This is a genomic window from Streptococcus parasanguinis (assembly GCF_001069785.1).
GTDB classification, from domain to species: domain Bacteria; phylum Bacillota; class Bacilli; order Lactobacillales; family Streptococcaceae; genus Streptococcus; species Streptococcus parasanguinis_T.
The window spans coordinates 1-49,343 of sequence record NZ_JVSR01000104.1; the positions used below are offsets into that span (position 1 = coordinate 1).

The window sequence follows — 49,343 nt, forward strand, 5'->3', positions numbered from 1 at the left end:
CGAAATCGAATTCTAACGAATGACCGATTTCTGTCCCACTCTCTTTTATTGACGGTAGAAATATTGATCAGCCGGATAGTTGCCTGCAGATTGAGTGACCACTAGACGTGGCTTGCTGGTATCAGACTGGTCTCCATCTGGATTTTGGAACCCGATTTTCAAAAGTCCAATCGCAGCACCAGTCTCACCCATCTTCATCTCAACATAAGGGATCTTGCTCTTCTTATCCGAGTCCGCAACAGCCTTGAGGCTGCCTTGGCCCTTGACTTTTCCGTCTGCTTGGATGACGATTTCAGCTCCCTTGCCATTGCGCCAGGTTCCAGCTAAGCTTGAGAAATCGCCTCCGTTAATGGCCGCAATATCCAAGTCTTTCTCTTTTTTCGGTTGTGGGTAAGCTTTCCACCACTCTAGATGATAATCCCGAAAGGCCGCATCCCCAAAGAGAATCCGACGTTCTTGGGAAGCTACTCCATCAGGACCTGTCACACCTGCTGGGATCAAGTACAAGGTTTGCTCTTGCCCTTGGATCGCAGTCGCATTGGCCCCTGTGAAATAAACTTCATAATAGCCTTTTCGCTTCTTGGGCTCTTTTTCTTTATTGAACAAGTAACTTGCCCGAGTGCCTCCACTCCAGAAAGTCCAGCCAGTCTCCCCATTTACAATACTTGGAAAGGCATTGGTCTTGTTTTGATAATACTCTTCTGGAGTATAGCCATAAAGTTTAAAACCGGAATCGGCGATTTCCTTTTCATAGGTATCATTGGAATAAGCACCTTCAAACGGTGAGAGATTGCCATCAAGGACGACATCATTTGGATCTGTCGATTTGAAAAAATCCTCTCGATTGGCAAAGACCATCTCGTGGTCGGGAATTTTGTCAGACATGGTGACCGTGATCAAAGGCTTCTTATCTGTCTTGTATTTAAAGACACGAACAGTGACTGTAAAGTCTGTATTGCCATCGGACTTTTTCATCTTGCCTGTCGAAACTTTGTTAGACCCTTCGACCTTCCAATCCGTACTAAATTCAGCGGATACCTTGCCGTCAGCCGTTTGGTAATCGATCTTCCAGGCCTTGCCCTTTTTCTCGATTTTGGCTTCATCCCGTTCATTAGAGACATAGTCACCACTCAAGTCAATAGCTTTTTCCTTTGGCTTGGTGACCTTCTTGCTGGTCTGCTTAAATTCCTTTTGATGGTCTGGTTGGATGTTGGAACTAGAGTAGAGATAGACTCCTCCGATCAGAACAGCTGCTCCGACCAGCCCCAAAATCGGCCCCAGGTATTTTTTCTTCCACTTAAGATTCATTTTACTACCTCCATGGAATAAGATCTTTACACTAGTATACCCTAAATCGAAAGTATAGTAAAATTCCCCTCTATGTAGTGGTTTCCCAGGTTTGAACTGACTAGTTTGAGTAGAAAATACCTGTTTCTCAAAAATAATATTTTGTTTATCATTATTTTTTTATCGTTTTTCGATACTTTTTTATTGACTAATTTTTTATAAGGAGTATACTATAAGTGAAAAATAAATAAACTTCAAGGAGGCTTGCGATGAAAAACTCAAAAACCTTAAAAAATGTCATTGAAGTCTTAACGGCTTTCATTTACTTCTGTGGCTTTATGACCCTGGCTGCACTGGTCGTCCACCTGCTTTCACGGATGGGAGTGTTTAAAGATCTCATTCAAACTGGACGCTTGTCCTTTGATGTGAATGGCATCCAGCTCTTCCCCAAACATCCGCAACCTCTCTGGCAGTTGCTCTTCCCACTAGCCTCAAGCGCTATCTATATTTACCTTCTCATCACCATTCGCAGCTTCCTCCAAAATCTCTACCAAGAAAAGATCTTTTCTCACTCCAACATTGATCTTTGCAATCGAGCTTGGAAGATTCTCTTGGTCTTGTCCTTTATGTCTGGCACACTTGAAACCAGTGGCAATGCTTATCTCCTTCCCTTCACCTTCCAATTTACCTTTAACACAGGGCTTCTCCTTGCCGTTCCAATCGTCTGGGTCTCTGGCAAGATTTTAGAGAGAGGTATTGAGATTGCTGAAGAAAATGAGCTAACCATTTAAGGAGGGTGCCATGATTATCGTCAATCTAGATGTCATGCTGGCCAAGCGGAAAATGAAATCCAACGAGCTAGCCGACAAAATCGGCATCACGACTGCTAACCTCTCCATCCTCAAAACCGGCAAGGCCAAAGCCATCCGCTTCACCACCCTTGAAGCCATCTGCAAAGAACTCGACTGCCAGCCCGGAGATATCCTGGAATACCGGCCAGATGAATAGGAACTATATTCGGAGACTTTCCTTGGGTGAGGACGGACGGTAGCGAATCCCTTTGGGATTCCATACCTTAGATTTGAGCCCACTGTCTCAAATCTTCCGAGAGTCTGAAACAAAAATGTTTCAGACTCTTTTCTCACTGCGGAAGTCTCCGTTAACACCCATTACTAATAGGACTCATCTACCATCCTTGTAAAACTCAATGATGGGAACTATATCGACACAAGAAAAGCACTCCCGCGGGAGTGCTTATTTATCTATGTTTAGCCGATGATACTTCCATTTGGTACAGATGGATCAACAGTTAAGACTGTTAATTGATCTCCGTATTCTGCGGAAAGAATCATGCCTTGGCTGACATATTTCTTCATCATCTTACGTGGTTTAAGGTTGGCTACGATTTGGAGTTTCTTGCCGACCAATTCTTGTTCATTTGGATAGAATTTCGCGATACCAGAAAGGATTTGACGGTCTTCGCCATCTCCTGCATCTAGGCGGAAGCGAAGCAATTTATCTGAGCCTTCGACGCGTTCCACTTCTTTGACTTCTGCTACACGGATTTCAACCTTGTCAAATTCTTCAAACTTGATCTCATCTTTTTCAGACTTGAGTTCCACTTCTTCTGGAATCCATTCTTTTTCTTGTGGTTTACCAGCAGTCATTTGAGATTGAATGTAGGCAATTTCTTCTTCCATGTCGAGACGTGGGAAGATTGGAGTTCCTTTGGCAACTACTGTGATATTTTCAGGGAATCCTGCTAAGGTCAAGTTTTCAAGATCGAAGTCCAAGTCCAAGCCTAGTTGTTCCATGATGGCATTTGAGGTGTTCATCATGAATGGTTGGATCAAGTGAGCCACAACACGAAGGCTAGCTGCCAAGTGAGCCATGACCGCTGCCAATTGTTCCTTGTCACCATCTTCTTTAGCGAGGACCCAAGGAGCAGTCTCATCGATGTACTTGTTGGTCCGAGAGATGATGTTCCATACGGCTTCTAAAGCGCGTGGATAATCAACCGCGTTCATTTGCTTGTGGTATTCAGCGATGTTTTCTTCAACCACCTTGGCCAAATCTGCATCAAATGCTGTGACATTTTCGACATAAGCCGGAACTTGACCACCAAAGTATTTATTGATCATGGCTACCGTCCGGTTGAGGAGGTTTCCAAGGTCATTAGCCAATTCATAGTTGATGCGGGCTACGTAGTCTTCTGGTGTGAAGGTACCATCTGAACCAACTGGCAAACTGCGCATAAGGTAGTAGCGAAGCGGATCCAAGCCAAAGCGTTCTACCAACATTTCTGGGTAGATGACATTTCCTTTAGACTTAGACATCTTGCCATCTTTCATGACAAACCAACCATGGGCAATCAAACGTTCTGGCAATTTGATATCCAACATCATGAGAAGGATTGGCCAGTAGATGGAGTGGAAACGAAGAATGTCTTTTCCAACCATGTGGAAGACGGTTCCGTTCCAGAATTTGTCAAAGTTTTCATGATCTTCTTGACCGTAACCAAGAGCGGTCACATAGTTAAGAAGGGCATCGATCCATACATAGACCACGTGTTTTGGATTAGATGGGACTGGCACACCCCAGGTAAAGGTGGTTCGAGATACCGCCAAGTCTTCCAAACCTGGCTCGATGAAGTTTTTCAACATTTCATTAAGACGACCATCTGGCGTGATGAAGTCTGGTTGGGATTTGAAAAACTCAACCAAACGGTCTTGGTATTTGCTGAGGCGGAGGAAATAGGACTCTTCAGAAACCCATTCTACTTCGTGGCCTGATGGGGCTACCCCACCGATGACCTTACCATTCTCATCACGGTAGACCTCAGCCAATTGGCTTTCTGTAAAGAACTCTTCATCAGATACTGAATACCAACCAGAGTATTCACCAAGGTAGATGTCGTCTTGCGCAAGCAAGCGTTCAAAGACTTGGGCCACCACTTTTTCATGGTAATCGTCTGTCGTACGGATGAATTTATCATATGAGATATCGAGTAATTGCCAGAGTTCTTTCACTCCAACGGCCATCCCATCTACATAAGCTTGCGGCGTGATCCCAGCTTCTTCTGCTTTCTGCTGGATCTTTTGACCGTGCTCATCAAGACCAGTCAGGTAGAAAACATCGTAGTTCATCATGCGTTTGTAACGCGCCAAGACGTCACAGGCGATCGTTGTGTATGCTGAACCAATATGCAATTTACCAGATGGGTAATAGATAGGGGTTGTGATGTAGAATGATTTTGTCATGTTTCTTTTCCTTTCAGGGCTAATGGAACCCAATTTAGTAACACTCTATTATAACATTTTTATGAGACCCTGAAAACCCAAAACCAGCTAGGTCTGCGACAGACAAACAAAAAAGCTGACCGAAGTCAGCTTTCTATGATTGATAACAAATCACGCTATCTTACTTTCCAAGATAGTATTCTTTTACAACGTTCAATTTTTCGTCAAATTCGAATACCAATGGTGGGAAGTTAGGGATTTCCACATCCATGATTTCGTCGTCTGACAATTGTTTGATGTGTTTAACAAGAGCACGGATTGAGTTACCGTGTGCTCCTACGAATACGTTTTTACCATCTTTAAGAGCTGGAGCGATTTTATCTTCCCAGAATGGAAGGGCACGTTCCAAAGTAACTTTCAAGTTTTCAGCATCTGGAATCACTGAATCATCAAGTGAAGCGTAACGACGGTCAGTGTGTGCTGAGTGTTCATCATCACGGTCCATTGCAGGAGGCAATACATCGTAAGAACGACGCCAGATGTGAACTTGTTCATCACCAAATTGTTCAGCAGCTTCTGCTTTGTTTTTACCAGTCAAACCACCGTAGTGACGTTCGTTCAAGCGCCATGATTTTTCAACTGGAACCCACAATTGGTCAGAAGCTTCAAGCGCAAGGTTTGTTGTTTTGATCGCACGTTTCAATACTGAAGTGTATGCTTGGTCAAATTCGATACCAGCTTCTTTGATCAATTTACCAGCGTCGATCGCTTGTTGTGTACCTTTTTCAGACAAATCAACATCAGCCCAACCAGTGAAAAGGTTAGCTTTGTTCCATTCAGACTCACCGTGGCGAGCAAAAACCAATTTTACCATTAGATGGATCTCCTTTTTATTCTCCGAGGTTCCCCCCGTTTATCTATTCTATTCTACTAGATTTTCAGTGAAAAATCTAGTGGCGACCATAGAAAAAGTGCAATTTCTCACAAAAAAGAGCCTGACGGCTCTCTTGGAATATCTTCATCATTGTTTTTGACAGTCTGGGCAAATACCATAGACAGTCATTTGGGTCTTGGTGATCTGGTAGCCACTTTGACTCGCTGCTTCTTCGCGAAGATCTGGGACTTCAATGTCCACATCTGCGATACGGCCACATTTTTCACACACCACATTCAAATGGTCATGCCCCATGAAATCAAAATAGGTCGTGGTATCATTGCGAACCTTGATCTCAGAGACAACCCCCTCATCAATTAAAACCTTGATATTGTTGTAGACAGTTGCTAGACTCATGCTTGGAAACTGAGGCAATAAATCGCGATAGATCTTCTCAGCGCTTGGATGTTCATGACTCGCCACTAAATAGGAAAGAACTGCTCTGCGAGTATCGGTAATCCGAATGCCCTTAGCACGCAAACTTTGCAAAACTTCTTCCACGCGCTCTTCTTCATGACGATGCAATGTGTTCACTATGATCCCCCCTTTCCAATTTGATTTAATCGATTCGTTACCCCTATTATAGCATGTTTCAAAATAAATCACTATTTAGAATGCTTTTAATTAAAAAAAATGTCCAGTGGACATTGATTCACGAGCTTGAAAACGGAAAAGCGAGGTTATGTCCAGTGGACATTGATTCACGAGCCTGAAATAGATTCATCTACTCTCAGCCGATCCAACTGGTCATCCAGCGCACGGTTCCTAAGATCATTTTGACCACGAGGATCATAAAGCAAAATTCCAGTACAAACCACAGCCCTTTCAGCAGATACAAAATAGGTCGGATAAACAACAAGGCAAAGAGTCCTAAAATGAATCGCATGGTCTTTTCTCTCTTTCTTTTTTCCTATTATACCCTTATCCTATAGAGCTGTCCAACAAAAAAACCACCCTAGAAATCTAGGATGGCTTTTCAAAATGCAATTATTTAACTGCTTCTTTAAGAGCTTTACCAGCTTTGAATGCTGGAACTTTAGAAGCTGCGATTTTGATTTCTTTACCAGTTTGTGGGTTGCGACCTTTACGAGCTGCACGTTCACGAACTTCGAAGTTACCGAAACCGATCAATTGAACTTTTTCACCTTTTGAAAGGTATTCTGAAACTGCTGCGAATACAGCGTCAACAGCTGCTGCTGAATCTTTTTTAGTCAATTCTGTAGCTTCTGCCACTTTTGCGATCAAATCTTGTTTGTTAGCCATTTAACAAATCCTCCAAATTTTTTTAGGCTTTACGCCTTAACAGTACTATAATATCTAAAAAAAGCCTTTAGGTCAAGTACTAAACCTGTTTTTTCAAACATTTATTCAGCTTATTCGTAGCGTACCAAAACTGCAAATGCATTCTCACCTGTATGGGTTTGAATAATCGATCCAGTTTCGAGAACAGGGATTGCTTTTTCAACGAGCGATTGCAACTGAGCCTTCATTTCATTGGCCCACTCTGGTGTCCCTGCGTAAGAAATACCGATCTCAGCTACCTTACTATGGGAAAGTTTCTCTACCAATTCATCCAACCATTTCTTGAAGGTCTTGTTTCCACGTCCCTTGACGATTGGTTCCAACTGATGGTCCTTCATTTGCATCACCACACGGATGTTAAGAAGCGAGCTCAAAAGTCCGGTAACACGGCCAATCCGACCACCTTTAACTAGATTTTCCAAGGTAGATACGCCGATATACAACTCTGTCTTTTCTTTGACTTCTTCAATACGAGCTAAAACGGTGTCTAGATCTGCTCCTTCTTTAGCCAACTTAGCTGCCTCAACCACTTGGAACTTCATCGCCTGGTCTGTAAAGCCACTATCAATCACAGTTACTTCTGCCCCTGATAAGGTTGCCCCTTGGCGAGCTGCCTCTACGGTTCCTGACAAGGCATGAGACATATGAATCGAAACGATATGAGCTCCGTCTGCTGCTAACTTTTCATAGACCTCTGCAAAGACTCCAACGGGTGGTTGGCTGGTCTTTGGAAGATTTTTGCTAGACTGCATTAAGCGCAAGAAGTCCCCTTCGCCCAACTCACTGTCAGAATAAAGGACTCCATCCACCATAACAGAAAGTGGCACAATGGTAATGCCATATTCTTCAACCACTTCAGGCTCAATTGTAATAGATGAGTCTGTAACTATTTTAATATTTGCCATATATTTCTATACTCTTCCTAAGAATGTTCTGCTTTCATTATATCAAAAAACACAGAGTTTTGCAGTGAAAGATATCCATTCCTGCTTCCTCAGTCGTCTGCAGCAGAAAAACCTGTATTATGAAGGACATGGTCATGGACGATGCCTTGATCATCCAAGAGCAATCCATGGAGGACTCCCCCATAGACAGCGCCCCCATCGACACCCATTTTTTGATCTGAAATCCAAAGATTTTCAGTACCGACTGGCTCATTGAGCAGTCCATAAACCGGCGTATGGCCAAAGACGATCCATTTGCCTGTATGATTCTCCGCTTCATGGAATGGTTTTCGGATCCAGACCTTTTGGTAGTCACTGGTTTCCCGCCAATTTTCAAGGGTTAGATCCACACCGGCGTGGACAAAATAATAGCTCTCTGTCTCATAGTCAAAGGGTAAACTGCGGATGAAGGCCACCAATTCAGGAACAGTGCTCTCTACTGCTTGCGCATCTGCAACCCCATCTACAGGAGCATCGAGCGGGCGTCCCAATAGAGAATTAATGGTCGTATCGCCACCATTTCTTCGGTAGTGGTCATAACGTTCTTCTGGATTGTCCAACCAAGCTAAAAACATGTACTCGTGGTTTCCGGAAAGGCAAACAGCTCCGTGATGGTCTACGTAGTCCTTTACGATTTCAATTGATCGTTTGCTGTTTTCGCCTCGATCTATCAAATCCCCTAAAAAGACCAATTGAGCTTTTCCATCCCATTCTGTCATGAGCTCTTCTAGCATTTGTGCTTTTCCGTGAATATCTCCGACTACAAAGTATGTTGACATTGTTTCAAACCTTCTTTCTCTTAACGCTTGAGAAGTTGCTCTGCTTGTTGACGGGCAGCTTCCGTTAGATCCTCTCCTGCCAGCATCTTGGCAATTTCTTCAATTCGTTCTTCTCTATTGAGCAAACGCACAGTAGATACAGTTGAGTGTTCATCACTGATTTTCTCAATATAGAATTGATAATCTGCTGCAGCGATGACTTGAGGCAGGTGAGAAATGGCAAGCACTTGGCCATTTTGACCAATCTTATGAATTTTCGCTGCAATGGCTTGAGCCACGCGCCCAGAGACCCCTGTATCCACCTCGTCAAAGACGATACTGGTTTTTCCTTCTTTTCGAGAAAAAGCCGACTTAATGGCCAACATCAAGCGTGACAATTCTCCGCCGGATGCTACCTTGACAAGAGGTTTAAAGTCCTCACCTGGGTTGGTCGAAATGTAAAATTCGACAGCTTCATTTCCCTCACGATTAAACTTAGCCTTACTAAAACGCACTTGAAAACGCGCCTTGTCCATGTAGAGATCTGCCAATTCTTGCTGGATTTCATTTTCCAAAGCTTGGGCCAGAGTATGCCGCTGATCACTCAAATCTTGAGCCAAGGTGACCAAACTCTTTTCCAAACGTTTGAGTTCTTTTTCCAAATCCTCAGACGAGAGGTCACTTCCGGTGAGGAGGCTATATTCTTTGGTGATTTGCGCCAGGTATTCTAAGACGTCCTTGACTTGGCCACCATACTTGCGCGTGATGGAGTGGATCAAATCCAAACGCGATTCCACCTGCATGAGGCGATTGCCATCAAACTCCAGACCATCGACCACATCTTCTAAGCGCTTGGTAATATCCTCAAGGGCATAGAAGGTTTCCGATAACTGGCTTGAGAGCTCTTTGTAGGTCGGATCATATTCTTCAATGCTTTCCAGATCATTCATGGCTGAGCGAACATTGGAGAGGCTCGAAAACTCTTCTGCATCCAGCATGGTATAGGCATTGGTTAGGGTATCAGCAATCATCTTGTGATTGAGCAGGCGTTGGCGTTCTTGCTCCAGATGCAGGTCCTCATCTACTTCCAAGGCAGCTGCCTCAATCTCTGCAATTTGAAACTCCAACATCTCGATACGGGCCTTGTTTTCCTGCTGGTTGCGCTGGAGTTCCACCACTTGTTTGCGCAGGCGTTTGTAATCTTCAAAGGTCTGACGATAAGCATCTTTGGTTTGGAAAAAGGCTGCATCCCCAAATTCATCCAACATAGCGATATGCAATTGGGGCCGCATGAGTTCTTCCTGATCATGCTGGCCATGGATGTCCACCAGATGTTGACCGACTGCCTTTAAGACAGACAAATTCACCATCTGACCATTGATCCGGCTGACACTTCGTCCATTTTGCAAGATCTCTCGGCGAATGATCAATTCATCGGTCCACTCTAGTCCTTGCTCTTCAAAGAGAGCCGTCAGATGGCGATTGCTCTCAACGGTAAAGAGACCTTCGATTTCCGCTTTTGGGGCTCCATGTCGGATGACATCAGTCGTTGCGCGGCTTCCCAGCATCATGTTCATAGCATCGATAATGATGGATTTCCCTGCACCTGTTTCCCCTGTCAGTACCGTCATTCCCTTTTCAAAATTTAAGGAAATCTCTTCGATAATGGCAAAGTTCTTAATCGAAATTTCTAATAGCATAGCCTCTTACCACCCAAAGATTGATTTGAGGATATTCTCTGCTTCTGGAGCTGAATAGGCGATCAGTAAGATCGTATCATCATCTGCAACAATACTAAAGATATGCTCCTTATAAATCTCCCGCAAGCGCCGTTTAACTAAAGGAGCTGTCCCTGGAACCATGGTGAAATTGACATATTCTCCCATGCGACGATGAGACAAAATATTGCTTTCGATCATCCCGATCCCTTGGTGGTGCTTACGTGGCAATTCATAGACATAGGTCATGTCTTTCAGAGGGCGTTTTACGATGCCCAATTCTTTGATATCCCGTGATACTGTCGCTTGGGTTGCTGAGATGCCTTCTTCTTTCAAATGTTCGACGATCTCTTCTTGCGTCCCCACTTCATGATCGCGAATGAAGCGGCGAATTTTTTCTAATCTAATATTCTTACTCTTCATGTTTAAATTCCTTGTGTGCCAGCTCCACAACAGCCTCCAGCTGCTCTGTAGTCGGCTTTGTTTTCTCTTCTTTTTTTTCTAGATACATCAAAAATTCGATGTTGCCATGGCCTCCTTGGATAGGGGAATAATCTACTCCCATTACCGCAAAGCCATGTGTCCCTGCAAAAGCAGCGACCTTTTCAAGAACGGCTAAATGAATCTTAGGATCCTTAATGATCCCATTTTTCCCGATCTGTTCGCGTCCTGCCTCAAACTGAGGTTTGACCAAAGCCACGACTTGTCCATTATCTGCCAAAATCCGGTGAAGGGCTGGCAGAATCAAGTCCAAGGAAATAAAGCTGACATCGATACTCGCAAAGCTCGGTGTCGCTTCAAAATCATCTGGCTCGGCATAGCGGAAATTGAACTGCTCCATCGAGACCACCCGAGGATCATTGCGCAATTTCCAGGCCAACTGATTGGTCCCGACATCCACCGAAAAGACCTGGCTGGCTCCATTTTGCAGCATGACATCTGTAAAGCCACCTGTAGAAGCTCCGATATCAATCGCAATTTTCCCCTCTACAGATAAACCAAATTGGTTCAGGGCTTTTTCTAATTTAAGACCGCCCCGGCTGACATATTTGAGCTTTTCGCCCTTTAATTTCAACTCGGTTGCTTCATCAATTTTTTCACCCGGTTTATCGAAGCGCTCACCATTGATAACGGCAACGACAAGACCTGCCATCACCCCTCTTTTGGCTTGTTCGCGGGTATCAAATAGGCCTTGTTTATAGGCTAATACATCCACTCTTTCCTTAGCCATCTATTCGTAATCCTTCTATTAATTTCTTGATCGCTCGCGGATCAAAGTCACAAGCAGCTGTAATCTGATCCAACAAGTCCTCGCAAGCGTCTAATTCACTTGTCAGCAAAGCTTTTGATTCTTCCAATCCCAACAGGGCTGGATAGGTCGATTTTTCAGCTACTAAGTCCTTTTGAGGGGTCTTCCCCAAAGCTTCAAAATCAGCTACCAAATCCAAAATATCATCCCGCACTTGAAAAGCCAGGCCTAATTTTTTCCCGATTTTTTCTAAGAGCTGACCAATGTCTGCTTGCAACTCTAAAATCAAACCTGCTGCGATGAAAGGATAGGCAAGGAGGCGTCCTGTCTTATTGGCATGAATGGTCTGCAATTCTGCTAGCGTGAGCTGTTTGTGCTCTCCTTCCATATCAAGGACTTGACCAGCTACCATTCCACGACTACCGGAAGCATCTGACAATTCAAGAATCAAGGAGACCTTGACCGCACCAGGAAGGGCACTCGCAGCTATCATCCCAAAGGGATCGAGAAAAAGCGCATCCCCTGCTAAAATCGCCAGGTCTTCTCCGAATTTCTTGTGATTGGTCAATTGCCCCCGACGGTAATCGTCATTGTCCATGGCTGGCAGATCATCGTGAATAAGGCTTCCTGTGTGGATCATCTCCAAAGCCCCTGCCACTTGAAAATGAGCCTCTGTCAATTCCTGTCCAAAGGCCTCTAACAATTCTAGAAGGAGCAAGGGGCGCAGGCGTTTTCCACCTGCCTGGATCGAATAAAGGACCGACTCCACTAAATGGGGGGCAACGGCTTTCTTCTCATAAAAAGAGCGAACCGCTTGCTCTACTCTATTTCGTTTTTCTTCTTGTCTCATGCTAGATCCGCTTCAGTACCATCTGCTTGCATGACCTTGACCAAGGTTTTCTCTGCTTGATCCAAGGTATCTTGCAATTCTTTTGACAACTTCATTCCTTTTTGGAATTCTGTAATGGCTTCTTCAAGAGCCACATCTCCACTCTCCAATTTTTGGACGATGGCTTCCAAATCTGCTAAATTTTCTTCAAATTTCTTTTCTTTCGACATGTTTTACCTCTACTTCTAACTGGCCATCTCTCATGATGAGTGACAGCGGGTCCCCTTCTGTTACTTTTGCAACCGAATCTAGTACCTGATCCCCTTCCTTAACCATGGCATAGCCACGCGCAATAATCCGACTGGTATCAAGCATCAAGAGGGCTTCTGATAAGCCTTGTACCTTGATCTTTTGCTCTTTTAGGACTTGTTCCATTCGGTTGGTTAAGATTCTCTTATCTTGGAGCAGGCGGTCTTGGTAGCGCTCGATGCGATGCAAAGGAGACGTAGCTTCTAAGCGATGACGCAGACCTTGCAGCTGATTGGCCCCTTGTCCATAAGCATCGCGCATCCCTTGTTTCAATCGCAATTGCAACTGGTCAATCTTTTGCAGGTAGCCATCATAGAGTCTTTCAGGCTGTCTAAAAATAACCGATTGACTTAATTTTGCCAAGCGTTCACGATTATAGGCCAAGCGATTGGACATCGCTGTTGCCATGCGATTTTCCTGCTTTTGTAAATGGGACAAGAGATCCAACTTCGTTACTGGAGTGGCCAATTCAGCAGCGGCTGTCGGAGTAGCGGCTCGTCGGTCTGCTACAAAATCGGCTAGAGTCGTATCTGTCTCATGTCCAACACTGGAGATAATCGAAATCCGCGATTCAAAAATGGCTCGCACCACTGCTTCTTCATTAAAGGCCCAGAGATCTTCAATTGAACCACCCCCACGACCGATAATCAAGACATCCAAATCATCCCGTTGGTTAGCCCTTTGAATATTAGCAACCACCTCACTAGATGCACCTTCACCCTGAACCTTGGTCGGGTAGAGCACAATCTCAACACCAGGGAAGCGTCGGCTCACCGTTGTGATAATATCGCGAATCACGGCCCCGCTTTGACTGGTGATGACCCCGATCTTTCTTGGAAATTGTGGCAGAGCTTGCTTCCACCGATCCTGAAAAAGCCCTTCTTCGGTCAACTTTTTCTTGAGTTGCTCAAATTGGATGGCCAAGGCCCCTACCCCATCTGGCTCCGCCTTTTCGATGACAATGGAATAACTCCCACTTGGCTCATAAAGTTGGATCCGACCAATGACATTGATTTTCATGCCTTCTTCTAGCTCAAAACCAAAACTCTTATAGATCCCAGCCCAGACAGTCGCTTGAATGACCGCTTTTTCATCCTTTAATGAAAAATACTGGTGGTTGGGACGTTTTCGGAAATTGGAGACCTGCCCTGTCAGATAAACCCTTTCCAAATAGGGATCCTTATCAAATTTTAATTTCAAATATTTGGTCAAACTTGATACGGATAAATAGTTGGACATAGGAACTCCTTTCTGCAGAATATGATCAAGTTTAATTATACCAAAAAACGCCAAAAAAGGCTGGCAGATAAAGCGAAATCATGAATTTCCTTTCTCTCCAAGCCTCATTTTATTCAAGACACTTTCTACTGATCTATTTTAAACCAGCTTCCTTATTTTTCACACTTCTCTAATCGTTCAATAAAGGAGCTAAGAAGCGCTTGGGGTTCCCCTTCATTTGGATATGCATAACTAATATAGAAGACTGTTTTTTCCTCTTCAACCAGCGGAATTTTGACAAGATTTGGATATTCTGGAAAAAGAGTCAGATCGGTCATGAGGCCAATCCCTAAATTTTCTTCGATGAAACTCAAAACCAAGTTGGAATCGGTCAAGACAACAGTAGACTGGGCTAAATCATCAAAGCGAGCATTCAAGCGTTTAAAAGCCGTCATGTGGACATGATGCTCATCTAACAGAATGAAGGTCTCCTCTAACACCTCTTTAAAAGAAATTTCCTTGCGATCTGCTAGTGGATGATCCTTTGAAACAATCACAAAAAATTCTTTTTTATACAAGAGCTGACTGGTCAAATGCGCGTGTGAAATGGGCTCTAAGCTTCCCAACAGACTAAAATCTAAATCTCCACGCACCAACAAACGCATCAAATCCCTGGAACCTAATTGCACCAATTGCGATTGACGAAAAATCTCAAGCTCTTCATCATGCGTCCCAAATTTTTTCATGATATCGCTAGTGATCAAAGGCGGTAGTCCAATGCGCAACAGATTCTTTTTACTTCGTTCAACAGCTTTTTCTGTCTTTTCGATTTCGATTAAAACCTCTCGCGCGTGATTGGCTAAAACCTTCCCCGGCTGAGTTAGGTGCAAGACACGATTAGAAGACGATTTTTCTACCAACTGGCAAGCATAGTGGTCCTCTAAACGCTTGATGGCATAGGTCACAGTCGGTTGACTCACTTGAAAATAATGTGCCACATCAGTATAAGACTTTAGTTTTGACAGTTGATAAAAATATTCCAAGTCTCGGATATTCATCTCTATCCCTCTATTTCTACAATTTCCATTTCCTTCATTCTAACACAAAACTCTTACTTATAAAATTTTTTTATAAGGACAAGGGAAGTTGACTATAAGAATTACCGAAGACTATAATGGCTTGCGTGAGAAAAAATCTTACAGATAAATTATTTATGAGGAGTATTTCGCAATGAAATCACATGAAATTTTAAACAATCCTTTCTTAAATAAAGGAACTGCTTTCACAATGGAAGAACGTAAAGAACTTGGCCTGATTGGTCTTCTTCCTCCATATGTTCAAACCATCGAAGAACAAGCTGAACAAGCTTATCAACATTTCTTGCGCAAACCATCAGACCTTGAAAAACGTCTTTTCTTGATGGAAATTTTCAATACAAACCGTACTCTTTTCTACTACCTCTTTAACCAACACATCGTTGAGTTCAACCCAATCGTCTACGATCCAGTGATCGCAGACACCATTGAACAATATTCTGAACTCTTTGTAGACCCACAATATGCCGCTTACCTTGATATTAACCACCCAGAAAATATCGAAGAAACGTTGAAAAATGCGGCTGGCGATCGCGATATCCGCTTGATCGTTGCAACTGATGCAGAAGGAATCCTTGGTATCGGTGACTGGGGTGTCCAAGGGGTCGACATCTCTGTCGGGAAATTGATGGTCTACACGGCTGCTGCAGGCATTGATCCAGCTTGCGTTATGCCTCTTGTCATCGATGCTGGTACCAACCGTGAAGAATTGTTGAACAATCCAATGTATCTTGGGAATCGTCATGAACGTGTTCGTGGTGAAAAATACGATGCCTTTATCGATCAATTCGTTCAAACAGCTGGAAAACTTTTCCCTAAATTGTACCTTCACTGGGAAGACTTCGGTCGTTCAAATGCGGCTGATATCTTGAACCGTTACAAGAAAGAAATCCCAACTTTCAACGATGATATTCAAGGAACTGGGATCGTTGTCTTGGGCGGTATCTTTGGAGCAATGGATATCACTGGTGAAAAATTGACAGACCAAGTTTACCTTTGCTATGGTGGTGGTTCTGCTGGTGCTGGTATTGCAGACCGTGTTCACGCTGAAATGGTTGCTGAAGGTCTTTCTCCAGAAGAAGCTTACAAACGTTTCTTCATGATCGATAAACAAGGTCTTTTGTTTGACGATATGGAAGATTTGACACCAGCTCAAAAACCATTTGCTAAAAAACGTTCTGACTTCGAAGGTAAAGGCGATATGACCAATCTTCTTGAAGTGATCAAAACAGTAAAACCAACGATCTTGGTCGGAACTTCTACAAACCCAGGTGCCTTCACTAAGGAAGTGGTTGAAGCCATGTGTGAAAACACTGAACGCCCAGTTATCTTCCCAATTTCTAACCCAACCAAGAAATTGGAAGCAACAGCCCAACAAGTCATCGAATGGTCAGACGGTAAAGCCTTTGTCGCTACCGGTGTCCCTTCAGGAACCATTAGCTACAAAGGTGTGGACTATGAAATTGGTCAAGCCAATAACGCTTTGATCTACCCAGGACTTGGTCTTGGTATGTTGGCCTCTGAAGCCAAATTGTTGACAGATGAAATGATTGGGGCAGCTGCTCACTCATTGTCCGGTATTGTCAATCCAGGTCAATCAGGTGCGCCAGTCCTTCCGCCATTCCAATATGTAGCTGACGTGTCTATCAAGGTAGCTGAAGCTGTTGCCAAGAAAGCTCAAGAACAAGGGCTTGCACAAGCTAAAGAAACAGATATGGCAAAAGCTGTACGTGACCTTAAATGGCATCCTAAATACTAATAAGGAGCTGACTGAACAACCATGAAAAAATTGAATGAAATCAACATTTCCGGTGTCAGTCTTCCTCTATATGCATTCATCGTCATCGTTCTTGCGGTGACGATTGCTATGGGGAAACTCCCACTCAATATGCTTGGATTAACCCTCCTTTTGGTCGTCATGGGGCATCTTCTCTACTTTATCGGTGAGAAACTTCCAATCATGAATTCTTACCTAGGTGGGGGATCTGTCTTCACCTTACTAGGAGCTACTCTTCTAGCGACCTTCCATGTTATTCCGGCAAACATCATCACAGCCACCAAGGGCTTTTTGGGAGATTCCTTTGGCTTTCTGGATTTTTATATCGCAGCCTTGATTTGTGGGGCTATTCTAGGGATGAATCGCAATCTCTTGGTAAAAGCTTCTGCTCGCTTTATTCCTGTTTCCTTGGTCACCATGGTCATTGGGGCTCTCTCTGTTGGGATCGTTGGAAGCCTTTTGGGACAAGGATTTGGACATTCGATTCTCTATGTTTCCTTCCCACAAATGGTCGGAGGAATGGGAGCTGGAATCCTGCCTCTTTCAAAGATCTATGCTGCCAATCTCCACGGAAGCCAAGCAGCTATCTTCTCTCAATTGGCACCCGCTACCACACTTGGTAATATCCTTGCCATCATTGGTGCTGTTTTGATCGTCAAAATCTTTGCAGACAGTCCTTACAATGGTCACGGTGTCTTGATTCCCGTCAATAAAGATGAATTGAAAAAAGAAAAACTCACCCTTGATCCGACCCAAATCGGAGTTGGAATGATGTTTGCCTTTAGTATTTTTCTTCTCGGGGTCATCTGCAATGCCTTTGTTCCAAAAATCCACAGTTATGCCTTCATGATTATCATCGTCTTTATCCTGAAAGCTTTCAATGCTGTCCCAAAACCTTTGGAAAACTGTGTAGTCATGTTCAACCAAGTCATTATGACCAACCTTACCCATGCAGTCCTAGCTGGTATTGGTCTTTCCTTGATTGACCTTTCAACTCTGGCTAAAGCAATGACTTGGCAGTTCATTCTCCTTAGCTTGACTTCTGTAGTAGCTATGGGGCTTGCATCTGCTGTGATCGGAAAACTGATTGGATTGTATCCAGTCGAGACTGCTATCGGATCTGGTATGATCAATAACTCGATGGGAGGAACCGGAAATATCGCTGTTCTCTCCGCATCCGATCGCATGGAAATGATCGCCTTCGCCCAAATGGCCAACCGACTGAGCGGGGCTATCATCCTCATTCTGGGAGGGCTCCTCGCTTCTGTCCTCTCTTAAAGAATAAAAAGACAAGTCACAAGACTTGTCTTTTATTCTTTAGGAGGCTATTGATTTCCTATTTTTGATAGGTTTTTACGACCCAATCGATCCCTTCATCTGCCGTGAGGGTATAGACGGGATTTTGACTCGTTTCATAAAAGGTCATCGAGAGAGTTTTACCATCCACGAATACTTCGATTGAGTTGGTATCGCGAATGATCGAAAAATGATGATCCTTTTCAGGATCCAACTGAATCCATCTCGATTGAAATGCTGGATTTTCTTTTCCAGAAATGGGGTGCCCAAATTGGTCTCGACTTAAGCTAAAGCGTTTTTGAGAGGCGTCATAAACCAATTGCAAGACACTATCAGGATCAGTTTCCTCGCCATAACCAAGGATAAAGGAGCGACCCGGTTTGGTATCTAGCTCAAACAAGGTTTGTTTCCCTCTAGCTGGGATAATGATTTGATTGCCCTTAACAATGTTTTCTGACGCATGCTCTACAAGAAAGTGTTCTTTCACTGACTCAGGTAACTCCTGAACCAATCGTCCGTCTTTCAGAGACAATTTTCTTGGAAGAGTCATACTACCTGCCCACCCATGAGCTAAATCATGACTGGGGATAGACCGGTGCCACATTTGCATCCAGGCAACCATGTATCGTTCGCCCTTTGGTCCTTGACAAGTTTGAGGAGCATAGAAATCCAAACCGCCATCCATTTCATCATAGGAATCGACACGAAAATGCCCCGTTTCCCAATTCATGTCACCGATAAAGGCAACCGTCGAATTTAAGTTCCAGTATTTTTCTTGCTGCCTTTCCATTTCAATGGGAGACAGGATCAAAACCCATTTGCCATCTAAAGGGAAGAAATCGGGACACTCCCACATAATCCCTTGCCCTTTTTCACCTTCTAAAAGTACTGATGTAAAGGTCCAATTTACTAGATTACTTGATGCAAATAGGAGAATTTGACCTCTGTCATCCGGTGTCTTAGAAGCAACGACAGCGTAATAGATTCCTTGGTATTCAAATACTTTAGGATCACGAAAATCTGCAATATCTGCGATCCCCTCAATATGTTGAGCATGGATCACAGGATTAGTAGGCAACTTTTCAAAGGTAATGCCGTCTGTTGACACCGCAAGACACTGAGTCTCTTCTCGCTTTTCCTCATCGTCTACATGACCCGAATACAGCAAATAGAGCTTGTCATCTTTCACAATAGCACTACCCGAGAAGCAGCCATCCTTATCATAGCTTTCACTTGGTGCTAAAGCTACTGGCAATTCTTCCCAATGGAGAAGATCTTTTGATTTGGCATGCCCCCAATGCATGGGACCCCAAACACTATCATAGGGATAGAATTGATAGAACAAATGGTATTCCCCACGGAAATAAACAAAGCCATTTGGATCGTTCATCCAGCCGATTGGAGGTAACAAATGAAATGCTCCTCGATATTGCTGGTTGACCTTCTCCCTGTTTTCATCGATATACTGATTTGCTTTCCGAATGCTTTCCTTCATCTTTTTTACCTATTTTCTATTTTCAGTGCTGGCAACCTGGTCTTGGTCACTCCATTTCTTCATCCATTTTGGGATTTCTTGGCTGATGGTTGTCGGTAGAACCACATAGGCCTCCTTGCTCAAGTCTTCTGCAATGGCTGAATGTAGATAGGTCGCAACCACCACGCGCTCATAGAGACTGACCTGTGGAAATTGACCCGCAAACCCTGCGATCATCCCTGCCAAGGTATCCCCCATCCCCCCTGTTGCCTGATAGGGACCACCAACATCTAGCTGATAGCCCTCTTCTTGCCCACTTGTCCAAATGCGGGTGTGAGGCCCTTTTTCTACAATGACAGTCCCTTGAGGAAAGTTCTGTACTGCTCTTCGACTCTTGCCTTCAGTCTGGCTTGCTAGATCAAGCCCTGACAGTTTTTCCCATTCTTTTTGATGGGGGGTAAAGACCAACTGAGCCTCTGGCAGGTCAAACTGAGAGGCTGCAAAAAGACTAATAGCTCCTCCATCTAAGATCAAGACCTGCTGGCTAGAGACTTGTTCAAAAATCATGTGCAAGATTGCTTGGTTTTCTCTTGCTTCCTTTAAGCCCGGTCCTACGAGAATCACGCTAGCTTTTTGGAGCTGCTCACAAAGGAGTTCGTGATCTGCCAAATCAAAGCCCATGGCCTCAGGAAGATGGCTATGAAGAGCTGTCAGATTATCAGGATCTGTTGCGACAGTAACCAGCCCCGCACCACTATGAACCGCAGCAAGCGCCGCCATAATAATAGCTCCCCCATAGGGGTAAGTCCCCCCAATCAAGAGCAGGCGACCAAAATCGCCCTTATAAGATCTTGCCTCTCGCTTCACAATGACACGCTGGATCTCTTCTTTCTGAACTGTTCTCATACCTTCCTCATTTCTAGCGAAAAAGGAGAAGCCACGACTCCCCCTCCATCTTTTATTTTCCTCTGAATTCTGCAAAGACTTGCAAAATCTTAGCAGCCACAGCTTGTGGTTGATTTTGTTTGGCTACCAATTGATCATCCGCATAAGGCTGAAGGGCTGGAAAATCACCAATTTGAACTGCATAAAGAGCTTTTTCAAAGAGCTCGATATCATTTTGATCATTGCCAAAAGCCACGAAATTCTCTCCACAGAGTTCTTCTACGGTTGTCGCTTTATGCGTGTCTGCTGGATTGAGATAGATGCATTTTTCATGCGCATGATAGCGGATATGGGCCTTGTCTGTCTTTTCGATCCGCTCGATGATCTCATCCACGAGCTCCTCATGGCCACCCATATAGATCACGACCTTAATCGGATCTGTCAGCTCCTCTAATGAACGATACTGGGCTTTCTTGAGGGGATCTACATTAGCAACAAAAGGAATCTTTTCCAAAATCTGTCCGCTATAATCAAAGGTATCATCCACAAAAAATGGTAGATTGTAATGGCGACAAAAGCCAAGGACTTCCCGATACACGTCCTTGTCCAATTGGTCCTCATATACCAATTGCCCCTGGCGATAGGCCAATCCACCATTTAAACCAATCACGAGTTGCTGACTCAATGGGTCCCCTAAAAGGCCCAAGCAGTCCCGGTAAGAACGTGCAGAAGCAAAGGCGACTTCATGGCCAAATTCTTCTGCTCTCAATAAGACCTGTTTGATTTCATCATCGATTGTGACACCATCGAATGACAAGGTTCCATCTAAATCAAAGACAAACTTCATCTAGCTCACACTTTCATTTTTTTAAGGTACGAACAGCTGCTTCGTAGGTCTGCTCCATCAGCATGGTAACGGTCATAGGACCAACCCCTCCTGGTACCGGAGTAATATGACTGGCCAAAGGGGCAACGGAGTCAAAATCGACATCCCCACACAATTTGCCATTCTCATCGCGATTCATCCCGACGTCAATGACGACTGCGCCTTCTTTCACGAAGTCTGCTGTTACAAATTTTGCACGACCGATCGCCACAACCAGGATATCCGCTCTTTTAGCGATTTTAGGCAGATGATGGGTCCGGGAATGGGTCAAGGTTACCGTCGCATTTTTGGCGAGGAGCAACTGCGCCATGGGTTTTCCAACGATATTGGAACGACCAATCACGACTGCTCGCTTCCCTTCTAGATCAATCCCGTACTCTTTGAACATCTCCATGATCCCAGCAGGCGTTGAAGGCACCATGAGAGGATTTCCAGCCCATAAGCGTCCCATATTCAATGGATGAAAGCCATCCACATCTTTTGTCGGATCAATGGCTAAAAGGACTGCATCCGCATCGATATGCTTAGGCAGTGGCAACTGCACTAAGATTCCATGCCAAAGAGGATCTTGATTGTAGTGTTCGATCACTTCTAATAATTCAGCTTGGCTGATGCTTTCAGGAAGTCGTCTCACTTCACTACGAAAGCCTGCCGCAATAGCAGAACGCTCTTTATTTCTTACATAGATTTTGCTGGCTGGATTATCTCCTACCACGATGACAACGAGACCAGGCACAACTCCTGTCTCTTCTTTTAATCGTGCTGTTTTATCCGCAATCTCACCCTGTAATTTTGTAGCGAGCGCCTTCCCATCAATGAGTGTCGTCATATCAATTCTCTTTCTAGTCAAGTAATGAAAATAGTCCTCTCTATTATAGCAGATTTCAACTCTCAAACCTAACTGTTCCTAATTAGAATTTCTTATAGACGAAAACTATAGCCAGATGGACAAAAAATGAGCTTGAGACCACCCCAAACTCATCCACACAGCTGCTTAGTAAAGCAATTCATAAATTTCCATTGCAATTAAATCAATGCTATCAAATGTATAGGTTTCACGCGCTTCAACATCACGAAGTGTAAAGGTTGAACCTTCTTCTTCATTGTGGTTGTAGGCTACTTCAGCGACAACAACACCGTCACGTTCAAAATTACGTTTCAAGTTCCCACCGTCTTTTGTCATCGTCTCCAAACGGTTGATAATCCGTACTAAATGTGATTCCATTTTATTTCTCCTCTTTACTTTCTACTCTCCTATTTTATCATAAAAGAGAAAGCTCTTCCAATAAAAATTCACATTTTTCCATTGATTTGCTCTCTTCTTCAATCCTTAGCGACATTCCGTAGTAAATTCTTGCAAACTTCTAGAATACTGATATAATGAAACTATAAATCTTTGACTATTTTTGACCTTTTAAAAATAGGATCGTCTCTTGATGGAAAACCATCAAAAACCTACTGTGAGGTATGTATATGCTTTGTCAAAATTGTAAAATAAATGAATCAACCATCCATTTATATACAAATGTAAATGGACGTCAGCAGCAAGTAGACCTCTGTCAAAATTGCTATAAAATTATGAAAACAGACCCAAATAACAGCTTCTTGAAAGGCATGACCCAACGGAGCCAATTCACTGGAGATCCTTTTGAAGATTTCTTCAATAACCTTGGAAACTTCCAAAGTCCGCAAGAACCTCAAACCCCTCCAACTCAATCCGGAGGCAGTTATGGAGGTGGTGGCTACGGCCAAAACAATAACCGTGGTGGTGGTCAAGACCCTCGTCAAGCACGCCCTCAAAAGCCAAAAGGACTGTTAGAAGAGTTCGGCATCAATGTCACAGAAATTGCCCGCAAAGGGGATATTGACCCTGTCATTGGCCGTGACGAGGAGATTATCCGTGTCATCGAAATCCTCAACCGTCGAACCAAGAACAATCCGGTTCTGATTGGAGAACCTGGGGTCGGAAAAACTGCCGTTGTGGAAGGCCTGGCTCAAAAAATCGTCGATGGCGACGTTCCTCATAAATTGCAAGGAAAAGAAGTCATCCGCCTAGACGTCGTCAGTCTCGTTCAGGGCACAGGCATCCGTGGTCAATTCGAAGAACGCATGCAAAAATTAATGGATGAAATTCGTCAACGCGAAGATGTTATTCTGTTCATCGACGAAATCCATGAAATTGTTGGCGCAGGATCAGCCGGCGAAGGCAATATGGACGCTGGAAATATCCTCAAACCAGCCTTAGCGCGAGGAGAACTCCAATTAGTTGGGGCTACTACCCTCAATGAATACCGTATCATTGAAAAAGATGCGGCCTTGGAACGTCGCATGCAGCCCGTTAAGGTCGATGAACCAACGGTTGAAGAAACCATCACCATCCTCAAGGGTATCCAGAAAAAATACGAAGACTACCACCACGTCCACTATACAGACGGGGCCATCGAAGCGGCAGCTATTCTGTCAAACCGCTACATCCAAGATCGCTTCCTGCCAGACAAGGCCATTGATTTGTTGGATGAAGCGGGGTCTAAGATGAACCTGACCCTGAACTTTGTGGATCCAAAAGTGATCGACCAGCGCTTGATTGAAGCGGAAAACCTCAAAGCTCAAGCGACACGCGAAGAAGACTTTGAAAAAGCAGCCTACTTCCGTGACCAAATCGCGAAATACAAGGAAATGCAAGGGCAACATGTCACTGATCAGGAGACCCCTGTCATCAGTGAAAAAACTATTGAACACATCGTTGAACAAAAGACCAATATTCCTGTTGGTGATTTGAAAGAAAAAGAACAATCTCAATTGATCAATCTGGCTTCTGATTTGAAAGCCCATGTGATCGGTCAAGATGATGCAGTGGATAAAATTGCGAAAGCCATTCGACGCAATCGTGTCGGCCTAGGATCTCCAAATCGACCAATCGGAAGCTTCCTCTTTGTCGGACCAACCGGTGTCGGAAAGACCGAATTGTCTAAACAATTGGCGATCGAGCTCTTTGGCTCTGCAGACAATATGATCCGCTTTGATATGAGCGAATACATGGAAAAACATAGCGTAGCGAAACTAGTCGGAGCTCCTCCGGGCTATGTTGGCTACGATGAAGCCGGACAACTAACAGAAAAGGTACGTCGCAATCCTTACTCCCTCGTGTTATTGGATGAAGTGGAAAAAGCCCATCCAGATGTCATGCACATGTTCTTGCAAGTCTTGGATGATGGCCGTTTGACAGATGGTCAAGGTCGTACCGTCAGCTTTAAAGATACTATTATCATCATGACCTCTAATGCTGGAACCGGCAAAGCTGAGGCCAATGTTGGTTTTGGAGCTGCTCGCGAAGGTCGAACCAACTCTGTACTTGGAGAACTCGGTAACTTCTTTAGCCCTGAATTCATGAACCGTTTTGATGGCATCATTGAATTCCAACCTCTATCAAAAGAAAACCTTCTCCAAATCGTTACCCTCATGCTGGATGAAGTCAATCAACGTCTCGCACAAAATGAGATTCATCTGGATGTGACAGAGAAGGTCAAAGAAAAACTGGTCGATCTGGGATACGATCCAAAAATGGGGGCCCGCCCACTCCGTCGTACCATCCAAGACCATATCGAAGATGCCATTACCGATTATTACCTGGAACATCCAAGTGAGAAACAACTCAAAGCAGTCATGACCAGCAATGGGAATATTAGTATCAAAGCTGCTAAAAAAGTAGAAAAGAACACTTCTGAAAAGGAAGACTAAATTTTCTAGTTTTATAAAAATAACAGGAATTCTTATTTCCTGTTATTTTTAATTCTCTTCTTGAATCTGATAACGAAGAATTGTTTTTAATTTATATGGATCTGTTCGATGGAGATTGTTTAGATAAATCTCACGATGAACTTTCGAAAGTCTTTTAAGTTTATGGAGTTTGCAAAAACGCTCCATTTCATCAAAAGTCTGATTTTCTGTATCAAAAGGTCCTACATGAAGCATGGCAAGACTGTAGCCTTCTTCTAGTTCTTCAAAACGAATAGCATCATAGAGCTGATTGGGCTTCTTGATTTTAACCTCTTCCAAAGCTTTATCAAACAAGTCACTCGTAACAAAATTAGGTTGACCAATCATAATACTATAAGACAGTTCACTTTTAACTAGTTTCCCTTCATTCTCCTGTTTCCATAAACCTTCTAATGGAAAAACAGTAAAATCCATGTAGTCTTGATCCAGAGGAGACTTTTTATACTTCATCTTAATAGCATATGCTAACGCATATAAGGCACTCACTCGTTGAGAAAAATCTTCTTCATTTGGATCACCTTTGCCGTCAATTATGATATAGGATTTAGAAGGTACTTGCAGGATAGTGGGCTTATCCTTGATTTGATAGAGAACTTTCTCTATTTTTCTCCATTCATATTTCATTTGACCTATCTCCTTTCTATCTCAATTCTAACATTAAAACCCTGACATCTTTTGTCAAGGTTTATAAATCTTTTGTATTTTTTCTAATCTTGAAATCATTGATCTTCTCAGATGATCCGGTTCAATAATCTCTACCCCATCTAAATAAGACAATAAGTAAGTATAAATACTCTCGTGCTCTGGCAATTGGGTTTTAACATATAAACATCCATCCTCACACTGAAAAATCTCTTCTTCTAAAAAGTCTTCATAAACTCTAAAAGCGAGCTTTTGACTAAACTTCAATGATACTTCCATTAGATTTTCCATCTTAATTGAAGTATCAATAGGTTCAATCACATTTTTTTGATTAATTGTTTCTTCCAGTAGTTGATAGTCATTAATCCTAGATAATTTAAAAAAACGCCAATCTTCTTTTGAACAACAATAAGCATGAAGATACCAGTCTCTTTTTTTAAATACTAGTTTAAAAGGCTCAACTGTACGAATCGTTTTCTGACCATTCCCACTCATATAAGTAATCGAAAGTCGTCTTTTCTCTAAGATAGCTTGTTTAATTGTATCAAAGAGATCTTTTTGCCCTTTTCGTTTCCTCCAATCTGTTAAGTCGACTTCTACCCAAGATCTAGCTGAAACTTTAAAAATAGATTCCATTTTTGTCAGTAAAAAATCTTGTTTATCTTCTGTCAAAGTCTGGAGACCTTGTAAAGCAGATAAAAGTTCTATTTTTTCCTCCTCTGATACAAGGGTGCGATCAAGAACGAAGTCTTTCATTAAAAAGGTCCCTCCAGCCTTTCCAGGAACAGAATAAAGAGGAATACCTGCTATGCTTAATCTCTCAATATCACGATAAATTGTATGTACTGAGACTTCAAATAATCGAGCAAGTTCAGGAGCGGTTATTCTCCCATTTTCTAAAAGTATGTATAAAATACGAAATAGTCTTGATTCAGCCATAAAATCACCTCCCTTTTATTATATCAATTAAACTAATTTGATAGGAGTGTTTAACTAAACAAATTTATACTTCAGACAAAGTAGCTTTTTTTGCACAAGTTCAGCAGTTTATTCTTGACAGCTTTCACCTCGTCCATTATGATAATAATAAAGATACTAGATAATGAGGAAAATTCAATGACAAATCCTACTTTTGGTGAAAAGAAACAAGATGTGACCTACGTCAATCGCTATGGTGTCTACGCTGTTATTCCCAATAAGGACAAGGATCAGATCATCCTCGTTCAAGCTCCTAATGGAGCTTGGTTCTTACCTGGAGGGGAAATTGAGGCAGGTGAAGATCACGTGCAAGCTCTGAAACGGGAACTGATCGAAGAATTAGGCTTTACCGCTATTTTAGGGCAATACTATGGCCAAGCAGATGAGTATTTCTATTCCAGTCATCGCGACACCTACTACTACAATCCTGCCTATATTTATGAAGTGGTAGACTATACAGAGACTCAAAAACCACTGGAAGATTTTAACAATCTTGCTTGGTTTCCTGTAGATGAAGCGATTGAAAAACTCAAACGTGGTAGTCACAAATGGGGCATTGAACAGTGGAAAAATACCCACAAAAAATAAAGGAATTCTTTCACAAAAAATAAAAAAGTGCTATAATAAATGAAGATAGAGGTTAGGAGGAACTCATATGAAGCTCATTAATACCACAAATAGTCATGCTGCACTGGTCAAAAGCCAACTTGCCAGCACTGACGCCTTGCTTGTCGAGGTTTATTCCGCGGGCAATACCGATGTTGTTTTTACACAGGCCCCAACACACTATGAATTATTGATCAGTAACAAACACCGAGCTATTCGTGAAACTGAAGTAGAAAAAATTCGTGAGTTCTTTTTAAAACGTAAGATTGATCTTCAAATCATTGACCAATCCGCTATTAAAACCCTCTACTCCGATAAACTAATTGAAATTTCCTTTCCAATTACTAAGTAAGGTCAATTTGCCTTACTTTTTTATTTGGTATCTTTTCCAAAAAAATCCTTTCACCTCGATTATGAGATGAAAGGATTCTTTATTTCTGATAGATCATTTTTACGTGAGGGGTAGAAGCCAAGAGAAAGGGCTCGCTCACCGTTTGAAAACCTAATTTTTCATACAAGCCTACCACCTGTTCTTGAGCCTCAATTTCAATGGTCCGTTCAGGAAATCTTTGTTCACAAAGGTCCAAAATTTGCTCTACCATAGCCTTTCCTAGTCCTTGACCACGACTGCCTTCGGCAACAGCCACTCGGCCAAAATGAATTGTCAGCCCTGTTTCGAATATGCGAGCATAGGCATCCACACGTCCTTCCCTATTTTGATGAAAAAGATGGATAGATCGATAATCAACATCATCGAGATCATTGTAGATCCTAGTTTGTTCCACGACAAAAGTCTCTAATCGTAGCTGAACGATCTCGTAAAACTCTTTCAGTTCTAGTTCCTTAAATTCTTTCTGGTACCACATAACTTCCTCTTTATTGAAAAGTCGCAAGGAGACTCTCTCCCTGCGATTTTTCACATCTTATTATTTAGCTTCAAATCCTTCTGCGACTGCGTCCGCAAAGTTCTCTTCGACGATGCTTGCACAGTGATCACAGATAGTTGCGTGGTAGTGACGTTCAGCCGTTGTTGGATCGATGCGACGGCAACGGTCACAAACTTCACCAGCTGCACGTTCAACCGTGAAGGCTACATCTTCAAAGGTCACTGCACCTTCTGGAGCTGGGCCTTCTGCGATAGTCAATTCAGAAACAATCAAGAGTTGGGCAACATTGCTATCAACAGCTCCAAGAAGTGTTTTCACAACTTCATTTGGATAAACTGTCAAATGAGCTTCGAGTGATTTACCGATCACTTTTTCATTCCGCGCTTCTTCCAAGGCTTTTTGCGCTTGACCACGGAAGTCCATGAAGGCTGACCATGTATCCAAGATTTCTTCTTGGTTGGCAAACGTTTCTGCTTCTGGTAATTCTGTCAATTGAACAAAATCTTCGGCTTCAAACTCAAGATAGGACCAGATTTCTTCAGCAGTGTGAGGAAGGATTGGTGTCAAGAGTTTGGTGATTTTCACAAGGATGTCATAGAAGACCGTTTGCATTTGACGGCGTTCGAGGGATTTAGCTCCTTCGATGTAAACAACATCCTTGGCAAAATCCAGGTAGAAGGCTGACAAGTCAACGTTGATAAAGTTAACAAGCGCCTTGTAGATCGTCAAGAACTCAAAGTTTTCATAAGCATCACGAATGGTCTTGACAAGCTGGTTAAAGCGAATGGTCATGTACTTGTCCACTGAACGAAGCTCGTCATAAGCAACTGCATCCTCAGCTGGATTAAAGTCAGAAGTGTTGGCAATCAAGAAACGAAGAGTATTCCGGATCTTACGGTAAGTCTCAGACACTTGGCTCAAGATATCCATTGAGATACGCACGTCATTACTTGAGTCTACACTGGTTACCCAGAGACGCAAGATTTCAGCACCAAATTGCTTTTCAACATCACTTGGGGCAATGGTATTTCCAAGTGATTTAGACATTTTCTCACCTTTACCATCTAAAGCAAAACCTTGAGACAAGATTTGTTTGTATGGTGCAACACCATGATTCGCCACAGATGTGATAAGAGATGAGTTGAACCAACCACGATATTGGTCTGAACCTTCAAGATAAAGATCTGCTGGATATTTGAGTTCTGGACGGTTCACCACAACCCCATTCCATGATGAACCTGAGTCAAACCAGACGTCCATGATATCTGTTTCTTTTGTAAATTCGCCATTCGGTGAACCAGGATGCGTAAACCCTTCTGGCAAGAGGTCTTTCGCTTCACACTGCCACCAGATGATCGAACCATGCTCTTCAAAGAGTTGAGCCACATGTTCGATGGTTTCAGCTGTCATGATTGGTGTCCCGTCTTCTGCATAGAAGATTGGAAGAGGCACACCCCAGGCACGTTGACGAGAGATGACCCAGTCACCACGGTCACGAATCATGTTGTAAAGACGGACTTTCCCCCATTCTGAGTGGAATTTCACTTTTTCAATTTCGTCCAAGATATCTTGACGGAATTTTGATACAGAAGCGAACCACTGTGGCACGGCACGCCAGATGATTGGTTTTTTCGTCCGCCAGTCAAATGGGTAGGAGTGAGAGATTTCTTCTTGAGCAAGGAGCAAATCGCCAAGTTTTTCGATAACCGTTGGAACAACCTTGTCGTAGAATTGACCTGCAAAATCAGTACCAGCATTCTCCATCATAATACCGCGTTCGTTAACAGTAACAGCAACTTCGAGGCCATTGGCAATCCCTACATTGTAGTCATCCTCACCAAAACCAGGAGCGGTATGGACGATACCAGTACCTGAATCAAGGGTTACATGCTCACCAAGGATCACCAATTCATCCACTTCAGGATCCCATGGATGTTCTGTAACGATATGGTTCAATTCTTTTCCTTGGTAAGTTGCAAGGACTTCAGCATTTTCCCAACCGAATTTTTCAGAAAGGCTTGGCAAGAGCTCAGATGCTACGACGTACTTGCGGTCAGATCCAGCAGGTTTCACTACGACATAATCAAACTCTGCACCCACCGTCAATCCACGAGAAGCTGTAACCGTAAATGGAGTTGTTGTCCAAACAACGATGTAGGTATCTGTATCTAGGACACCCTTACCATCTTTAACCTTGTTCGCATAGTAAAGAGATGTTGATACCAAATCATGGTATTCAATTTCCGCTTCAGCGAGGGCTGATTCAGAAGACCAAGACCAGTAAACTGGCTTAGCTCCACGGTAGATATAGCCTTTATTGGCCATTTCACCAAAGACGCGGATTTGTGCTGCTTCATAGTCAGGCGTCAAGGTTACATAAGGATGATCCCAATCACCTGAAACACCTAAGCGTTTGAAGTCTTCGCGTTGTTTATCTACTTGAGAAAGAGCGTATTCACGGCAGAGTTTCAAGTACTCAACCAAGTCCATTTCTTTACGTTTCACACCTTGTTTAGCCAAGACTTGCTCAATTGGCAAACCATGGGTATCCCAACCTGGGATATAAGGGGCGTAAAAGCCTGACATAGACTTGGAACGAACAATGATATCTTTTGAGATCTTGTTCATGGCATGCCCTACGTGAATATTTCCGTTAGCATAGGGAGGTCCATCATGAAGCGTAAAATGCGGTTTTCCTTCATTCAACTCTTGACGGCGTTGATACAATTTTGCATCTTCCCATTCTTTTTGCCAAACTGGTTCTTTCGTTGGAAGCCCAGCCCGCATTGGAAAAGCTGTTTTTCCAAGATTCAATGTTTCTTTGAGTTTCATTGTGTCTCCTTATTGATTTAAAAGTTATAAAAAAAACACGAGCATCCTAAAAAGGACGATTGCTCGTGGTACCACCTTTGTTCGAGAAGTCGCAAGCGACCTTCTCCTCTCATCCCGTAACGAGGGAAACGTCCGTTCTTACTCAAGGGTTCAGAACGAATACTGTAAAAGGATCATCCATTAAGAGGGAGTGCAGATCTTCCACCATCATCTGCTCGCTAGACCTATCATTAATGGACCTGTTTTTACAAAATTATAAAATATTGACAGATTCACGATTTGCATCATCTTCTGGTTGAACAGTTTCTTCAACCTCAACGACTTCCTCATTTTCATGACGAGCGTGCTCTGCTTCTTCTAAAGCGGATTGAACTTTTTCATTCAAACCTTCAAACGCTTGTGTTGCACCCAATTCTAAATTAGCAGCTTCGATGCGTTTTTGCAATTCTTCGATTTCAGCTGGAGAGAATTGACGAGTCAAATCAATGTTATCATCTTCTGCATGATGATGGTGAACAGATTCACCCAAAGCTTTCTCCACAATTTCACGGAAAGCTTCATCACTTGTTTGAATGTACATAGCTGTTGGACGAAGAATTTCATCCCATTCAGGTGTATCGATAATGCTCAATTGGCTTTCGATGGTTGATTTCAAACGTTGATGGAAGACGCGTGTCTTGTTCTTCAATTCCTCTGTTTCAACGGCAACCTTCTTGGCATTATCCGTTGCATGACGAAGGATTTCATTTGCTTTTTGTTTTGCTTCATCTACTAAATGTTGTGCATCTTGTTCAGCTTGACGAACAATATTTTCAGAACGTTCGTTAGCTGCTTGTTTGACACGTTCAGCAGTATCTTGTGCAATCAAAACAGATTGACTCAATGAATCTTTCATTTCATCAAAATAGTTTAATCGTTCTTCAAGAGCTTGAATTTTTGCTTCTTGATCATGATTTAAACGAACAAGATCTTCATAATCGCGAACAACGATATCTAGAAATTCTTCTACTTCGTTCGCATCATATCCTCTAAATTTAACGCCAAAAGTTTTATCTTTAATTTCTAAAGCAGTAAGAGCCATAACTCCTCCTCATTTTTTACTTAAGAGTACTTCAACAGTTACTTTATATTTTCCACTCTTTGAAATACCATTTTCAGAAACAATTTTAAGACGCCCAAAGCGTCGAACACTGACTAAATCATTCAAACCTACAGCATAGCTAACATTGGAATTAGTCGCATAGTTAACTTTCACTAAACCAGAACTAATCAACTGACTAGCTTGTGAGCGCGAAAGCTTGAAGGTCCCAGCAATCACCTTATCTAACCGATAACTCGACACGAGAATATCTCGCTGCTGGCTTTCTTCCTCTACGATCATTTGTTCAGAGAGAGGAACTTCCCTCAGCTTAACAGGTACCCGAGAAATTTTCTGGATGTGATCCATAAAATAGTGAACAAAACGCTGTTCAACAAATACTTGGATCTTTCCATCACTCGTTAGAATATCTCCAAAGGACTTGCGCTCCACACCTAATTGGTGAACAATGGTCCCCAGTACCTGGGAATGGGTCAAGTGATGAAATTTTGAAGCATAGACCATTTCCAATAAGGCCAGATCAAAGTCACTTGGATCTAATTGGTAATAATCCGGAGCAACAATAACCTTGGCATACTCCATTTTCTGCTCATCACTAGAAACAAAGACCTGTAATTGGTAGCTTGCCGCGACATTTCGTAAAATAGTGACCTGATGAGGGTTTAAAAAGCCCGTCACCTCAACAGAATAGCGTTCCACCACTCTTTCAGACAATTCAATACAACGATCAATAAATTCGTGATCTTCGCGATTGAAATGTTGGTAAATCTCTTTCTGTCCCATCATATTCTATCCAATCAAAAGTAGGAACAAGCGGGCTAATAACTGATTCATCAGGTTCAAAACCAAAAGTGCTATCCAAACTGTGAAATCTAAACCTCCCACCTGCAAGGGTAACTTTCTAAAAAGGCTCAAAAATGGTTCAACTAGGCGGTGAACCATTTGTCCGAGAGTACTCTGAGGTGCCCCAGGGAACCAAGATAGTAAGGCATAGATGACAAGAATGATGGAATAGATTTGAATGATATTTGATAAGTATTGAAAGATAATCATCTTAACGATTACGTTTCATATCATAGTCAAATTCTGTCACTTCCACATCATTTGGAAGGCGGATATCTTCAATGTTAACGACAACATTAATTGGAGTCAACAAGTACATGGTACTTGCCACACGACGAAGATTTCCTGCTAAAACATAACGAGCCCCATCCAAATAATCTAAACAACGACGTGCTTGTACTTCTGTCATATATTGGAAGTCAATCAAGATACTCTCATTAGATAGTAATAGATCAACAATTTCAGTCGCTTCCTCGTATTTGCGGGGATAGCGTACATCAATGGTAATCTTTTCATCTGTATTCGCACGATTAGCAGCCAATTCACGTTGACGTTCATGCAAGCGAGTAATATTTTCAGATGTATTTTTCGTTGTTGAAACAGGTTCCTTCACTGCCGCTGTAGACACTGGAGTCGTAACAGGTGCGACAGGAGTCGGTTTTGGTTTTACTGGTTCTCTTTGACTAATCTGTGGACGTGGAGAAGTCACTTGAGGAGTCGGCTGTGGCTGTGGAACTGGTTGTGTTTCTGCCCCAGCTGCTTTTGCCTCGCGAACTTCTACTTCTTCACCGTCTTCTGTGAAGTAGTCAATAAAGTTGTTAAATTTATCTTTTAATGACATAGTTCTTTCCTATTTAAAAAATGATGTCCCAATTCTAACATAAGTCGCTCCGTTCGCAATGGCTACTTCAAAGTCACGACTCATACCCATACTTAGTTCTGAAAAAGGCATATTTTTTAATTGTTTCTTTTCTAGTTGTTTCTGAAGTTGGTGAGTTTTTGAAAAAATATCCTGCAACTCTTCTTGACTAGCCTCAAAAGGAGCCATCGTCATTAAACCAACAATTTCAATTTTGTCCAGCTGTGCGATTTCCGCTAAAACATCATCCAGTTCATCGGGTGCAAATCCATGCTTACTTTCTTCACCAGAAATGTTCACTTGGAGGAAACACTTGATTGGGTGTTCTGCTCGCTTTTGAATTTCTTGAGCCAGCTTCACCGAATCCAAGGCATGAAAGTAATCGACAAGATTGATCACGTCTTTTACTTTCCGCCGTTGGAGGCTCCCAATCAAGTGCCAAGTGAGGTCATACTCTTTTAGAGCTTGATACTTTTCTAGGAATTTATCGACACGATTTTCACCGATATGTTGGATACCTGTTTTCACCAGTGCTTCTGTTGTGGCAACATCCACATACTTGGTGACAGCTATCACATTAACTTGATCTCGACGGTTAGCTTTGTTTCTTGCTGTTTCTACTTGTTGCCGAACAAGATCAGCATTCTCTCCCAGATTCATGATTAACGATTCCGGAAGAATGGTGGTGTTTCCAATTCATCATCATCTGAAGATGAATCTACGTAACGATCAACTTGATGTGTTGATGTTGGTTCAGTTTGGCGAACGATATTCTCACGACGAATATCCCAATCACCAAAGGCTGAGCCACGGTTTGGTTCTACCGCTGGACGACTTGGAGTTGTTGGCAATTCAACATCTTGTTTCAAATCAAATTCACGGTCAAATGGCGCAGCTTGTGGGCGTTGTTCACGTGGTCCTGTTTTATAAGGACGTTGTGAGGAAGCAATGCCGCTAACGCGTTCTACCTTGTCTTGACGGACACCAGTTGCAACAACCGTCACGCGGATTTCATCTTTAAGAGATTCATCAATAGATGTACCCAACCAGATGTTCACTCCGTGACCTGCAGCTTGGTTCACAATTTCTGAAGCTTCTTCAGCTTCGATCAATGTCATATCCAAACCACCTGTTACGTTGACGATCACGTCTTCTGCACCATCAATTGTAGTTTCAAGAAGTGGAGAGTAAATGGCTTTACGAGCCGCTTCGATAACGCGTTCTTCACCGCTACCAACACCAATACCCATGAGGGCATTCCCCTTGTTTTCCATAACAGTCTTCACGTCTGCAAAGTCAAGGTTGATCAATCCAGGACTTGTGATCAAGTCAGTGATCCCTTGAACACCTTGACGAAGAACGTTATCTGCTTCACTCAAAGCTTCAAGAAGCGGTGTCTTCTTGTCTACAATTTCAAGCAAGTTGTTATTAGAAATAATCAACAATGTATCTACATGTTCGCGAAGTTCGTTGATCCCTTCAATAGCGAAGTTGCCACGTTTTGAACCTTCAAACCCGAATGGACGAGTCACAACGGCTACTGTCAAAGCACCTACAGCTTTAGCAATACGAGCGATGACTGGTGCAGCACCTGTACCAGATCCTCCACCCATCCCTGCAGTGATGAAGACCATGTCTGCACCTTGCAACGCTTCTGTTAACACTTCTTCGCTTTCTTCAGCTGCCTTACGACCAACTTCAGGTTGACCTCCAGCACCCAATCCACGAGTCAATTTTGGACCCAATTGGATAACTGTTTCAGCTTTTGCACTTGAAAGTGCTTGAACATCTGTATTAGCTGCGATGAATTCTACACCGGCAACGCCTTCGTCAATCATACGATTGATGGCGTTACCGCCACCGCCACCGACACCGATTACTTTAATTACTGCACCTTGTGCCGCTGCTGTGTCAAATGAAAATGTCATAAATACTTACACTCCTTAATCAAACATATTACCGATCAAATTTTTCATTCGGTCTGTGAATGTAGTTTTTGGTTCTTGTTTGCTATCATTGCTTGCTGCTGGAATTTCTTGAGCATCCACTGGAGATTCAATCTTCTCAGCATTGTATGCAGGTACTACCGGTTGTGCTGGAGCAGCAGGTTGTGGTTGTACTTGTGGTTGCACTGGACGATCAAATTGAATCGGTTGTTGACGCAAGACTTCGTCTCCATGAACCGCAGCTTGAGCAATAATATCCACATCTGTCAAATTGCCTGCATATTCAGACAAGCTAATTACATGGGCAAAAGCTGGATTGCGAATTCCAATTTGATTTGGAACAAACAATTTCACATTTACACCAAAGACTTCTTGAGCCAATTCTTCAACACCAGGAAGGATCGCACCTCCACCGATAATCACAATACCACCAGGAAGATCCAACAAATGTCTTCTCTCAAGGTCTTGTTTGATTTGCTCAAAGATGTGTTTGATACGTGCTGAAATGATTTCAGCTAAATACTTCTCAGTCACTTCAACTGGCTCTACTTCACCGATGACTTCTACATGGAAGACTTCGTTTCCAGCAGATGGCACATAGGCTTCACCATAATTGAACTTCAAGCCTTCTGCCAATTTTTGAGAAGTTTTCAATACTTTAGAAATATCTTTGGTAACATAATCGCCACCTTCTTGGTAGATATTTGTAAATTGAAGTTCTTGGCTGCGAACAGATGCCACCGTTGTTTGGCCACCACCCATATCGATCACCGTTGCTCCGAATTCACGTTCGCCTTCATTCAAGACTGTTTTGATCATCGCAAGCGGTGAAATGATGATGTTTTCAACTTGTAAGCCTGCACGTTCAACGGTTTTACGCAAATTGTGCAAGATTGTACGAGGTCCTGTATAAAGAAGGCCACGCATTTCAAGTCGGATCCCCATCATTCCGCGTGGATCGCGGATTCCTTGGAAACCATCTACTGTGAATTCTTCAGGAATGAAGGTGATTACTTCACGATCCGGTGTCATGCTTTTTGTGAGTGCAGATTTGACAACATTTTCAACATCTGCATCTGTGATTTCTTTCGAATCACTTGTGACTGGAATCATTCCTTGAGTTGCTTCGATTTGTAGTAAGTTTGCAGGCAACCCAACATTGACTAGATTGATTGAAATCCCTGCTTTTTCTTCAGCTTGGCTGATTGCATTTTTAATTGCATTTGAAGCAGCTTCGATATCTACTATAATTCCATCTTTGACGCCAGCACTTTTTGCATTGCTGACTCCAATTACATTCATTTCTCCATTGACATGTTCTGCCACCAATACTTTTATTGAACTAGTACCGATATCTAAACCTGTAAAAAAGCCGTCTCTAGCCATTACACCAGTCCTCTCTCTTTATTTGTTTTCACTTTACATCTATTTATAGCCCTTTTAGTTGGAACTATCCAAACTTCATTATATCACAAAGAAGCCTAAAATGGACATTTTTTCTTCAATTATTTGAGATAATTTATGGGCTTTACTCATTCCCAGAAGAATTCTCTCCTTCTGGATTCTGTTCTGGATTCTGTTCTTGGCTTGCTTCCTCAGAATGTTCTTCTTGCTTTTCTGTACTTTCAGCCTTTCCTTTTTCAGCTTGCTCTTTGGCAGCTGCAATGGATTGTTCACTATAGCTGAATACTCCAGCCTCCATATCAATGGTGGAATCATCGTCTAATTGCTTACTGATCGCCTTATAATAAGGAAGCTTGCGGGTAATTTGGGAAACAGGCACCAAGATTTTATTATCGTTTTTCATAGTGATGGTCACCAGATCCTTGGTGACCTTGCTCGGAGTCAGATCTACCGAAACAATTTTATCCGTAATGGAAGAAGAAATAGACTTCATTTCTTGGACAAATTGTCTAACTAATTCTCGATCTGAGAATTTTAAACTAATATAGGAGGACGGCAATTCCGAAGCTGGAGTTACTGTCTCAACGACTTCTCCATTTTCTAATACTGGATAGTGGTCTTCTCCGGTCACATAATAAGCAACTACTTTGTGTTCCACGACATTGACTTTAAAGGTCACTGGGAATTGATAATGCATGTGCACTTCTTTGATCCACGGACTAGCCGTTTTCATATTTTGTTCATAGACCGATTTATGAAGGAAGGTCGTCAGAGTATAATCTTCTTCCTTAATGCGACTTTTTTCATACAAGAGTTGCTGATCAACCGCTTTGTTCCCTGAAAATTCAATTACTTTCTGTGTGGACAAGGGGCTTAAAAAGTAGATCGAGAGAAGGGCGACAATCGAGCTGATTCCGATAACCGGAAGGGCACGATAGATGTGGCGTTTTGCCACTGTCGGTTCCTTCTTTGGTTTTTTCGTCTTCAAGCCTTTAAAAAATGAAGGCTTTCTCTCTTGCTTCTCTGAAGGATCTAGCTCCTCTATAGCCGGATCATCCTCTTCTCCTTCTGAACTTTCTCCATCTGCTTCTGGATCCTCTTCGGCCTCAGATTCATCTTCCTCTTCAGGCTCTTCTATTTTTTCAGATTCTTCCTCTGAGACAGAAGTTGTTTCTTTTTCTGAAAGGTCTTCGTCTTCTTTTGCTTCTTCGCTTTCAGTTTCCTCTGTTTCAGCTTCTTCCGCTTTTTCAAGCGCTTTTTTTTCTAAATATTCTTTGTTTCTTTTTTGCCAGGCTGACAATTCTGTAATTTTGTCATCCGTTGGCGTTTTTTTATTGTCGTCCGTCATCTTTTCCCTTACTGATATCTTTTTGAAGCAGGCCATAAAAATCGTCTAGTGAAAGGAGTTCTGTCGATTTTTCCATTGCTTGGTGGTAGACTTGGCTTTGCTTCAACATTTCTTGAATGGTTTTATTGAAGGTTTCGAGCGTCAATTGATCTTCCTGCAATTGCTCTGCATAACCTTTATCCACAAAATATTGGGCATTTTCAATCTGATCGCCACGGCTGGCTTCTTTTCCTAGCGGTACAATCAAATGGAGTTTGTTCATAGCCAAGAGTTCAAACAAGGTATTGGCTCCACCCCTAGTCACCACTAAATCAGCCTTATGGAGCATGGGCAAATACTGATCGGTTACATAATCCACTCGATACAAACCGCCCTCAGCCTGATTCAATGTTGAATCGCCCGTCAAATTGATGATATTGTAGTGCTGCAAGAGCTCTGCTTTGTTCTCTGTCACAAATTCATTAAAGACACGCGCACCAGCAGATCCTCCGACAAAGAGAAGGGTCGACAAGTCTTTTCGGAAACCTTTTGTTTTTTCTTCTAATTCTTCAGAAGTCGGCGGAATATGATCTGTAACCTTGGTTACCGCACCGATATGCGCACTCTTTGTCAAACCATGAGCTTGCTCAAAAGTCGTGTACATCTTGGTAGCGAATTTATAAGCAATTTTATTGGCCAATCCCATAGAAAGATCGGACTCATGGATATAGACAGGAACACGCGTGAGTCGGGCTGCGATCACTGGTGGCACAGAAACAAATCCTCCTTTTGAGAAGAGAACTTGTGGGCGCACACGAAGCAGGATTGCAATGGACTGGAGCGTCCCCCAAGCCACCTTGAACACATCCATCATATTTTGGAAAGAGAAATAGCGACGCAATTTCCCCGTTGCAATTGAATGGAAGCGCACGTCTAAGCCAGACTTTTTGATCTCTTGGTATTCGATTCCTTTTTTGTCTCCAATATAATGAACTTCCCATCCATCTTCGATAAATTTTGGAATCAAGAGGAGATTAAGGGTCACATGTCCCACGGTTCCCCCACCAGTAAACATTATTTTTTTCATCTTATTTCAACCCTTTTACTGTAGCAAGGAATTCATCCCCACGCACTTCAAAATTCGGATACATATCCCAGCTGGCATTAGCAGGACTTAGTAGCACAACATCTCCGGGGCTAGCCAAGTCGAAGGCTTTCTTTGTAGCATCCGCTACATCTGCCGCATCAACATAAGAGACGCCAGCTTTATCTGCTGCGCGTTTCACTCGAGGAGCTGATTCCCCTAGAATCACCATTTCCTTTAAACCAGTAATGTGAGGCACCAATTCATCAAATTCATTGCCACGATCGAGCCCCCCTGCAATCAAGATCACCTTGCTGTTATCAAAACCAGAAAGAGCTTTTTGTGTTGCTAGAATATTAGTCGATTTGCTATCATTGTAGAATTTGACACCTTGAATCTCATCCACATATTGAAGACGGTGTTTCACTCCTCCAAAGGCTGACAAGGTTTCTTTAATGACCTCATTCTCTACTCCCCGGACTTTTGCGACCGCAATCGTTGCCAAGGCATTCTCTACATTGTGGCTACCTGGAACTCCCAGTTCATCTGCTCGCATAACAACTTCTCCCTTAAACTTGAGAAGTCCATCTTCCAAATAAGCCCCATCCACTTTTTCAACCGTTGAAAATGGAAGGACCCTTGCCTTGGTTTTTGTAGCGAGTTCTTTGGCCAGGTCTTGATTGAAGTTCAAGACAATGACATCTTTTTCTGTCATATTCTTTTGAAGATTCCATTTGGCAGCTACATAATTTTCAAAAGAACCATGATAGTCGATATGGGTCGGCATGAGGTTGGTAATCACTGCAATCTCTGGATGGAAGGCTTCAATTCCCATCAATTGGAAAGAAGACAATTCCATGACCAGAACATCCTTTTCTGTTGCTGTTTGTGCAACTTGACTAGCTGGAAAACCGATATTTCCAGACAATAGACCACCTTGACCGGCAGCCGTCAAGACTTCCCCGATCATGGTTGTCGTCGTCGTTTTTCCGTTTGATCCTGTAATCCCAATAATTGGCGCATCCGAAATCAGATAGGCCAATTCCACTTCAGTGAGGACGGGAATGCCTTTTTCAAGCGCTTTTTCAACCATTGGATTCGAATAAGGGATTCCTGGATTTTTGACCATGACTGCAAAGTCTTCATCCAACAATTCCAAAGGGTGACCTCCTGTCACAACTTTAATCCCTTCTTCCAGTAAACTTTGTGCTGCTGGATTTTCTTCAAAAGGTTTGCCATCATTGACGGTCACAATCGCTCCTAAGCGATCTAACAAACGGGCAGCTGACTCGCCTGACTTAGCCAAACCTAATACAAGAACCTTTTTATTTTCAAATTGTTTCACAAATTTCATGATTTCTTCGCTCCATTTTTATCACTCTCTATTTTACCTTTTTTTAGCAAAATTAAAAAGCCCAAAGGGCTTTAAAAATCACGTCAGCGTTTATTTTTTCTGTTTGGTCGTCATTTTGGAAATATCCACCAAAGCCAGGTAGCCAACAAAGGCAAGAAAGGCACCGACAAAAAACTCAGACGGTAGTTGGAATATCTGAAAAATGGCGAGACAAGTCAGTACGATAATGGAGACGATTAAGACCACCATTGTGACACTGTTTAAGGTACCACGAATACTTTTGGGGGTCATAAAAAGGTAAAAAAGGAGAATCAAAATCCCTAAGATAAAATAGACCATTTTGTTTCTCCTTTCTTTCCGTATTATTCAGCAGCTGCTGATTTTTTCTTTTTATTTGCTTTTTCGCGTTCTGCTTTGTTCAAGATTTGTTTCCGCAAACGGATAGATTCAGGCGTTACTTCCATGTACTCATCGTCGTTCAAGAACTCAAGAGATTCTTCCAAGGTCAAGATACGAGGAGTCTTGATAACCGCTGTTTGGTCCTTAGTAGCTGAACGAACGTTGGTCATTTGTTTAGCTTTCGTAATGTTTACGGTCAAGTCGTTCTCACGAGAGTTTTCCCCGATGATCATTCCTTCGTAAACTTCTGTACCTGGATTGACAAAGATCGTACCACGTTCTTCGATAGACATGATAGAGTATGTGGTTGCTTTTCCGTTATCGATTGAGACAAGAGCACCACGGTGACGTCCACCGATTTCTCCTGGAATCACTGGCAAGTATTGATCAAAGGTGTGGTTCATGATTCCGTAACCACGTGTCATTGACAAGAACTCTGTTGAGTATCCAATCAAACCACGCGCTGGAACAAGGAAGACCAAACGAGTTTGACCGTTACCAGTTGAGATCATATCCAACATTTCACCTTTACGTTCAGAAAGGCTTTGGATAACAGATCCTTGGTATTCTTCTGGTGTGTCGATTTGTACGCGCTCAAATGGTTCACATTGGACACCATCAATTTCTTTGATGATAACTTCTGGACGAGATACTTGCAATTCGTATCCTTCACGACGCATGGTTTCGATCAAGATAGACAAGTGCAATTCCCCACGTCCTGAAACGGTCCATTTATCAGGTGAATCAGTTGGGTCAACGCGAAGAGAGACGTCTGTTTGCAATTCCGCTTGCAAGCGTTCTTCAACTTTACGAGAGGTTACCCATTTTCCTTCGCGACCAGCAAATGGTGAGTTGTTAACCAAGAAGGTCATTTGAAGCGTTGGTTCATCGATGTGAAGAATTGGAAGAGCTTCAACTGCGTCTGTCGGTGTGATGGTTTCTCCAACAAAGATATCTTCCATACCAGAGATCGCGATCAAGTCGCCCGCTTTGGCTTCTTGAATTTCACGACGTTCCAAACCAAAGAAACCAAAGAGTTTGGTAACACGGAAGTTCTTAGTCGTTCCATCCAATTTAGAAAGGGTTACTTGGTCCCCAACTTTTACAGTACCACGGAAGACACGTCCGATACCGATACGTCCAACGAAGTCGTTGTAATCAAGCAGGGATACTTGGAATTGAAGGGGCTCATCTGAGTTATCAACTGGAGCTGGGATGTGATCAATAATGGTATCAAAGATCGGTGCCATTGTGTGCTCTTGATCAGCTGGATCATCTGAAAGTGAAGAGGTTCCGTTGATCGCTGATGCATATACAACTGGGAATTCCAATTGGTCATCATCCGCACCCAATTCGATGAAGAGTTCAAGAACTTCGTCTACAACTTCTTCTGGACGAGCAGATGGTTTATCGATTTTGTTAACTACAACGATCGGAACAAGGTCTTGTTCCAAGGCTTTTTTCAATACGAAACGCGTCTGAGGCATGGTTCCTTCGTAGGCATCTACGACCAATACAACCCCATCAACCATTTTCATGATCCGTTCCACTTCTCCACCGAAGTCCGCGTGTCCTGGTGTGTCCATGATATTGATTCGAGTTCCGTTATAAGCAACGGCTGTATTTTTAGCAAGGATCGTGATCCCACGTTCTTTTTCAAGATCGTTTGAGTCCATTGCACGTTCTTGCAATTCTTTACGTTCATCCAAGGTGTGCGATTGTTTCAACAATTCGTCTACCAAGGTTGTTTTCCCATGGTCAACGTGGGCAATGATCGCAACGTTACGAATATCTTCTCTTAATTTTGTCATGATTTCCTCTATAAAATTTTAAATAATATTTCTAACTGAACAATTATACCACAGTCCTATCTAAAAAACACAGTTCAGCTAGTTGTAAATGTTTTCATCTTCGTTTCTTTTCTCCGACTCGATTTCCTTTTCTTTTCATGATACACTGATGATAAGAATTTCAGAAAAAGAGGCTCCCATGAGATTAGATCAATTGATGGCAGACCATCAGTACGCTCGTAAAGACATCAAACAACTTTTGGCCCGAAGGCAAATCTTGGTCGATCACCTACCAGCTCAAAAGCTATCCCAAAACATCGACCCTGGACTCCAACAGATTCAAATAGGGGAACGAATCATTCAAGAATCGCGTCACCACTACTACATGCTCCATAAACCAATCGGGGCCGTGACTGCCAAAAGAGACGCCCACCATCCAACGGTGATCGAGCTAGTGGATCCCCAGCAAGAGTACCCCGACCTCTATCCGCTTGGTCGCCTCGATCGCGATACCAGTGGTCTGCTCCTCCTCACAGATAATGGTCCCTTAGGCTTTCAACTGCTCCATCCTCAATACCATGTGGAGAAAGTCTATGAGGTAGAAGTCAATGGTCCGCTTTATGCAGCCCACATCGAGCAATTTCAGAATGGGATTCCATTCACAGACGGCCCTATCTGCAAGCCTGCCTCCTTGACCATTCTAGAAAGCCACCCCAGCTACAGCAAGGCCCAGGTCCGAATCTCAGAAGGAAAATACCACCAAGTGAAAAAGATGTTTTTGGCCGTTGGAGTCAAAGTAATGACCTTAAAACGCTTGTCTTTTGGTCCCTTCACCTTGGATCCTCAGTTAGCTCCTGGAGAAAGCCGGGCTTTGAATGAGGTGGAGCTCACATGGGTCAAAGACTACCTTGAAAAAACGAGATAAAAGAGCTCTAACCACACACTTTGTGCAGTTAGAGCTCTTTTTATTAAGCGTCTTTTTTCACTTTCCCATTCCAAGAATCGAGACCATAAGACAAGACATAAATGTCTGTATAACCCTGTTTCTTTAGATAGAGAGCCGCATTAGTTACACGCGAACTACGGCTATTTTCATAGAGCAAAATTGGTTTGTCTTTGCGCAAGGCTGCAAGACTCAACTTCAACTGAGTAGAAGGAATGTTGCGCGCTCCTAAAATATGCTTGGCATGAAACTCAGCTGGCTCTCGCAAGTCAATCAACTGCCCTTTACGAATCAGCTCTTCAAAAGTAGCATTGTCCACAAATTTAGCAGCTTTACGGATGCGGAAATAATTAAACGCCATCCATCCAAACGCTCCTAAAATAACCAACCAAACAATGATATTTCCCATCACTCTACCTCACTCTTTTTCAAAAATTCTAATTCTTGCTTGTGTTCTCTTCTTAAAACGGTATCGGCTTCTAAATAATCGAGCCGCTCCATCAGGCCTGCATCATAAAGACGTTGAAGCTCAATTTTCATCAATTCGATGTCATAGAGGCGCTTCCCTACGTAAATGATGATTCCAAAACGTTTTAAAAATTGTTGAACATCATACAGGTTTTTCATGTTCATTATTGTATCAAATTTAGAAAGGCTTTACAAGATTTTCAAGCAAATGATGAAATTTTCCGATTGCTTTACGAATAAATAAGTATGATCAACTTTTATTTTTTTACCATCGGTACTTGCATCGCCTCTTTTTTGGGACTAGTTGTCGATCGTTTTCCAAACCAATCCATTCTCGCTCCTCGCAGTCATTGTGATCAATGCCAGCACGTCCTTGGAGTTTGGGATCTCATCCCCATTATCTCGCAACTACTCCATCGTTTTCGCTGTCGCTATTGTCATCAGACCTACCCATTTTGGTACTGCCTTTTTGAGGTCTGGAGTGGCCTGCTCTTTTTAGCCTACGCCAATGGTTTCTTTTCTCTGCCTCAACTTCTAACACTACTGGGAGCTGCCGTTTTAGCCATCTATGACCTTCGCTTTATGGAATACCCTTTATTCATCTGGTGCTGTCTCCATGCCCTGGTCCTCTTTTTATCCGGTAGTAATCTCCTCATGCTGATCTTTTTACTCCTTGCAATCGGAGCTCACTTTTTCTTTATCGGAATGGGAGCAGGAGATTTCCTCTTACTAGCTACCTTCTCGCTAAGCTTTTCTTCTACTAAGATCCTCATTCTCATTCAGATCGCATCCATCTTAGGCATTCTCGTCTTTGCTCTCAAAAAAGAAAGAGACCGGATTCCCTTTGTACCCTGTCTCTTTCTCAGTTATCACGCTTTACTGCTTTATACAATGTTTTTCAGATAAGTTCTTCTTATTTTGCAGCTTTCGCTTCTAGATAATCAGCGATGGCAGCTACGTCCTTGTCCCCACGTCCGGAAACATTGATGATGATGATCTTGTCTTTATCCAATTGTGGAGCACGTTTGACTGCTTCTGCAATCGCGTGTGAGCTTTCAATGGCTGGGAGGATCCCTTCTGTCTTACTGAGAAGAAGAAGAGCTTCTACTGCTTCATCATCTGTCGCTGCTACATATTCGACACGACCAGAATCTTTAAAGAAAGCATGTTCTGGACCAACCCCTGGGTAGTCCAAACCAGCAGAGATCGAGTACACTGGCGCTACTTTTCCATCTTCGCCAAAGACTGCATAGGTCTTCATACCATCAACCACACCGATAGTCCCTTTGGTCATGGTCGCTGCGTGCTGATCGGTATCCAAGCCATGTCCAGCAGCTTCTACCCCAATCAAGCCGACTTCCTCTTCTGCGACATACTCAGAAAAGGCACCGATGGCATTAGAGCCACCACCGACACAGGCAATCACATAATCCGGCAAACGTCCTTCTTTTTCCAAGATTTGACGTTTAGATTCTTCACTGATTACTTTTTGGAATTCATGCACAATGGTTGGGTAAGGGTGAGGGCCAACAGCAGAACCCAAAACGTAAAAGGCATCGAGATCCGCCATCCATGCTCCAAACGCAGCATCAACGGCATCTTTCAAGGTCTTAGTCCCGGTTTCAACCGCATGGACGGTTGCCCCCATCATTTCCATGCGGAAGACATTCAAGCGTTGGCGCTCCACGTCTTCTGCCCCCATGTAGACATCACAGGCCATGCCAAACTTAGCTGCCGCAGCTGCTGTAGCCACACCGTGTTGACCAGCTCCTGTTTCAGCAATCACGCGCGTTTTGCCCATGCGTTTAGCCAAGAGGATTTGCCCCAAGACGTTATTTAATTTATGCGAACCTAGGTGATTCAAGTCTTCGCGCTTCAAATAAATTTTTGCTCCACCTAAATGCTCTGTCAAACTTTCCGCAAAGTAGAGCGGTGTTTCCCGACCAGAATAATCTTTCAAATAATGTTTGTATTCTGCGATAAATTCTGGATCATTTTTATATTGTTCAAAGGTTTCCTCTAATTGATTGAGCAAGTTTTGAATGGGTTCTGGTACGAAAGATCCACCAAATTGTCCGAAATAGCCTTTTGTTTCTGTCATGATTGTGTCCTCTTTTCTATATCTTCAATCTTGTTTATGATCTTTTTCTCTCGCGGGCCCTTTGAGCTGCAGTCTCACTGGGTTCCTTTGAGATACAAAAAACCTCACACAGAAAAATCTGTGTGAGGACGATTCGATACCGCGGTGCCACCTCAATTGTAGGAAGATATTCTTTCTCCTACATCTCTGACCTGTCTAACAACAGGGTGCACGATAAGGTGTGCTCACCGAATTTTTATTGTTTCAAATTCATTATCATAAACGCATCAGCCCATTTCAAGATTCACCACTGCTTGTTCGCAATCACCACAAGCTCCCTGGAAGTGAGAAAAATCTCTACTTTTCTGATGTCTTGAAGCTATTATAGCTCCCGCTTCTGACTTTGTCAACAAAAATTTTAAAAAACGGCTGAAATGTTCGGATTTTACATTTCCCCATTTTTTGCTAGCAATCTTGCTCGGAAATACTGAAAACCTAAATAAGCCAGATAAGCCCCTAAGGTATTGGTCCACAAATCATCTAGCTCAAAGACACGATTGGCATCAAACAAGAGATCTAACAGAACTTGGCTACATTCAATCCACAAGCTCATCGCAAAGCCGAAGCACAAGACCCGTTTTCGACTCCTCAACCAGGGCCATAGCCAGAGAAGTTGAAAGACCAGCGGGCTTAACAAAAAGATATTGGCTATATTTTGGAGGATGACCTTAATGAGTTGGAGGACACTGGTGATCTGACCAAGATTCATCACCGAATTAAGAGGAACCAGCAGGACGACGATGCGACCGAAATGTTGAATACCCGGTGTTTCCATACCCGGCTCTGGCTGTTGGGGCAAAAAACACATTAGACACAAAAGGATAAAATAGAAGAAGCTGCCACTCCGTAACAGCCTTCTTCCTCTTTTTGTTAGTTCTGTATGATCGATCAGCCCTTGTTTAAGGTTGCGCATGTTCAACAATCGCTTTCTCCCGATCCCGTTTCATGGTATTTGAACGCAATTGGCCACAGGCTGCATCAATATCTGTACCGTGCTCTTGACGCACTACACAGTTAACACCTTGTTTTTTCAAGGTATCATAGAAGGCCATGACCCGTTCTTTTGGACTCCGGCTATATTGGTCATGCTCGCTGACAGGATTGTAAGGAATCAAGTTAACATAAGACAATTTCTTGATATTCTTGAGCAATTCTGCCAACTCTAAGGCTTGCTCGACTCCATCATTGACTTCATTCAACATGATGTACTCAAAGGTCACCCGACGGTTCGTAGTCTCAATATAGTATTCAATCGCCGCAAACAATTTTTCAATTGGAAAGGCCCGGTTGATCTTCATGATGCTAGAGCGCAAGTCATTGTTTGGAGCATGAAGAGACACTGCCAAATTGACCTGCACACCTTCATTTGCAAAGTCACGAATTTTATGAGCCAAACCAGAAGTTGACACGGTAATATGTCGAGCACCGATTGCTAATCCCTTGTCATCGTTGACCGTCCGGATAAATTTCAAGACATTGTTATAGTTGTCAAATGGTTCTCCGATCCCCATGACAACGATATGGCTGACCCGTTCATCTTGGCCACGTTCGTCAAAGTATTTTTGGACCAACATGATTTGAGACACGATTTCCCCATTGTTCAAATCGCGTTGTTTTTTAATCAAACCAGAAGCACAGAAGGTACAACCGATATTGCATCCTACCTGAGTCGTTACACAGACAGATAAACCATAGTGCTGACGCATCAAGACGGTTTCAATCAACATGCCGTCTGGCAATTCAAAAAGATACTTAACCGTTCCATCTGCTGACTCTTGCACGATCCGTTGCTTGAGTGGGTTGACGACGAATTGATCATTTAACTTCGCAATCAAGTCCTTAGAAAGGTTGGTCATTTCTTCGAAGGACTGGACGCGTTTGCGATAGAGCCATTCCCAGATTTGTGCTGCACGGAACTTCTTTTCGCCGTTTTCTTCCGCCCAATCAATCATATCCTGGCGTGTTAAACTATAAATGGATGGTTTCATTCTTTCTTACTCCTCTTTTTGTCGAATCACAAAATGACGTTTGTTGTTCGTCTTCGTTGTTTTTTTCGTTTCAGTAGACGGTCTTGTTCTTTTCGAGTTATTCGTTGACTGTCCCTTGTCGCGTTCTCGTTTTTGGAAACGATCTTTTTGTTTGCGATTGCGCGAACGCTTCTTCGGTTCTCTTTCTTCTGATTGAGCTTTTTTGACCGGTGATTTCTTATCAAAAGAAGCACGATGAGGTTCCTTATTTTCAAGGACAAAATAAGCACAACCATAGCTACAATATTCTAACAAATAATCGTCTAAGCGACTTAATTTATCCATCGTTGCAACATCTCGCTCTTCCTTATAGAAGCCACGCAAGCGCAACTGCTCATTGCTCCAATCGCCAACAATGTAATCAAACTTGGTTAAAATCTCAGAAAATCGCTGACCAAAAACGGTCGCATCAAATGCTTCCTTCTCATTTTTCAAGAGCTCAAAGGAGAGGTTTTCTGAAAGGATCTGGTCTCCTACCTGACGAAACACAGGTCCAGGAAATTTATTGTAATTATATAATTCAGGGTCAATCTCTTTTCGCATAGTGTTCCTTCATCAAAATCTATTTACTGTAACACTTTATTCTATCATAAATTTGATGACTTGCGTCAGATTTGACTAGAAAAGAGTTGAAATTCCTTTGAGAGCAAAAAGAGAGTGGGATAGAAATCGGTAACTCGTTACAATTCGATTTCGTCGTCCCACCTCCGCACAGTTGAGTAGGGCTGTAAAAGCTGAT

Annotated in this window: 50 protein-coding genes and 1 other annotated feature; of the genes, 9 read left to right on the forward strand and 41 right to left on the reverse strand. The window is 42.8% G+C overall.

The window, feature by feature from the left end:
* Positions 1-45: 45 nt before the first annotated feature.
* Positions 46-1,308 carry a DUF6287 domain-containing protein gene (locus ADG03_RS09615; RefSeq protein WP_049472928.1) on the reverse strand — a complete coding sequence of 421 codons (1,263 nt, stop codon included), beginning with the start codon at positions 1,306-1,308 and terminating at the stop codon, positions 46-48.
* 248 nt (positions 1,309-1,556) lie between these two features.
* Between ADG03_RS09615 and ADG03_RS09620 the strand changes: the two genes are divergently transcribed.
* Both ADG03_RS09620 and ADG03_RS09625 read left to right on the forward strand, forming a co-directional pair.
* The gene (locus tag ADG03_RS09620) at positions 1,557-2,078 is read left to right on the forward strand and encodes a DUF2975 domain-containing protein (protein ID WP_049472929.1); all 522 of its coding nucleotides are present in this window, start codon (positions 1,557-1,559) and stop codon (positions 2,076-2,078) included.
* Positions 2,079-2,088: 10 nt separating this feature from the next.
* Complete coding sequence (locus ADG03_RS09625) at positions 2,089-2,295, forward strand: helix-turn-helix domain-containing protein (RefSeq protein ID WP_003006064.1); 207 nt, start codon at positions 2,089-2,091, stop codon at positions 2,293-2,295.
* A gap of 260 nt (positions 2,296-2,555) precedes the next feature.
* Here the strand turns inward: ADG03_RS09625 and metG are convergent, their stop codons facing one another.
* The 13 genes from metG to ADG03_RS09690 form a co-directional block, all read right to left on the reverse strand.
* Positions 2,556-4,547 (reverse strand): methionine--tRNA ligase, encoded by a 1,992-nt coding sequence (gene metG, locus ADG03_RS09630; RefSeq protein WP_049472932.1) that lies wholly within the window; start codon positions 4,545-4,547, stop codon positions 2,556-2,558.
* 160 nt (positions 4,548-4,707) lie between these two features.
* Positions 4,708-5,400: a phosphoglycerate mutase gene (locus ADG03_RS09635; RefSeq protein WP_003012031.1), complete on the reverse strand. Its 693-nt coding sequence runs from the start codon at positions 5,398-5,400 to the stop codon at positions 4,708-4,710.
* A 147-nt stretch (positions 5,401-5,547) separates the two neighbouring features.
* A complete protein-coding gene (locus tag ADG03_RS09640; RefSeq protein ID WP_080976936.1) occupies positions 5,548-5,994 on the reverse strand; it encodes a Fur family transcriptional regulator in 447 nt (148 codons plus the stop codon).
* 453 nt (positions 5,995-6,447) lie between these two features.
* Positions 6,448-6,723, reverse strand: a complete 276-nt coding sequence (locus tag ADG03_RS09645) for an HU family DNA-binding protein (RefSeq protein WP_003006038.1) — start codon at positions 6,721-6,723, stop codon at positions 6,448-6,450.
* Between the two features lie 110 nt (positions 6,724-6,833).
* Positions 6,834-7,667, reverse strand: a complete 834-nt coding sequence (locus ADG03_RS09650; RefSeq protein WP_049472934.1) for a DegV family protein — start codon at positions 7,665-7,667, stop codon at positions 6,834-6,836.
* An 89-nt stretch (positions 7,668-7,756) separates the two neighbouring features.
* Positions 7,757-8,485 carry a metallophosphoesterase gene (locus ADG03_RS09655; protein ID WP_049472935.1) on the reverse strand — a complete coding sequence of 243 codons (729 nt, stop codon included), beginning with the start codon at positions 8,483-8,485 and terminating at the stop codon, positions 7,757-7,759.
* Between the two features lie 20 nt (positions 8,486-8,505).
* Positions 8,506-10,164 carry a DNA repair protein RecN gene (gene recN / locus ADG03_RS09660; RefSeq protein WP_021152787.1) on the reverse strand — a complete coding sequence of 553 codons (1,659 nt, stop codon included), beginning with the start codon at positions 10,162-10,164 and terminating at the stop codon, positions 8,506-8,508.
* A gap of 6 nt (positions 10,165-10,170) precedes the next feature.
* The gene (locus ADG03_RS09665; protein WP_003006022.1) at positions 10,171-10,605 is read right to left on the reverse strand and encodes an arginine repressor; all 435 of its coding nucleotides are present in this window, start codon (positions 10,603-10,605) and stop codon (positions 10,171-10,173) included.
* Positions 10,595-11,413: a TlyA family RNA methyltransferase gene (locus tag ADG03_RS09670; protein WP_031576079.1), complete on the reverse strand. Its 819-nt coding sequence runs from the start codon at positions 11,411-11,413 to the stop codon at positions 10,595-10,597. Before ADG03_RS09670 ends, ADG03_RS09665 begins: the two co-directional genes overlap by 11 nt.
* A complete protein-coding gene (locus ADG03_RS09675; protein ID WP_049472938.1) occupies positions 11,406-12,281 on the reverse strand; it encodes a polyprenyl synthetase family protein in 876 nt (291 codons plus the stop codon). Before ADG03_RS09675 ends, ADG03_RS09670 begins: the two co-directional genes overlap by 8 nt.
* Complete coding sequence (locus ADG03_RS09680; RefSeq protein WP_003006013.1) at positions 12,278-12,490, reverse strand: exodeoxyribonuclease VII small subunit; 213 nt, start codon at positions 12,488-12,490, stop codon at positions 12,278-12,280. Before ADG03_RS09680 ends, ADG03_RS09675 begins: the two co-directional genes overlap by 4 nt.
* Positions 12,468-13,808, reverse strand: coding sequence for an exodeoxyribonuclease VII large subunit (gene xseA, locus ADG03_RS09685; protein WP_049472941.1), 1,341 nt, complete (start codon positions 13,806-13,808; stop codon positions 12,468-12,470). Before xseA ends, ADG03_RS09680 begins: the two co-directional genes overlap by 23 nt.
* A 152-nt stretch (positions 13,809-13,960) precedes the next feature.
* On the reverse strand, positions 13,961-14,845 hold the full coding sequence (locus tag ADG03_RS09690; protein WP_049472943.1) for a LysR family transcriptional regulator: 885 nt from the start codon (positions 14,843-14,845) through the stop codon (positions 13,961-13,963).
* Between the two features lie 172 nt (positions 14,846-15,017).
* Here ADG03_RS09690 and ADG03_RS09695 point away from each other — a divergent pair, with 172 nt between their 5' ends.
* On the forward strand, positions 15,018-16,640 hold the full coding sequence (locus ADG03_RS09695; protein WP_049472944.1) for a malolactic enzyme: 1,623 nt from the start codon (positions 15,018-15,020) through the stop codon (positions 16,638-16,640).
* 21 nt (positions 16,641-16,661) lie between these two features.
* Positions 16,662-17,936, forward strand: a complete 1,275-nt coding sequence (locus tag ADG03_RS09700) for a 2-hydroxycarboxylate transporter family protein (protein ID WP_049472946.1) — start codon at positions 16,662-16,664, stop codon at positions 17,934-17,936.
* Between the two features lie 58 nt (positions 17,937-17,994).
* On the opposite strand, the gene ADG03_RS09705 is transcribed toward ADG03_RS09700, so the two are convergent.
* The 5 genes from ADG03_RS09705 to ADG03_RS09725 form a co-directional block, all read right to left on the reverse strand.
* A complete protein-coding gene (locus ADG03_RS09705; RefSeq protein WP_049472947.1) occupies positions 17,995-19,449 on the reverse strand; it encodes a glycoside hydrolase family 32 protein in 1,455 nt (484 codons plus the stop codon).
* A gap of 9 nt (positions 19,450-19,458) precedes the next feature.
* Entirely contained in the window at positions 19,459-20,334 is an 876-nt protein-coding gene (locus ADG03_RS09710; RefSeq protein WP_049472949.1) for an NAD(P)H-hydrate dehydratase, read from the reverse strand.
* A 52-nt stretch (positions 20,335-20,386) separates the two neighbouring features.
* A complete protein-coding gene (locus ADG03_RS09715; protein ID WP_003005996.1) occupies positions 20,387-21,160 on the reverse strand; it encodes an HAD-IIB family hydrolase in 774 nt (257 codons plus the stop codon).
* Between the two features lie 13 nt (positions 21,161-21,173).
* The gene (locus tag ADG03_RS09720; protein WP_049472950.1) at positions 21,174-22,028 is read right to left on the reverse strand and encodes a bifunctional methylenetetrahydrofolate dehydrogenase/methenyltetrahydrofolate cyclohydrolase; all 855 of its coding nucleotides are present in this window, start codon (positions 22,026-22,028) and stop codon (positions 21,174-21,176) included.
* Between the two features lie 165 nt (positions 22,029-22,193).
* The gene (locus ADG03_RS09725) at positions 22,194-22,424 is read right to left on the reverse strand and encodes a DUF1797 family protein (protein WP_003005989.1); all 231 of its coding nucleotides are present in this window, start codon (positions 22,422-22,424) and stop codon (positions 22,194-22,196) included.
* Positions 22,425-22,672: 248 nt separating this feature from the next.
* Here ADG03_RS09725 and ADG03_RS09730 point away from each other — a divergent pair, with 248 nt between their 5' ends.
* Positions 22,673-24,937, forward strand: coding sequence for an ATP-dependent Clp protease ATP-binding subunit (locus tag ADG03_RS09730; protein ID WP_049472951.1), 2,265 nt, complete (start codon positions 22,673-22,675; stop codon positions 24,935-24,937).
* A gap of 48 nt (positions 24,938-24,985) precedes the next feature.
* On the opposite strand, the gene ADG03_RS09735 is transcribed toward ADG03_RS09730, so the two are convergent.
* Positions 24,986-25,600: a GyrI-like domain-containing protein gene (locus ADG03_RS09735; RefSeq protein WP_049472952.1), complete on the reverse strand. Its 615-nt coding sequence runs from the start codon at positions 25,598-25,600 to the stop codon at positions 24,986-24,988.
* A gap of 54 nt (positions 25,601-25,654) precedes the next feature.
* The gene (locus ADG03_RS09740; RefSeq protein ID WP_049472953.1) at positions 25,655-26,557 is read right to left on the reverse strand and encodes a helix-turn-helix transcriptional regulator; all 903 of its coding nucleotides are present in this window, start codon (positions 26,555-26,557) and stop codon (positions 25,655-25,657) included.
* Between the two features lie 177 nt (positions 26,558-26,734).
* On the opposite strand from ADG03_RS09740, the gene ADG03_RS09745 reads away from it, so the two are divergent.
* Both ADG03_RS09745 and ADG03_RS09750 read left to right on the forward strand, forming a co-directional pair.
* The gene (locus ADG03_RS09745; RefSeq protein ID WP_049472955.1) at positions 26,735-27,184 is read left to right on the forward strand and encodes an NUDIX hydrolase; all 450 of its coding nucleotides are present in this window, start codon (positions 26,735-26,737) and stop codon (positions 27,182-27,184) included.
* A gap of 67 nt (positions 27,185-27,251) precedes the next feature.
* Complete coding sequence (locus ADG03_RS09750) at positions 27,252-27,554, forward strand: DUF1827 family protein (protein ID WP_003012157.1); 303 nt, start codon at positions 27,252-27,254, stop codon at positions 27,552-27,554.
* A gap of 79 nt (positions 27,555-27,633) precedes the next feature.
* On the opposite strand, the gene ADG03_RS09755 is transcribed toward ADG03_RS09750, so the two are convergent.
* The 14 genes from ADG03_RS09755 to typA all read right to left on the reverse strand — a co-directional run bounded on the left by ADG03_RS09755 (position 27,634) and on the right by typA (position 43,047).
* Complete coding sequence (locus ADG03_RS09755) at positions 27,634-28,068, reverse strand: GNAT family N-acetyltransferase (protein WP_049472957.1); 435 nt, start codon at positions 28,066-28,068, stop codon at positions 27,634-27,636.
* A gap of 60 nt (positions 28,069-28,128) precedes the next feature.
* Positions 28,129-30,921: an isoleucine--tRNA ligase gene (gene ileS, locus ADG03_RS09760; RefSeq protein WP_049472959.1), complete on the reverse strand. Its 2,793-nt coding sequence runs from the start codon at positions 30,919-30,921 to the stop codon at positions 28,129-28,131.
* A gap of 253 nt (positions 30,922-31,174) precedes the next feature.
* Positions 31,175-32,002 carry a DivIVA domain-containing protein gene (locus ADG03_RS09765; protein WP_021152770.1) on the reverse strand — a complete coding sequence of 276 codons (828 nt, stop codon included), beginning with the start codon at positions 32,000-32,002 and terminating at the stop codon, positions 31,175-31,177.
* 9 nt (positions 32,003-32,011) lie between these two features.
* On the reverse strand, positions 32,012-32,803 hold the full coding sequence (locus tag ADG03_RS09770; protein ID WP_080976937.1) for a YlmH family RNA-binding protein: 792 nt from the start codon (positions 32,801-32,803) through the stop codon (positions 32,012-32,014).
* Positions 32,804-32,809: 6 nt separating this feature from the next.
* Positions 32,810-33,073, reverse strand: coding sequence for a YggT family protein (locus ADG03_RS09775; protein WP_049472962.1), 264 nt, complete (start codon positions 33,071-33,073; stop codon positions 32,810-32,812).
* Between the two features lies 1 nt (position 33,074).
* Positions 33,075-33,704 (reverse strand): cell division protein SepF, encoded by a 630-nt coding sequence (locus tag ADG03_RS09780; protein WP_003005962.1) that lies wholly within the window; start codon positions 33,702-33,704, stop codon positions 33,075-33,077.
* 9 nt (positions 33,705-33,713) lie between these two features.
* Entirely contained in the window at positions 33,714-34,382 is a 669-nt protein-coding gene (locus ADG03_RS09785) for a YggS family pyridoxal phosphate-dependent enzyme (RefSeq protein WP_049472963.1), read from the reverse strand.
* A 2-nt stretch (positions 34,383-34,384) separates the two neighbouring features.
* Positions 34,385-35,650, reverse strand: coding sequence for a cell division protein FtsZ (gene ftsZ, locus ADG03_RS09790; protein WP_003005955.1), 1,266 nt, complete (start codon positions 35,648-35,650; stop codon positions 34,385-34,387).
* Between the two features lie 15 nt (positions 35,651-35,665).
* On the reverse strand, positions 35,666-37,054 hold the full coding sequence (gene ftsA, locus ADG03_RS09795) for a cell division protein FtsA (protein WP_003005953.1): 1,389 nt from the start codon (positions 37,052-37,054) through the stop codon (positions 35,666-35,668).
* Positions 37,055-37,196: 142 nt separating this feature from the next.
* Positions 37,197-38,420 (reverse strand): cell division protein FtsQ/DivIB, encoded by a 1,224-nt coding sequence (locus ADG03_RS09800; protein WP_049472964.1) that lies wholly within the window; start codon positions 38,418-38,420, stop codon positions 37,197-37,199.
* Positions 38,404-39,486 (reverse strand): UDP-N-acetylglucosamine--N-acetylmuramyl-(pentapeptide) pyrophosphoryl-undecaprenol N-acetylglucosamine transferase, encoded by a 1,083-nt coding sequence (locus tag ADG03_RS09805; RefSeq protein ID WP_049472965.1) that lies wholly within the window; start codon positions 39,484-39,486, stop codon positions 38,404-38,406. The genes ADG03_RS09800 and ADG03_RS09805 overlap by 17 nt, the downstream gene beginning before the upstream one ends.
* 1 nt (position 39,487) lies before the next feature.
* Positions 39,488-40,837, reverse strand: a complete 1,350-nt coding sequence (murD, locus tag ADG03_RS09810) for a UDP-N-acetylmuramoyl-L-alanine--D-glutamate ligase (RefSeq protein WP_049472967.1) — start codon at positions 40,835-40,837, stop codon at positions 39,488-39,490.
* A gap of 90 nt (positions 40,838-40,927) precedes the next feature.
* Entirely contained in the window at positions 40,928-41,176 is a 249-nt protein-coding gene (locus tag ADG03_RS09815; RefSeq protein WP_004219693.1) for a DUF3165 family protein, read from the reverse strand.
* A gap of 23 nt (positions 41,177-41,199) precedes the next feature.
* Positions 41,200-43,047: a translational GTPase TypA gene (gene typA, locus ADG03_RS09820; RefSeq protein WP_003005937.1), complete on the reverse strand. Its 1,848-nt coding sequence runs from the start codon at positions 43,045-43,047 to the stop codon at positions 41,200-41,202.
* A 178-nt stretch (positions 43,048-43,225) separates the two neighbouring features.
* Here typA and ADG03_RS09825 point away from each other — a divergent pair, with 178 nt between their 5' ends.
* Entirely contained in the window at positions 43,226-43,951 is a 726-nt protein-coding gene (locus tag ADG03_RS09825) for a 16S rRNA pseudouridine(516) synthase (RefSeq protein ID WP_049472968.1), read from the forward strand.
* A 43-nt stretch (positions 43,952-43,994) separates the two neighbouring features.
* On the opposite strand, the gene ADG03_RS09830 is transcribed toward ADG03_RS09825, so the two are convergent.
* Together ADG03_RS09830 and ADG03_RS09835 are read right to left on the reverse strand one after the other, a co-directional pair.
* Positions 43,995-44,378 carry a rhodanese-like domain-containing protein gene (locus ADG03_RS09830; RefSeq protein ID WP_013903208.1) on the reverse strand — a complete coding sequence of 128 codons (384 nt, stop codon included), beginning with the start codon at positions 44,376-44,378 and terminating at the stop codon, positions 43,995-43,997.
* Complete coding sequence (locus ADG03_RS09835) at positions 44,378-44,596, reverse strand: YqgQ family protein (protein WP_003017930.1); 219 nt, start codon at positions 44,594-44,596, stop codon at positions 44,378-44,380. Before ADG03_RS09835 ends, ADG03_RS09830 begins: the two co-directional genes overlap by 1 nt.
* Positions 44,597-44,683: 87 nt before the next feature.
* Here ADG03_RS09835 and ADG03_RS09840 point away from each other — a divergent pair, with 87 nt between their 5' ends.
* The gene (locus ADG03_RS09840; protein WP_049472969.1) at positions 44,684-45,343 is read left to right on the forward strand and encodes a prepilin peptidase; all 660 of its coding nucleotides are present in this window, start codon (positions 44,684-44,686) and stop codon (positions 45,341-45,343) included.
* Positions 45,344-45,350: 7 nt separating this feature from the next.
* On the opposite strand, the gene trpB is transcribed toward ADG03_RS09840, so the two are convergent.
* The 4 genes from trpB to ADG03_RS09860 form a co-directional block, all read right to left on the reverse strand.
* On the reverse strand, positions 45,351-46,538 hold the full coding sequence (gene trpB / locus ADG03_RS09845; RefSeq protein ID WP_003017923.1) for a tryptophan synthase subunit beta: 1,188 nt from the start codon (positions 46,536-46,538) through the stop codon (positions 45,351-45,353).
* A 121-nt stretch (positions 46,539-46,659) separates the two neighbouring features.
* Positions 46,660-46,895, reverse strand: a binding site (T-box leader).
* Between the two features lie 67 nt (positions 46,896-46,962).
* Positions 46,963-47,490: a VanZ family protein gene (locus ADG03_RS09850; RefSeq protein ID WP_049472970.1), complete on the reverse strand. Its 528-nt coding sequence runs from the start codon at positions 47,488-47,490 to the stop codon at positions 46,963-46,965.
* Positions 47,477-48,565: a dual-specificity RNA methyltransferase RlmN gene (rlmN, locus tag ADG03_RS09855; RefSeq protein WP_003005918.1), complete on the reverse strand. Its 1,089-nt coding sequence runs from the start codon at positions 48,563-48,565 to the stop codon at positions 47,477-47,479. Before rlmN ends, ADG03_RS09850 begins: the two co-directional genes overlap by 14 nt.
* A gap of 6 nt (positions 48,566-48,571) precedes the next feature.
* Positions 48,572-49,147 (reverse strand): YutD family protein, encoded by a 576-nt coding sequence (locus ADG03_RS09860; protein WP_021152756.1) that lies wholly within the window; start codon positions 49,145-49,147, stop codon positions 48,572-48,574.
* Between the last annotated feature and the right edge of the window lie 196 nt (positions 49,148-49,343).

Coding starts and splice junctions, on each gene's coding strand:
- ADG03_RS09615 (WP_049472928.1), bottom strand. CDS start 1,308: ATGAATCTTAAGTGGAAGAAAAAATACCTGGGGCCGATTTTGGGGCTG.
- ADG03_RS09620 (WP_049472929.1), top strand. CDS start 1,557: ATGAAAAACTCAAAAACCTTAAAAAATGTCATTGAAGTCTTAACGGCT.
- ADG03_RS09625 (WP_003006064.1), top strand. CDS start 2,089: ATGATTATCGTCAATCTAGATGTCATGCTGGCCAAGCGGAAAATGAAA.
- metG (WP_049472932.1), bottom strand. CDS start 4,547: ATGACAAAATCATTCTACATCACAACCCCTATCTATTACCCATCTGGT.
- ADG03_RS09635 (WP_003012031.1), bottom strand. CDS start 5,400: ATGGTAAAATTGGTTTTTGCTCGCCACGGTGAGTCTGAATGGAACAAA.
- ADG03_RS09645 (WP_003006038.1), bottom strand. CDS start 6,723: ATGGCTAACAAACAAGATTTGATCGCAAAAGTGGCAGAAGCTACAGAA.
- ADG03_RS09650 (WP_049472934.1), bottom strand. CDS start 7,667: ATGGCAAATATTAAAATAGTTACAGACTCATCTATTACAATTGAGCCT.
- ADG03_RS09655 (WP_049472935.1), bottom strand. CDS start 8,485: ATGTCAACATACTTTGTAGTCGGAGATATTCACGGAAAAGCACAAATG.
- recN (WP_021152787.1), bottom strand. CDS start 10,164: ATGCTATTAGAAATTTCGATTAAGAACTTTGCCATTATCGAAGAGATT.
- ADG03_RS09665 (WP_003006022.1), bottom strand. CDS start 10,605: ATGAAGAGTAAGAATATTAGATTAGAAAAAATTCGCCGCTTCATTCGC.
- ADG03_RS09670 (WP_031576079.1), bottom strand. CDS start 11,413: ATGGCTAAGGAAAGAGTGGATGTATTAGCCTATAAACAAGGCCTATTT.
- ADG03_RS09675 (WP_049472938.1), bottom strand. CDS start 12,281: ATGAGACAAGAAGAAAAACGAAATAGAGTAGAGCAAGCGGTTCGCTCT.
- ADG03_RS09680 (WP_003006013.1), bottom strand. CDS start 12,490: ATGTCGAAAGAAAAGAAATTTGAAGAAAATTTAGCAGATTTGGAAGCC.
- xseA (WP_049472941.1), bottom strand. CDS start 13,808: ATGTCCAACTATTTATCCGTATCAAGTTTGACCAAATATTTGAAATTA.
- ADG03_RS09690 (WP_049472943.1), bottom strand. CDS start 14,845: ATGAATATCCGAGACTTGGAATATTTTTATCAACTGTCAAAACTAAAG.
- ADG03_RS09695 (WP_049472944.1), top strand. CDS start 15,018: ATGAAATCACATGAAATTTTAAACAATCCTTTCTTAAATAAAGGAACT.
- ADG03_RS09700 (WP_049472946.1), top strand. CDS start 16,662: ATGAAAAAATTGAATGAAATCAACATTTCCGGTGTCAGTCTTCCTCTA.
- ADG03_RS09705 (WP_049472947.1), bottom strand. CDS start 19,449: ATGAAGGAAAGCATTCGGAAAGCAAATCAGTATATCGATGAAAACAGG.
- ADG03_RS09710 (WP_049472949.1), bottom strand. CDS start 20,334: ATGAGAACAGTTCAGAAAGAAGAGATCCAGCGTGTCATTGTGAAGCGA.
- ADG03_RS09715 (WP_003005996.1), bottom strand. CDS start 21,160: ATGAAGTTTGTCTTTGATTTAGATGGAACCTTGTCATTCGATGGTGTC.
- ADG03_RS09720 (WP_049472950.1), bottom strand. CDS start 22,028: ATGACGACACTCATTGATGGGAAGGCGCTCGCTACAAAATTACAGGGT.
- ADG03_RS09725 (WP_003005989.1), bottom strand. CDS start 22,424: ATGGAATCACATTTAGTACGGATTATCAACCGTTTGGAGACGATGACA.
- ADG03_RS09730 (WP_049472951.1), top strand. CDS start 22,673: ATGCTTTGTCAAAATTGTAAAATAAATGAATCAACCATCCATTTATAT.
- ADG03_RS09735 (WP_049472952.1), bottom strand. CDS start 25,600: ATGAAATATGAATGGAGAAAAATAGAGAAAGTTCTCTATCAAATCAAG.
- ADG03_RS09740 (WP_049472953.1), bottom strand. CDS start 26,557: ATGGCTGAATCAAGACTATTTCGTATTTTATACATACTTTTAGAAAAT.
- ADG03_RS09745 (WP_049472955.1), top strand. CDS start 26,735: ATGACAAATCCTACTTTTGGTGAAAAGAAACAAGATGTGACCTACGTC.
- ADG03_RS09750 (WP_003012157.1), top strand. CDS start 27,252: ATGAAGCTCATTAATACCACAAATAGTCATGCTGCACTGGTCAAAAGC.
- ADG03_RS09755 (WP_049472957.1), bottom strand. CDS start 28,068: ATGTGGTACCAGAAAGAATTTAAGGAACTAGAACTGAAAGAGTTTTAC.
- ileS (WP_049472959.1), bottom strand. CDS start 30,921: ATGAAACTCAAAGAAACATTGAATCTTGGAAAAACAGCTTTTCCAATG.
- ADG03_RS09765 (WP_021152770.1), bottom strand. CDS start 32,002: ATGGCTCTTACTGCTTTAGAAATTAAAGATAAAACTTTTGGCGTTAAA.
- ADG03_RS09770 (WP_080976937.1), bottom strand. CDS start 32,803: ATGGGACAGAAAGAGATTTACCAACATTTCAATCGCGAAGATCACGAA.
- ADG03_RS09775 (WP_049472962.1), bottom strand. CDS start 33,073: ATGATTATCTTTCAATACTTATCAAATATCATTCAAATCTATTCCATC.
- ADG03_RS09780 (WP_003005962.1), bottom strand. CDS start 33,704: ATGTCATTAAAAGATAAATTTAACAACTTTATTGACTACTTCACAGAA.
- ADG03_RS09785 (WP_049472963.1), bottom strand. CDS start 34,382: ATGAATCTGGGAGAGAATGCTGATCTTGTTCGGCAACAAGTAGAAACA.
- ftsZ (WP_003005955.1), bottom strand. CDS start 35,650: ATGACATTTTCATTTGACACAGCAGCGGCACAAGGTGCAGTAATTAAA.
- ftsA (WP_003005953.1), bottom strand. CDS start 37,054: ATGGCTAGAGACGGCTTTTTTACAGGTTTAGATATCGGTACTAGTTCA.
- ADG03_RS09800 (WP_049472964.1), bottom strand. CDS start 38,420: ATGACGGACGACAATAAAAAAACGCCAACGGATGACAAAATTACAGAA.
- ADG03_RS09805 (WP_049472965.1), bottom strand. CDS start 39,486: ATGAAAAAAATAATGTTTACTGGTGGGGGAACCGTGGGACATGTGACC.
- murD (WP_049472967.1), bottom strand. CDS start 40,837: ATGAAATTTGTGAAACAATTTGAAAATAAAAAGGTTCTTGTATTAGGT.
- ADG03_RS09815 (WP_004219693.1), bottom strand. CDS start 41,176: ATGGTCTATTTTATCTTAGGGATTTTGATTCTCCTTTTTTACCTTTTT.
- typA (WP_003005937.1), bottom strand. CDS start 43,047: ATGACAAAATTAAGAGAAGATATTCGTAACGTTGCGATCATTGCCCAC.
- ADG03_RS09825 (WP_049472968.1), top strand. CDS start 43,226: ATGAGATTAGATCAATTGATGGCAGACCATCAGTACGCTCGTAAAGAC.
- ADG03_RS09830 (WP_013903208.1), bottom strand. CDS start 44,378: ATGGGAAATATCATTGTTTGGTTGGTTATTTTAGGAGCGTTTGGATGG.
- ADG03_RS09835 (WP_003017930.1), bottom strand. CDS start 44,596: ATGAAAAACCTGTATGATGTTCAACAATTTTTAAAACGTTTTGGAATC.
- ADG03_RS09840 (WP_049472969.1), top strand. CDS start 44,684: ATGATCAACTTTTATTTTTTTACCATCGGTACTTGCATCGCCTCTTTT.
- trpB (WP_003017923.1), bottom strand. CDS start 46,538: ATGACAGAAACAAAAGGCTATTTCGGACAATTTGGTGGATCTTTCGTA.
- ADG03_RS09850 (WP_049472970.1), bottom strand. CDS start 47,490: ATGCGCAACCTTAAACAAGGGCTGATCGATCATACAGAACTAACAAAA.
- rlmN (WP_003005918.1), bottom strand. CDS start 48,565: ATGAAACCATCCATTTATAGTTTAACACGCCAGGATATGATTGATTGG.
- ADG03_RS09860 (WP_021152756.1), bottom strand. CDS start 49,147: ATGCGAAAAGAGATTGACCCTGAATTATATAATTACAATAAATTTCCT.